The organism is Aerococcus sp. HMSC23C02, assembly GCF_001806805.1.
Classification (GTDB): Bacteria; Bacillota; Bacilli; order Lactobacillales; family Aerococcaceae; genus Aerococcus; species Aerococcus sanguinicola.
This window is the reverse complement of sequence record NZ_KV786043.1, coordinates 145,974-191,491: the sequence shown is the minus strand read 5'-3', so window position 1 is coordinate 191,491 and position 45,518 is coordinate 145,974. Positions and strand designations below refer to the sequence as shown.

Here is a 45,518-nt window from a genome sequence, read left to right as displayed (position 1 = left end):
GATTTCCCATAGTTCGTTCCAGTGGTTCAGGCCTAATCGACTTTTGTCTCACTCTCTTTCTTTTAAAGGTTCACGATTCTTCTAGATTAGTTTAGCTAAAAGTCGTGAACTTTTAAAAGCCTTTGATCAGCCTTGGTCGCTTTTTGATATCTACTTAGCCCGAATTCAATCTTTCCCCAGCTATCATTTTAGCTTATGATGGCATAAAGGAGTTTTTTACTATGAAGAAATTAATTAGTCTACTATGTCTAACACTCTTGGTCTTAACGGCCTGCCAAAACAATTCAGCTAAGGAAGAAGCTGAGCAAAGTAACACCGTCAGTGTGGCGACTTTTGGCTCTGACTTGGATATCTGGAAGCATGTGGCCCAGTCCCAAGCCGCTAAAGATGCGGGGCTTGAAATAGAAGTTAAAGACATTACGTCCAATGCCCAACTCAATGACTATACAGCCAAGGGCGAAGTCGATGCCAATGCCTTCCAAACCCTAGACTTCCTAGAGACTTGGAACGCTGACCACGGCAATAGCCTAGCTCCCGTCGCAACTACTTACATCGAGCCAATGGGCATCTACTCCAAGCGCATCGATTCCCTCGATGAGCTTCAGGATGGCGCGACTGTTGCGATTGCTAATAATCCTTCCCAGCAATCCCGCGCACTTAAACTTTTAGCCAATGCTCAACTGATCAAGCTCAAGGAGAGCGATGGACTAGTCAGCCTGAGAGATATCCAGGATAACCCTAAAAATTTAGAATTTATTGAAGTCGATGACACGCTAGGTGTACGGGTCCTAGAAGATGTTGACATTGCACCAATCGGTAATACCTTTGCTATGGAAGGCGGCCTTCGGGTCCAAACAGACGCTCTTTTCAAAGAAGATCCTGCCCATTCTTCTAAGGAAAACTACAATGTCATCGTAAGTCAAAAAGAGCATGCAAATGATGACAAATTAAAAAAATTAGCTGAAGTCTACCACGCCCCCGAAAATGTTCAATTTATTGAAGATAAGTTCCAAGGGTCCAAGGTAGTTATTAAGGAAAGCTTAGAGGGAGCCCAATAAATGAAAATTGCTATTATTATCGCCATGGAAGAAGAAGTCAAGCCAATTCGCCAGGCCCTAGAGCTAGAAACAGTAGACCACTTCCAACAGGTAACGGTCCAAAAAGGCCAGATTGCAGACCAGCAAGTCTACGTGATTGAGTCCGGTATTGGGAAAGCCAATGCTGCCATGGGGGCAACTTTGGCTATCGAACGCTTCCAACCCGATCTACTCCTTAATTTTGGTGTCGTTGGGGCGCTCAAAGACCACTTAGGCATCGGCCAGGTCTTTATTCCCAATGACTTTTGCTACCATGATGCTGATGATACAGCTTTTGGCAGCCCCTTAGGACGGGTTCCCCGCATGCCCGTATCCTACCCCCTCCACCAAAAAATCAAGGCCTTTGCTGATCAATTTATCCAGGACCAAGGTCTAGAAACAGGTTTACTCCTAAGTTCGGATGCCTTCATGGCAGACCCCAAACGCATCGCTTGGGTAAAAGACCACTTCCCCACTGGCCAAGTTGTGGATATGGAGGCAACTGCTATTGCCCAAGTCGCTTATACTTATGACCTACCCTTCCTCTCGCTGAAAACCATCAGCGACCATTCCGATAGTCCGGAAGATCCCGCCCGACTCTACCAAAACCATAAAGATCAAGTCGCCAAAAATGCAGCCCAAGTCTTTTTTGACTTAATCGACGCCTTAAAATAAGCATTAAAAAAAGCTAGTTTAAAAGCTAGCTTTTTTAATGGCTTATTTTACTTTGCGGTCGCTTATAGCCTTTGACCAAGTAAGTATTCTTTTCCTCATCAAAAATAAAGGATTCAATGTATAAGCTGTCTGCCTGACCGAGAAATTGCGAAGCTTCCTGGCTAGGCAGGTCGATTTCAAAATAATCATAAATAGATTGAATCTGGGTAATAATCCCCTCTTCTAACTTTTTAATACCTTGTGGCGAACGGGCGGAGATCGCGACATAAGGTGAAGATGGGGATACGAAGTCCGCGGTTTCTACCTGGTCCATCTTATTGTAAACAAAGAGATGAGGAATTTTGAGCATATCTAGGTCATCTAAGAGCTGGCAGACCGTTTTTTCTTGGGCTTTGGCATAAGTTGACGAAGCATCGATCACGATCAATAAGAGGTCCACATCCCGGCTCTCTTCCAAGGTGGAATGGAAGGCATCGATAACCATGGGTGGCAGGTCTTGGATGAAACCAACTGTATCAGTTAAGGTCATTTGAAAGCCATTCTCTAAGCTAAAGCTCCGGGTTAAGGGGGTCAACGTAGCGAAAAGCTGGTCTTCTTCGTAAGTATCGGCCTGGGTGAGACCATTGAGAATGGTTGATTTGCCAGCGTTGGTGTAGCCGACAAGACCAATCTTAAAACGGCTGGATGATGTTCGCCGGTCCCGGCTAATTTCCCGGTGTTTCTCTGCTTCTTTCAATTGTTTCTTGATTCGGCTGATATCATCACGGAGAGTCCGCCGGTTGCGTTCGAGCTGGCTTTCACCCGGTCCCCTAGTGCCGATACCACCGGCTAAACGTGAGAGGGCCAGTCCTTGACCGGCTAAGCGAGGAAGCAGGTACTCATTTTGGACGAGCGCCACTTGGAGCTTAGCCTCTTTAGAATGGGCCCGCAAGGTAAAGATATCCAAAATGAGCTGAACACGGTCAATCACTGGCCAATCCAGGGCTGCCTCAATATTACGAACTTGTGAAGGGCTCAATGCATCATAAAAAATAATCAGGTCAGCAGACAGGGTTTCTGCTAAGGATTTTAATTCAGCTAACTTTCCTTGGCCAATATACGTTCTGGGATCAGGATGGTCTCGGCTCTGGGTTAGCGTCGCAACGAGCTTACCTCCAGCCGTCTTAATCAATTCTTGGCACTCTTCTAGACGCATCTGGAAATCCTGGTCAGTTTCTGACTTATCTTCTAATAATACAGCAATAACTTCTTGCATAGAGACTCCTTTCTCAACTAGTGACTAAGTTTTAAGGAAGCGCTTAACTTCTTCTACTAGACGCTGGTAGTCGGTTGCTTGGGGATCATCCACAAGGTCATAGGTCTGAGCAGCAGGCAAGCGGTGGCGGATCCAAGTTAATTGTCTTTTGGCATAGTGGCGAGTATTTTTTTGCAGGCGCTGGATGCCTGCCTCGAGGCTTTCTTGACCGCTCAGGTAGGGAAAGAGTTCTTTATAGGCAATAGCCTTCATCGACTGGGCATCAGGCGGTAAGTCTTGCTGGTAAAGCCACTTGGCCTCTTCGAGGAGACCTTGGTCTACCATTTCAAGCACCCGCTGGTTGATCTGTTCATAGAGCTTCTGCCGGTCCCGAACTAGAGCAATAATTAATAAGTCATAAGGACTGTCCTGGTGTCGGGACTGCTTCTGGTCAGAAAATTTCCCTGACGAAAACTGGCACACTTCAAGCGCTCGAATCACCCGGCGTTGGTTATTGGGATGGATGGCTTCCGCTGCTTTGGGGTCAACAGTTTGCAATTTTTGATGGAGAGCTAGGGCCCCATACTGGTCAGCGTAGCCTGCCATAGCTTCACGAAAGGCCGGGTGCTCAGCAACTTCCGACCCTAAGTCAAAATCATAAAGCAAGGCCTCAAGGTAGAGACCCGTTCCGCCCACTAAGAGTGGCAAGTGCCCCCTTTCATGGATCTTCGTGATGACTTCTGTGGCATCCCGCTTAAAGTCGGCCACACTATAGCTTTCGTGAACTTCCCGTAGATCAAAGAGATGGTGGGGAATGGACCCGCGTTCTTCTGGACTGATTTTAGCGGTACCGATATCTAGGTGGCGGTAAACCTGCATGGAATCGCCATTAACTACCTCGCCGGAAAATTTTTGCGCAAGGTCTAAACTTAATGCGGTTTTTCCGACACCGGTGGGGCCACAGATGACAATAAGCTTCTCTTTAGTCATAAAACCTCCTCATAAGCTTGGTGCATGGCTTGGCGGTCCTTCGCTGCTTGGTCCAGCTGGTCTTCTGCAGCTAAGCGCGAACTTTCTGTAATCTGTTCGCCGGCTAAGATACGAGCTAATTCTTCAACCCGCTCTTCTCGGTTCAGATCTTTAACTTGGGTCATAGTCCGTCCATCCTTCTCAGACTTGTGGATGTAGAGCTGCTGGTCTGCCATGGCAGCGACTTGGGCCAAGTGGCTGATACAAAGTACTTGAGCACCTAATGAAATTTGATACATTTTCTCTGCTATGGCTTGGGCAACACGGCCGCTAACACCTGTATCGACCTCATCAAAGACGATGGAAGTCACCCCTTTAGCCTCTTGGAAGACGGCTTTCATCGCCAACATCAAGCGTGAAAGTTCTCCGCCAGAAGCCACTTTAGTTAAAGCCTTAAAGGGTTCGCCCGGATTAGTAGCAATGTAGAATTCCACCCGGTCCATCCCATTTTTGTAGAAACGGTTAGATAGGTCGATCTGCACTTTGAACTTAGCCTTAGCCATATAGAGTTCCTTCATCTGGTCCATGATGACTTGTTCCAAGTCTTTGGCCGTTTGACTCCTATCTTCATGCAGCTGGTGACCCAAGTCGAGCAAACGGTCTTTGGACGTCTGGAGCTTGCTTTCAAGGTCTTCCTGGTGGCTCTCTTGGTGGTCCAGCCGTTCCAATTCTTCCCGTGCTTGATCAGCATAGGCCAGGATCTCTTCAATACTCTGTCCGTACTTGCGTTTTAATTTTTGAATAGCATTGAGCCGCTCTTCAATCTGGTTGAGTCGGTCCTGGTCATAGACCATATCCTCCATGTAATGGTGGATATCCGAAGACAGGTCTTGGAGGCCATAATAAGCGGCATCCATTTGTTCAATAAACTGGTCAAATTGCTGGTTCATTCCCGCCAAACGGGCTAATTCACCAGACATTTGCCCCAAGTGGTCGATGACATTCACTTCTTCGTAAGAGAGACCAGCTGTCACGAACTGCAGGACTTCCGCAATCTTTTGGTAGTTCTGTAGTTCTTCCCGTTCCTCTTCAAGGACTTGGTCTTCATCAACTGTTAATTGACTAGCATCGATTTCCGAAATTTGAAAGCGGAGCAAGTCCACGCGTTGGGCCAGTTCCTGTTCATTTAAGGAAAGTTGGTCCAGTTCATCTTTTAAACTTTGATAGTGCTCGTATTCTTTCTGGAAGTCTTCTAGATTGCCTTGGATTTTTTTACCGGCAAAATAATCCAAAAATTCAATATGGCGACTGGCATCCATTAAACTTTGGTGTTCATTTTGGCCGTGGATATCTACCAAGTAGCTGCCGATTTTCTTTAACAAGGCTACGGTCAAGATCACTCCATTGACGCGGATGACATTCTTCCCTGACCGGTGCATCTCCCGACTGATCAACAGTTGAGAATCCTCAAAGGGAATCTTTAAATCTTCAAGTAAGCGCCGGCCATCCTCTGCGAGCTCTGGCATAAAGAAAATACCCGACAAGAAGAAAGAGTCACAATGGTAACGGATAAAATCAGAAGCCCCCCGGCCTCCAATCAAAAGCCCGACCGCATCAATGATAATTGACTTACCGGCCCCGGTCTCTCCCGTTAGGACGGTCATCCCATCTTCAAAATCAATTTCTAGTTCTTCAATAATAGCGAAGTTACGAATGGTGAGATGCTGTAACATGGTGTCAATCCCTTCTTCTCTTCAAGTCATCACTAAGCATGAAATTGGTCATGGGCAGCTTTAACTACTTCTTCTGGAGAAGTAGTCAGTAAATTCTGCCCCTGGTCACGCCGCTGATTCTCCAATAAGGCCAAAAATTCAATATTACCTGATCCGCCCGTGATTGGGGAATAGGTTAAGTTGAGGATATCGTAACCCAGGTCCTGAGCCATCTTAAAGGTCCGGTCCAAAACTTCCAGGTGGACCTTAGGATCTCTTACAATCCCCTTCTTGCCCACCTGGTCACGCCCTGCTTCAAATTGCGGCTTAATTAAGGCAACCACTTGCCCCCCTGCTTTTAGGATCGGAACAAGGGGTGGGAGAATCAAACTAAGGGAAATAAAGGAGACATCAATGCTAGCAATATCTGGCTGGCCAGCTTTGAAATCTTCCACTTTGGCATGTCTAAAATTTGTCTGTTCCATAACAATTACCCGGTCATCCGAGCGCAGCTTCCAATCCAACTGGTTGGTGCCGACATCTAGGGCATAAGACTGCTTAGCTCCTGATTGCAAGGCAACATCAGTAAATCCACCCGTTGATGACCCAATATCTAAGAGAATCAAATCCTTAAAGTCGATATCAAAACTATCCCGAGCCTTAACTAATTTCAAGCCGCCCCGAGAAACATAGGGCATATCCTCCCCCTTTAATTCCAATATAGAAGTATCCGGAATTTTCTCCCCGGCTTTATCCAGGCGTTCATGCTTTTCATTATAGATTTGTCCTGCCATGATGTAGCGTTTGGCCTTCTCCCTGGAATTGGCGAGACCTTGGCGGACAACAAGGACATCTACGCGTTCTTTGCCCATCTTTCTCCTATCTCCTCATGCTTAAACTTTCAAATAATCGAGAAAATCGCGGATCAAAGTAGTATCCATGACTTCTTCTAAGCGACTTAGTATTTCTTCACAGCGTTTGATTTCTCCCCTCAAGGCCTCTTGGGCAGCTTCTAGGCCCAGGAGCGCTGGATAAGTATTCTTTTCCAGCTCCTGGTCAGAATGGGTGTGTTTTCCTCGTTCTTCATCTGTCCACAAGACTTCTTGGAGGTCATTTTGGATCTGGAAGGCAAGGGCATAGGCTTGAGCAAAACTAGCCATTTCAAGCTTGGTTTGGTCACTGACTTGGACCAGTCCAAGGGGGGCCTGGAGACTAAAGCGAATCAAGGCCCCGGTTTTTTGGTCGTATAAAGCTTTCAATTGAGCCAAGCTAACTTTTTGCCCTTCATAAATGATATCCTTCATCTGGCCAGCCACCATTCCCTGGTCCCCAGCAGCTTTGGCTAATTGGGCGAGTAAGCTGACCCGACTTTCAGCTGCTAGATCAGTATCCTGACTGATCACTTCAAAAGCCTTAGCCTGCAGGGCATCGCCAGCTAGAATAGCCGTTGCTTCATCGAAAGCTTTGTGGTTACTTGGTTTTCCCCGGCGATAATCATCATCATCCATGGCAGGTAAATCGTCGTGGATCAGTGAATAGCAATGGATATATTCGATCGCCTTGGCCAGGCTAAAGGCTGACTTAGGGTCTCCACCGAAAGCCTGGACAAGAGCCAAAATAAAGAAGGGACGGAGTCTCTTACCACCATTTGTTAAACTATAACGGATACTGGGGTGGATGCTAGTGGCGTCTTGTTCAGGAAATTCTTCTAACAGGGCCTCTTCAAAGGCAGCTGCATAAGACCGCCTAAAGTCTTGTAAATTCATCTTATCCCTACCCTTGCTTATCAAAGTCTTCGAGTTCATCATTCTCGTTCATCAATTTAACCATGGTCTCCTCAGCCTCTTGCAAGCTGTCATTACAGTACTTGCTTAGGGCCATTCCGTCCTGGAAATAAGTCATGGAGTCAGCTAGGGGAATATCCCCGTTCTGTAATTTAGCAACAATTTCTTCTAATTTTGCCATGGCTTGTTCAAATGTCAAATTTTCTAAGTCAATTGCCATTCTAATTCTCCTTTTTATCTTCTTTATCCCATAAGGAAGCCTCTTCAATCCGGTCAACCTGAGCGAAAACTTGACCATCGAGTAGTTGAACTTCTAAATGATCGCCAGCTTGGAGGTCCTGCACGCTGTTAACATGCTGGCCATCCTTACTCAGATAGGCATAGCCTCCTGACAGACGTTTGAGAGGGGACAACAAGTCCAATTGGGTAACAAGTCGGTGCAAATCTTGGTCCTTCTTTTTCACTTGGTCGGCAAAGGCCTGGGCAAGCTTCTGACTCGTCTGTTGATAGAGGTGCTTGGACTGTAAGAGCTGATAGCGTGGGTTATATTTAGCTAGCAAGTCTTTTAGACGGCGTACCTGGTCCTGCTGGCTCTTTAATTTTTGCTGCAAGTTAGCTTGCAAGTCGCCTTCCAAGCCGATCAGTTTCATCCGATAGCCATCGTAAAGTTTCTGTGGCTGGGTAAAAATATAGGACTGCTGGCTACTAGCTAGTCGCTGCCTGTAATACTTCAAACGCTGGCCCTGGACAGTATAGAGACGTTTTCTAAGTTCTTGGATCCGAAAGACCAAATCTGCTAAGAGAACCGGCGTTGCTAGTTCGGCGGCAGCAGTCGGCGTCGGTGCGCGCCGGTCGGCCGCTTCATCGGCTAAGCTGTAGTCCGTTTCGTGGCCGACCGAAGAGATAACGGGGGTCTTACAGGCAACAATCGTCCGTGCGACTTCTTCTTCATTGAAACACCACAAGTCTTCAATCGAGCCGCCGCCCCGTCCGACAATAATCACATCATAGGCCCCAGTCTGGTCCGCACGTTTGAGATTGTTAACGATACTGTCCTTGGCCCGGTCGCCCTGAACTACTGTGGGATAGACCACAATTTCAACAATGGGATAGCGCCGACGGACAGTCGTTATAATATCGCGAACCACAGAGCCCGTGGGTGAGGTGACTACGGCAATTTTTTTAGGATAGGGAGGAAGCGCCTTGCGTTCAAAATTAAAAAGACCTTCCTTACTTAATTTGTCTTTGAGCTGTTGGTAGGCGATATAAAAAGACCCAATCCCATCAGGTTGGATGTCTTCAACATAAAGTTGATAGGAGCCTTGCTTTTCATAGAGCCCCACCCTTCCTTTAACTAGAACTTTCATCCCTTCTTCAAGGTCAAAAGGAATACGCTGAAATCGGCCGCGAAAAATCACAGCCGAAATCAGCGCATTATCATCTTTTATGCTGAAATACTGATTGTTTGCCTTGCCCCGCGACCGGTAACCAGAAATTTCACCCGTGAGATAGACTGTCTCTAAGTAAGGATCTCGGGTAAATTTAGCTTTGATATACTGGGTGAGCTGGCTCACTGTCAAGTATTTACCTTGCGTCATTAATTTGCCTCTTTTTCTAATCGCGTAATCATTTGATCAAAAAGCATCACTTGGGTAACAGGGCCTACACCACCTGGAACTGGGGTTATCGCCCGTGTCTTAGGGGCAACATTTTCATAATCCACATCACCTAAGAGTTTGCCATCTTCGGTATAGGTTGTCCCAATATCAACGACAGTCGCCCCTTCTTTAATCATATCTTCAGTCACAAGATGGGGCACGCCCGTTGCGGAACAGACAATGTCAGCTTCACGCGTAAATTTAGCCGTATCATTGGTGAAGATATGGCAGAGGGTAACCGTTGCTTCTTTTTGCTCTAAGAGTTCAGCCAATGGACGGCCAACAACCGTACTGTTACCAATCACCACGCAGTCTTTACCTTTGAATTCAGTATCTGCTAGTTCGAGCATTTTCATCGCAGCCAAAGGAGTATTGGGGATAGTTGAAGGACGCTGGTGGAGTAAGTTACCTAAATGGATAGGATGGAGAGCGTCTACATCCTTATTAGGATCTAGGGCCACACGAATTTGAGACTCGTCGATATGTTCAGGCAGAGGCATTTCAACCATAATCCCATGGGTATTAGGATCTTGGTTTTTCTCTTCAATTGCCTTAATAAGATCTTCCGTAGTGGTTTCAGCGTCTAGTTCAACTAAGTGGTAGTCCACGCCAACAGTTTCCGCAAAGCGGCCTTTTACTTTAGCGTATTGGGCATTAGCGCTGCGTCCTTGGACTAAGAAAGTTGTCATCGAGGGATGAATACCTTTTGCCTTTAGGGCCTCAACACGTTCAGCCATTTTTTCCTTTTGCTCTTTCACATAATCTTTAGAATAAATTTCAATCATTTTCTGTTCCTCATTTCTTATATTTTTAAGCAGTCTGGGACATCCCAGTGATTGAATTAATCCTCAAGGTCATTTTTATTTTTCCATTGTATTTGACAAAACACCATTAATAAAGCGTCGCGACCGGTCGTCCGAATAGCGTTTGGCGAGTTCAATCGCCTCATTAACCGCTACTACCTTAGGAACCCGGTCTTCTGCAACGTAGAACATTTCATATAGAGCTAGACGTAAGATAGCTAAATTAATTTTTTCCAAACGTTTGACTGACCATTTACCTGAGATAGACTGGTCCAACCTCGCATCAATGGCTTCTTGGTTGGCCAGAACACCAGAAACTAATTGTAAGAGATAGGGAGGAAGTTCTTCCCCCTCTTCAAAATCAATTGCCGTAAAATCATTGCCTTTGCTAGGGCTTTGTTGCTGTTTTTCGAAAAATTGTTCTTTATCTTTGAGCGCTTCTAATCCCTCTTCATCGACTTCCTCATACTTAACGACCTGCTTCAACTGGTCTAAGTTTTCTAGAACATAAGTCATACATGCTTCTGGAGCCAGTTCCGGATTTAATGCTTGCTGGTAGAGAACTAGGAGAGCAATTTCTCTAATTTGTGAAGTGCCTAATTTCATTCCTTTATTCATCCTTTAAGCTTCAGACCCTATCCTAAATATTAAGTTCAGTCACTTTAATATTGATAGCGTCAAGTTGTACATCTGTCATAAAATAAACTTCTTCGAACACGTGTTGTTGCAAGCGGGTCATGGTTTCTGGCACATTGACACCATACTTTAAGGAAAGTGCAATTTCCAAAAAGATCTCATGGTCCTCATTCTGATAGAGGATTACCGCTTGGTCACGGTTCATCCAGTCATTAAAATTGGCACGCCAAGAAGAAAGCAAGTTTACTTCTTCAAAATCTCTACAAGCCTGGCTTGCAATATCTTCGATAACTTTTGGTGCAATGTTGAAAGAACCGAGACAAGCCTGGTCTTCAGCTGTTAGCATTCCCGTTCGTTCTGCCATGTTCACATTCCCCCCACTCTCTATTTTACAAGCTTAAGCGCGTGATACATATTCTCCGTCATTGGTGTTGATGATCAGATGGTCTCCCTCGTTAACGAAAAATGGGACATTAACCACCAAACCTGTTTCCATAGTAGCTGGCTTGCTACCACCTGAGGCTGTATCCCCCTTGATACCGGGTTCTGTTTGTTTAACTTCTAATTCTACTGTTGTTGGCAGGCTAACCCCTAAGATTTCACCTTCATAAGAGGTTACTTGAACTTCCATATTTTCTAATAAGTACTTCAGTTCTTCTTCAATCTGTTCGCTTGGAATTTCAATTTGTTCAAAAGTTTGATTATCCATGAAAACATGCATATCCCCAGAAGCATAAAGATATTGCATGGCATCATTGTCAATATGAGCAGTTTCTACTTTTTCGCCAGCGCGCCAAGTCTTATCGAGAAGCGCACCTGTCCGTAGATTTTTTAATTTAGAGCGAACAAAGGCACTCCCCTTACCTGGCTTAACGTGTTGAAAATCCACGATGCGGTAGAGTGTATCGCCATCTTTAATGGTTAAGCCGTTTTTAAAATCATTTGTTGTAATCATAACTCGTCCTCCAATTCAAATACGTTATAACTAATCTTATCATATAAAAGCCAACTAGCGAACAAATATCCTTATTTTATTTTAATTTAGAGAATAATTAATTCGCGGCTAGCTGGGGTTAAGATGCGGTTACCTTCTTCAGTAATGACTAGGTCATCTTCAATGCGGACCCCACCAATGCCTTCTAGATAAATCCCCGGTTCATTGGTAATCAGTTGGCCCACTTGAAGGGCTTCATCGTAAGATGGGCTGGCATTGGGAGCTTCATGGATTTCTAAGCCAATGCTGTGGCCTAGCGAATGGCCAAAAGCGTCGCCGTAGCCAGCTTGACTGATATAGTCTCTGGCGACAGCATCCAAAGCCTGGCCGCTGATTCCTGGTCGGGCAGCTTGGCTGACCCGGCGGTTGGCTTCTTGGACAATGGGATAGATTTCTTTTAATTTGGCGCCTGGATCCCCCAAGGCAAAGGTCCGCGTCATATCGGAACAGTAACCTTGGTAGTAGCAGCCATAGTCTACTGTAATCAAGTCACCTTGCTCAATTTTTTTCTGACTCGCTACACCGTGTGGCATAGCTGACCGTAAGCCTGACGCCACAATGGTATCGAAGGAAACGCCAGAAGCACCTAAACTTCGCATGTGGAAGTCGATAGCATTAGCAAGTTCAATTTCTGTCATACCGACCTTCACTTCATTGAGCATGAAGTCATAAGTCTGAACGGCAATCTCACAAGCCTTTTCAATTAGAGCGATTTCTTCTTCGTCCTTGAATTGTCTGAGCACTTCAATCGCACCCGAAAATGGCACTAGATCAATTTCTAAAGCTTCATCGAGGGCCATATAGCTTGCAACTGAAACGTCCTCATCTTCAAAGGCCAAGTGGTCACAAGAAATAGCATTGAGCGTGCGTTTGATAAAGGCCAGGGGTGAATCCTGACTCGCTGAACCCCCGGCAATCACGACTTCAAGATCAGGGCACTGGCTTTCCGCTTGCTCACGGTAGCGAAAATCAGTAATAAGATAAGCTTTCTCCTGGGTCACAAGGACTTTAGCTGAGGTCCCCGTGAAACCACTGAGATAGCGGATATTATAAGGATTGCTGACATAGAAGGCCTTGATATCTTCTTCTTTAAGTAAGTCCTGTAATTTTTTAATTCGTCTCTTCATTAAGACACCTTCTTCTCTAAAACATCTATGAATTTATTATAACATAGATAAATCCACTTCAAAAAATGAATCGTTCTTTTACTTTTTTAATATGACTTAGTGAATTTTTGATCTGAGGCGTTTATATATCTATGACCGATAAAAATGAAAGGAGTTTCTTATGGAAAATTTATTTGAAGAGGTGATTGCACGCGCCCGACAGGTTCAGTCAGAAGATATTCAAATCTTCCCTCAGAGCGATCACTATCAAGTGCTCTTGCGAACCGCTACGGGCATTGAAGAAATCATGACTTTAACGGATGAAATAGGACTCCGACTCATCCGTTTCTTAAAGTACCGCAGCAATATGGATACCGGCGAGCGTCGCATACCCCAAGACGGCAGCTTCGTTTACCAAGAGGGTGAAGACCCGATCGAATTAAGGCTCTCTAGTATTGCTAATTACCGCCTGGAAGAGTCCTTGGTTATCCGCTTGCTCTACTCCCAAAAAGACCACAAGCCCTTCCTCGAAGACTTGGATCCCTCCAGCTATCGCGCCCTCTCGAGCGCTATGCAAAAACAAAGCGGCCTGATCATCTTCTCTGGTCCAGTCAGTTCAGGAAAAACGACTACCATGTATGAATTACTGAGGGAAAACTATGAAAAGAAACGGCGGTCGGTTATTACCATGGAAGACCCTGTTGAAATTAAGGACGACCGTTTCCTCCAGACACAGATCAATCGAGCAGCTGGGGTGGACTATGACCAGCTCATCAAAGCAAGTCTACGCCACCATCCCGATATCTTACTCATTGGCGAAATTCGTGACGCCCAGACGGCTCGCATGACCATCCGCGCGGCCCTGACTGGCCACCTGGTTCTGGCGACGATCCATGCTAAGGACTGTGTGGGCGTTATTGGTCGGCTAAAGGAGCTCGGCATCACGAATGAGCAACTCATCCAAACCCTGCTCATTATCTCTTCCCAGCGCTTGGTACCCTGTCAGAAGCCCCATCCTAGTCAGCATGACCGCATCTGTTTAATCGAATGGATGGCTGGACAAACGATTGCTTCGGTCGTTGTTCACGGACAAGTTCCTCCAAGCATGACCACTCTGAACCAAAAATTAAAGGAGGCCCGCGAACAAGATGTCATCAGTCAAAGAACCTTCCAAGAATATTACCTGGAAGAAAATTATCCATTACGAAATTACCAGCAGCTGGACCAGTCAGCTCCAAGCTAGTGTGCTCAGCTACATTTCAGAGATGCTGAAGGAAGGTTTCTCCTTACAGGATACCCTCCCCTTCCTAAGCATTGTCTACCCCAAGCAGGCTACAACTTTCCAAGCCATGGAAAATGATATCCTCTTGGGCAAGAGCTTCTCTGAAGCCTGCCAGCACCTTAAACTCCAAGGCAACCAACGCTTTCAAATTAAGATCGCAGAAGCCCACGGTGCTTTTGCTGATAAGTTGATGGAAGTCGCAAACTATCTGAAATTACGAGAAGCCAATACCAAGCAGATCCGTCAAACCTTAACCTACCCTTTTTTTCTTAGTATTCCTCATCCTAGGTATGCTTTTTGTCATGCGGTCCTTTCTCCTCCCCCAGATCCAGGAGATGGGTTCAGGCGAAGAGTCTTCCTTAGTCATTTTTCTCCGCTATTTCCTAGAGAACCTACCTCTCATCCTGGTCTACAGCAGCCTTATCACCGGCCTCGTCGGCTTAGTTACTTATTATTTTCTAAAAAAATTAACAGCGCTCAAACGCGCTCAAATTTATGTTGCCCTGCCCTTTATCGGTCATTACTTCCGTCTCTATTATACCTATTTTTTTGCTTATGAATTTAGCCAGCTATTTGCTCTGGGCTTTCCCATCCAGGAGATTATCCAGAGTTTTCAAGAGCAGAATGAATCGGATTTCTTAAACAGTTTTGGTTATTTTATGGCCAAGCGTTTGGAAGAAGGTCGGGCGACCGATGATATTTTAAGTCAAGCAGGTATCTTCACCCAAGAATTCCCTGCCATAGTCCTTCAAGGCGAGTACCTGAATCAATTAGCAGTCAAAATGCGCCTCTATAGCCAGCGCTGCCTTAAGGACTTTTTTACAAAGAGCCAGCAGGCCATCCAGATTGCTAAAAATGCCCTCTTTATCTTTGTCGCCCTCCTCATCCTGCTCGTTTATCTCAGTCTAATGTTACCCATGCTCAATTTACTAGGAGGTTTAAACGCATGAGACACACCATTAAAAAGTATCTAAAAAAACTCAAAAGCAGTGACCGACGAGGCTTCACGCTTTTAGAAATGATCATTGTTCTCTTCGTTATCGCTGTTCTTTTACTACTGGTTATTCCAAATATTGCCCAACAAAGAGATAATATCCGCTCGCAGGGAGATGAAGCCCTACTGACCACCTATGAAACCCAAGCCTCCCTCTTTCTTACCAATGAAGGGCGAGAAGCTAATAGCATCCAAGAACTAGTAGAAACTGGCTACCTCAGCCAAGACCAGGCTGACCGTCTCAATGAAATCCAGCGCTAGGCCAGGCTTCACCCTATTAGAAATGGCCCTGACCCTGCTAGTGGTTGCCGCCATTAGCCTGGCAACTTGGAAGGGCTTTCGCTTGATTAGTTTAGAATTCCATGCCAGAAATCAAATCCAAAGCGTGATGGCTTATTACGACCGCTGCTATAAGCGGGCCTATCTAAATGGTGAGCGCTTTTTTATGGTTGCTATAAGCCAGCAGGTTAACTTCTACCAGGATTCGACCCAAAGCCAGCCGATTAAAAGTTTTCAACTGGACGATGGGCTTAAGTTAAACCGGCCAAGCTACCTTATCCTTAATGGTTACCAGACACAACTTCCTCCAAGCAGTCTCTACTTCAAACATCCTGAAGGACATATCCGCGTCACAATTCAGATGGGAGGTAGTCAGTATGTTATTCGAGAATATGACTAGGAAGCGCGGCTACTTGCTGGTAGAAGCAGCGGCCTCCCTCTTCCTACTCAGTCTTTTGATCCATTACTTAGTCACCGCTACGCAGCTTCAAATCGACCAGCTTAACGCTGCCCAAGCCAGGCTAGACCAGGCAGAGCTGCATTTCCAGTCCCTCCAAAGCTTGAGTCAAGATCCGACCTGGCTCAAGCAATTAAAAACAGAGGGCTACAAGTTAGGAGAGGAGTTTGGGGATGAAGAAACCATCTATATCCAACTATTGGCCGAAGAAACTTTCTAGATCGGACCAAGCCTTCACCCTCTTAGAAGCATGCTTGAGTCTCTTTTGTTTTTCCCTCCTGCTCCATGGCTTTTCAACTATTATAAATCATGAATTCACCTATTTTAAGACCCTTCAAGCAAGCTATGCAGACGACTGGGCTTTCTTCCTCATTAAACTACAGAGGCAAAGCTATCGAGGAGAGCTCGTGTCCTGTCAGCCCCGAGCCTTTGTCTTCCGCTTAGCAGACGGGCGCGATTACCGCTATGAATATTACCAAAATGCAGAAAGCCAAATGATTCGCTTGCGGATCGACCGCCAAGGCCACCAACCCCAGCTAATGGAGGTCGAAGACTTTAGCTGTCAACAGATTGGACCTCAAAGTATTCACATTAAGCTGAGCTTTAAAAATGGTAAAACTTACCAAAGTCGCTTGTTCTTTAAGGGAGGTGACCGCAATGAAACAAACCTCCCCTAAGCGAGCTTCGATCTTTTTGACCAGTCTCTCTTGTTTTTTTACCATCCTCTTGCTTTACCAATTGAATCTTCAACTTTACCAAGCCCAAGTAGAGAATGTAATTACTATGGAGGGAGCTTTAAAGGCTGAAAGTCTAGCCCTACTTGCCCTGGCTTTAGAGGACGAAACTAGGACTGAACAACGCGATCAAAGTCAATCAGTTAGCAAAAGTTTAGAAGAAGAGCTTTCCAAAGAGAAAGAATTAAGTCAAAATTTAAAAAAGCTGGAAAAAAAGCAGAAAGAAAAAGAGGCTAAATTTAAGCATGGCCTGCGAGAAAAAGAAGCAACTATTGAGGGCTTGCTTGAAGAATTGCACGAATTGGAGATGAAATTTGCTAATTTCGACGCGATAGCCTATGATAGAGACATAGTTGACGAGGAGGACAGCTCTTCTCCTGTAGCCCATGCAGAAGCATCAGAGTGGCTAGCCAACTATGAAGACTTAGCCCAGCAAATTGAACATGAGCAAATGGAAGTCCAGGCTCTAAAAGAGCACTGGGACCAGGAACGCTTGGTCAGTCAAAAAGAAAGTTATCGGCTCAAAAAGGAGCTAAAAGAAGCTCAGTCAGCTAAGGCAGATAAAAGACAAGAGCTCAATCACTTAAATGAGCAAAGTAAAGCGCCTAAATATTATCGATTTAACTTAGGTGAGGTAAAACTCAAACTAGAAGAAGACATCTGGTATTGCCAAGTCATTCTCGATAACAATGGTGAGAGCTATCAATTCACCTACTGACTGCCTTTGATATCACAGCTATCCTGGCCATAGGATTCTAGTGAACCAAGACATGAGCAAAGAAAGTGCATTATTCCTGACTTTTGCAAGGGATTCTTGAAAACGTTCGATATTAAAAAGGCTGGAGCTTTTTTGTTCCGGCCTCTTTTTTATACCGACAATCAGTTCGTGCAAAAATCCAGGCCCTAGGAGATTTATTGATTCCTTTTGCATCTTTGTGACCTTTTTACACAGCTATCATATCTTGAATTACCTATAATATACTCATGTTCTGAAAAGAATATTAATTTCAAATAGAAAGGGAGGCGAAAGCAAGTGAATCAGGTCATTGAACGACTTGTCGCGATTGAAAAAAAGGCTGAGAACAGTGAAGCTAAGGTACAGGAAGAAAAATTCCAATTGCGTCAATCTTATGATGAACGCAAAGCCAAGTACCGGGAAGAAAAAGCCCAAGCTTACCAAGCAGAACTCGATCATTACCGGCAAAAATTCTTAAAACGTCGGGATGAGGAAAAGGCCAGCTTGACCCAGCATTTCAACCAGCAAGTCGATACCATAAAGAACTTGGTTGAACAAAAGCAATCGACATATGTTAATGATTTCATGGAAAAAGTGAAAAAATTAGGGGTGAAGCCGTAATGAATGATTACACTGCTATTGAAAGCAAAATTCGTGCCATGCGTGCCAAACTCTTGAGTCCTAGCTTTATCCAGGAAGACTTGACAGCCAATACCATCGATGAATTTTATCGCTTTCTTTCTAGCCAAAGTAATTACCGGCAAGTGATGCCGGAACAATTGCCAAGACAAATCCCTCGTGATGAGCTCGAAGCCGTTATTATGCATGGTGTCCAGCTTGATTTCATCAAACTTTACCGTTTCGCAAGTATCAAGCAAAGACAAGCCCTGCAACTCTTTGGGGTACGCTATGAAGTTTCCTTTATTAAAGAAGTCATGCACCAAATGGATAACCTGCACCAGCTAAATTTAAGCCTTAATCCCTTTACGGACTACCTGGATAAAAACCGCCGCTTTCATACGGCGGAATTGCTGGTTGCTCACTCTATCCATGATGTCATCCATAGCTTTAGGGATACTATCTATGCGCCATTTTTTGAAAATTTTGCGCTCAATAACCAGGTGGATTCCTACAATCATTATGAATTAGAGTCGGCCCTCGACCAATATATCGCCTTATATGTCGACCGCAAGGCACGCCGGGTGTTAAAAGCAAAGGAATTAACTTACTTTAAAAAACTGAATGGAACGAGCTACGATTTGATGAATATTTGTATCGTTTACCGTTTAAAATTTCTTTTTCACTATGATGAAACAGAAATCCGTCCAGCTCTTTTTAAGACCTACCACCGCTTGACAGACCCCGTTCTTGACCAATTACTCCTGACTAATGATGTATCAAGCTTCCAAGCCATCGTTGATGACTTAGGCTACGGTCAAACTCTAGACTTTACGCAAGCATATTTCCCACTGCTAGCCCAACATAAACTTGTGGACCAATTATTTCAGCGTTATGTCCGGGCCCTGCCCCACTCCATGCTCACTATCTTCGAATATTTAGAAGATAAGGAGACAGAAGCTCGCCTACTCATTCAAGAGCTTGAAAAAATCAGCTATGCTCATCTAACTGCATAAGAAAGGAGTCTGAATAGATGATCACACAGATGAATCTAGTGAACATCACTGGCCCACGCGATGACATTGACCGCATGGCTGACCAGTATCTCAGTCACTATGATGTCCATTTAGTGAATGCCTTAAAAGAATTATCCGAAATTAAAACCCTAAAATCTTATACTTCCCCTAATCCTTACCAACCTTGGGAAGACCGGGTGGATAAACTTTTAGCTAATGCCAACTATAAGGAAGAAACCTACCGCGATATGCGCGACGACCAACTGACCTTCGAGGGCGTCAAGGACCTCATCGAGCAAACCGAGGAACAATTATCAGGTGAACGTCAAGAGCTTGCTAGCTATGAGGCTTCCTACCAAGAATTAAAGGACCACTATGATGCCTTTAAACCCTTTACCGGTATTGATTACCCACTCGAAGACATCCTGGCTATGACCCATTTAAAATTCCGCTTTGGTCGTTTTACCAAAGAAAATTTCTACAAATTCAAAAAATATATTGATGCCATGGTCCCCTCCATCTTCGTTGAATCGAAAGAATTAGCGGACTATGTCTATGGCGTATACTTCACGACCACAGAAGCCCGGCAGCGGGTAGACGCCCTCTACTATTCCCTAGCTTGGGAACGAATCCGCCTACCGGAAGGCAGCGGGACCATCCAAGAGATTGTGGATGACCTTGGCCAAGAGCTCGGTATCCTGGAACAAAAAATTAACCAATCCAAACGCCGGCTCCATGACCTCACTAAGCCTTATATCAATGGCCTAATCAAGGCCAAACACCGGCTGCGGGACTTCTCCCAAGCTTACGGCGTCAGAAAATACGCCGCGATTACGCGAGAAGAATTTGCCCAAAAAGAAACCCGCTACTTGCTGATTGGTTGGATGCCTAGTGACCAAACAAAGAGCTTGGAGGATGCTGTAGCGCATGATGACCAAGTCACCATGTACATTGAAGACGAGAAAGACTCCTCTTCCAGCATGACCCCTCCAACTAAAATGAAAAACAATTTTTTCGTAAGACCCTTTGAATTGATCACGCGCATGTACGGTGTCCCTAACTATCACGAGATGGATCCAACGGGGTTAGTCGCAATTACCTATTCGCTACTATTTGGGGCAATGTTTGGGGATGTTGGACACGGCATTCTTCTAATGTTGCTCGGTTTCATCGGTTTCTTACAGCCCAAACTTGCTTTGGCTAAGATGTTTATCCCCATCGGCTTATCGTCGATGATCTTCGGTTTTCTTTATGGGACTATCTTCGGCTTTGAAGATGTCCTAGAAGCTATCTGGCTGCGTCCCATGGGAGCCATGACCCAGGTTCCTTTCTTTGGGCAATTGAATACCGTCTTCATCGTATCGGTGGCCTTCGGGATGTTCCTGATTTTAATGACCATGCTCTTAAACATCCAAAAACGCCTTAAGAACGGCGAGAAGCTTGAAGCCATCCTCGACCGCAATGGAATAGCTGGTTTCATCTTCTACGGTATCCTGGTTTTCATGCTTGTGATGTATATGAGCGGTCATGCTATCCCAGCCCTAGGCCTGCTCTTACTTATCTTAGCCCTAAGCTTTATCACCATTGCCTTCAATGAACAAATTAAAAACTTTATCTTGAAGCAAAAAAACCAGGGCCAAGATGGACTAGTCATTACCCTACTTTCAATTTTCTTTGAAAGTTTCGAAACCCTCTTAACCTACTTCTCAAACACCATTTCCTTCGTCCGGGTCGGTGCTTTTGCACTAAGCCACGGTGCGATGATGGGAGTTGTCCTCATGTTTGCGAATGCAGAAGCAGGTTTAGACCATGTCAACTGGCTCGTCTTCATTCTCGGCAACCTATTTGTGGTTGGTTTTGAAGGGCTTGTTGTCTTCATCCAAGTGCTCCGGCTAGAATTCTATGAAATCTTTAGCCATTTCTATGAAGGCAACGGCATTGAATTTAGAAGTATTTGGAACAATATAGAATAAAAAAAGGAGTTTTATAAATGACGATTGAAATGATGATTAAAGTAACCCTCACTGCTACTTTTGTACTAGCTTTTGTCCTTCCTTTTGCTTACTATTTCTCTGGTAAAGCCTCCCGTAATCGGTATAAGAAGACCCTGGCAGGCAATATTTTAACCCTAGTCTCTGGTGTTGCTATTGCTTTGATCTTAGCCTACCACCCCGAAAGTGTCCAAGCGGCAGAAACAGCTGCAGCTAGCGATGGTTTAGCAACTGGTCTAGGCTACTTAGCAGCTGCCCTATCAACTGGATTATCATGTGTCGGCGGCGGGATTGCCGTAGCGAGTGCAGCCAGTGCAGCCCTTGGTGCTATTAGTGAAGACGATTCAATTTTTGGTCGTTCCCTAATCTTTGTCGGCTTGGCCGAAGGTGTGGCTCTTTATGGTTTGATTATTTCCTTTATGATTTTAGGTCAACTCTAGGAGGGAGATCTACCCTGTGAAACAGTACGTCATTAGTGATAACCTAGATAGCTTAACGGGTATGCGTTTGGCGGGAATTGATGGGGTGCTTGTTCAAGAAGCAAAAGACTTTCGGCCCAACTTTGACGCAGTCATCAAGGATAAAGACTACGGCATTGTGATGATTTCCCCTGCCTTAATAGAAGCCAATCAAGAAATCATTGACGAGGTTCGCTTTAACCAAGCCACCCCTTTGATTGTCGAATTACAAGGTCCCAAAGATTTCCAAACAGCTGAAAATCAAATTGCCAAGACCATCCGTCAAGCAATTGGTATATCAATCTAGTAAGGAGTGTCCCCTTTGGAATTAAATGAAAAAATCGACTATTTCAACCAAGAAGTTAAGCTCCAAGTCAAAGAGCATGTGGATGAACAAGTCGACCAATATCGCCAAAACTTAGAGGCTGATTTCAATGAGTTCATCCAAAAGACTGACCAAGACTTTGATGAACAATTGCAAGCCAATAAGCAAGCTGTCCATAAAGAATACAACAAAGAAATTTCCGAACTACAAATCAAGCAACAAAGAGAACTCTATTTGAGCGAGAACAAAGTAAAAGAAGCCCTCTTTAAAGAATTTGAAGCAGCCATTCAAAATTATAAGGAAAGTCCAGCCTATCTCGACCAGCTTAAAGAAGTCGTCAAGAATATCCTGGCCTTTGCCCAAGGCGAGAAATGCGATATCTATCTCGACCAATCCGACGCCAGCCTACAAGCTGAACTAAAAGAAGCGGTCCAACACGACATTACCCTATCAGACCGGGACTTCACCGGAGGCATTCGGGGGGTCATGCGGGAACGGAATATTCTCCTCGACTACTCTTTCTCGACTTTGCTTAACTTAGAAGATGAGAACTTTACAATTAAAGAGGTGATTAATTAATGGCTAGCGTGATTTATGCAATCAATGGTCCAATTGTCCGGGTCAAAGGAAAAACCAATTTTTCCATGCAAGAAATGGTTTATGTCGGTGAACAAGGCTTAATTGGTGAAGTGATCCGGATCGACCAAGCCTACACCACTATCCAAGTTTATGAAGAAACCGAGGGACTGAAACCAGGTGAAGTCATCCATGGAACAGGCATGCCAATCAAAGTGTCCCTCGGTCCAGGTATGCTCGGCAACATTTATGATGGGATCCAACGTCCGCTTAAAGAAATTGAAAAGCAGACAGGTTTCTACATTAAACGTGGGGTCCAAGTCGATGCCTTAGACCAAGATAAAGAATGGGAGGTTAGCCCCCTCGTTAAAGTGGGTGACCAAGTAAGCGGCGGAGATATCATTGCTGAAATTCCAGAAAGTCGGTCTCTAGTCCACAAAGTCATGGTCCCCTCTGGTATGATTGGTGAAGTAACTGAAGTCGTCCCAAGTGGTAGCTACCGAGTTAGCGATACCTTGGTCAAGCTGCAGACTTTCGATGGTTCTATCCAAGAAATTAAGGCCTTCCAAGAATGGCCCATCCGCCAAGCTCGGCCTGTCGCCAACCGGCTAAAAAGTTCTAAACCTCTCCTCACCGGCCAGCGTATTATAGATAGTGTCTTCCCAATTGCTAAAGGTGGGACGGCTGCTATTCCAGGCGGTTTCGGAACAGGTAAAACCACTATGCAGCACCAGATCGCTAAATTTGCGGATGCCGATGTGATTGTCTACATTGGTTGTGGCGAACGGGGTAATGAAATGACAGAAGTACTCGAAGACTTCAGTAAGTTGATCGACCCACGAACTAATGCTCCTTTGATGGAAAGAACCGTTCTGATTGCTAATACCTCGAACATGCCGGTAGCCGCTCGGGAAGCCTCTATCTACACGGGCTTAACCATTGCCGAATACTACCGGGATATGGGCTATGATGTAGCGATTATGGCCGATTCCACCTCACGCTGGGCGGAAGCCTTGCGGGAACTCTCAGGTCGTCTGGAAGAAATGCCAGCCGAAGAAGGTTTCCCTGCTTATTTAGCCAGTCGGATTGCCACCTTCTATGAAAGAGCCGGTGATATGGAAACCTTGAACAACCAAAACGGTTCCGTCTCCATCATCGGTGCTGTTTCACCTCAAGGGGGCGACTTCTCTGAACCTGTGACCCAGAACACCAAGCGCTTTGTCCGTTGTTTCTGGGGGCTCGATTCTAACCTCGCCCACTCCCGCCACTATCCCGCCATTAATTGGATGAATTCCTACAGTCAGTATGTAGATGAATTGTCCGGTTGGTATAATAAAAATGTCAGTGAAGACTTTATCAAAAACCGGGCTGAAATGATGGCCCTCTTGCACGAGGAAGACCAACTCAACGAAATCGTGAAGTTAATTGGTTCAGATATCTTACCGGACCACCAAAAACTTGTCCTACAAACTGCTAAGGTTATTCGCTTAGCTTTTCTCCAACAGTCTTCCTTCCATGAGATTGACGGGGATGTGCCTATTCAAAAACAAGCTAAGATGCTGGACGTCATCCTCTACCTCCACCACCGATCCAAACAACTGATCCAATGGGGGATGCCGATGTCCTATCTCCAACAGTCACCCATCTTTAATGAAGTCATCAATATGAAATTTAATGTAGCTAATGATAACTTGGATGCCTTTGATCATTACTATCAAAGCATCGACCAATTCTATGACCAAGCTATCGAACAAAACGGATAAGGGGGAATATAAATGCCAATAGAATATCTCGGTTTAGCGTCCATTGACGGTCCTCTTGTTGTCGTCGATGGCGTACGCGGTGCCGCTTATGGTGACATTGTGAACTTTCGCGTCAACCGCAGTGAATTAAAAAAAGGCCAAGTCATCGCTATTGAAGGCGAACGTGCTATGGTTCAAGTTTTTGATGCTACCACCTCCATGTCCTTAGACAACACGCACTCTAGTTTTAGCGGACATGGGATGGAGATTGAACTTGCACCAGAAATCCTAGGACGGGTCTTCAATGGGGTTGGGGAAGCAATCGATGGCCTTGGAGCTATCCACTCCAATATCTCTCGTGAAGTCAATGGAGCGCCCTTAAACCCTGTCTCACGGATCTATCCCCGGAACTATATTGAGACGGGCTTTTCCGCAATCGATACCCTGATGACACTCATCCGGGGACAAAAGTTACCTATCTTTTCAGGCGACGGGATGCCCCACAATGAGTTAGCTGCCCAAATTGTAAAACAAGCCAAACTTGGGGATAACAGTGATGAAGAATTTGCTATTGTCTTTGCAGCCATGGGCGTTAAGCATGATATTGCCGACTTCTTCCAAAGATCCTTCGAGGAAAGTGGCGCTCTCGACCATGTGACCATGTTTGTCAATACCGCAGACGATCCGGCCATGGAACGTCTGATCACACCACGGGTTGCCCTAACCACAGCGGAATACTTAGCTTACGACTTAGGCAAACAAGTCCTAGTCATCCTAACCGACATGACCTCCTTCTGTGAGGCTTTACGTGAGGTTTCTTCTGCCAAGCAAGAAATCCCATCACGTAAGGGCTATCCAGGCTATCTCTATTCTGAACTTGCAACCATTTATGAGCGGGCCGGCATCGTCCAAGGTCGCAAGGGGTCAGTAACCCAAATCCCTATTCTAACTATGCCCAATGACGATATCACCCACCCTATCCCTGACTTAACCGGCTATATTACGGAAGGACAAATCGTTCTGGACCGTGACCTCTACGGTAAGAATATTTTCCCTCCAATCGGTGTACTCCCCTCCCTATCGCGTTTGATGAAAGACGGAATCGGTGAAGGCTATACCCGGGAAGACCATGAAGATGTGGCCAACCAACTCTTCGCCGCTTATTCAGGCGCCGCGGAAGCGAGAAGCCTAGCCTCCGTTATTGGGGAAGAAGAACTATCCGATATTGACAAAAAATATCTGGAATTTGGTGAAAAATTCGAAGAAGAATTTGTTGGTCAAGCTGCTGATGAGACCCGGACGATCCAAGAGAGTTTAGACCTAGCTTGGGAACTCCTGCGGGCCTTCCCACGTGAAGAATTGAACCGAATGGATACTAAGATTCTAGACCGCTACTATGACTCCAGTGATCATGAGCCAGAAAGTGAAGAAAATGGTGAGGCCTAATGGATATTAATGCTGCCCCTACTCGGGGTAACTTGATGCAGGTTGAAAAATCGCTCAAACTCTCCCGCAACGGTTATAATCTGATGGACCGCAAGCGGATGATTCTCATGAACGAAATCATGACCTTATCTAAAGAAGCCAGTCAAATCCAAGAAAAATTAAAGGCCGCTTACGGCGAAGCCTACAAACAATTGAGTATTGCTACCGGTGAGATTGGCATGGTTAATGTCGAACAAGCCGCTTATGGTGTTCCTATTTCCGACGCCCTGGACATCAAGATCCGTAGCGTTATGGGGACAGAAATCCCTGAAACGCGGCTGCCTAAAGAAAAACTTGAACCTAATTATTCACTCTTTGATACAAGCATTGCTGTTGACCAAGCCCGCATTGCCTTTGAAAAGGTCAAAGAGCTCCAAGTTAAACTAGCTGAGATTGAAAACTCAGCCTATCGTTTAGCGAATAACATTCAAAAGACGCAAAAGCGGGTCAATGCCCTGCAAAATATTACCATTCCACAGCTAGAAGATGCCCAAGTTGCCATCTCCTCAGCTCTGGAAGAAAAAGAAAGGGAAGAATTTACCCGCTTGAAGGTGGTCAAAGCGATCCTAGCCAATAAGGCAGAAGAGGCCTAAACATTGACCCCAGCCTAAAATACCAAAAAGAGTGTGACAAAAGTCGATCAGGCCTGAACCACTGGAACGAACTATGGGAAATCGTTGGTAAACGATTGGACATAGTTCGTGAAGTGGATGTCATGCCTGACTTTTGGAACACGTTTTTGAAAAATGTTCGCTTTTTAAAAAGAGGCCGGAACTTTTGTCCCAGCCTCTTTTTTCTTTCGTATGTAACTTATTTGGTCATAAATTTTTGTGACCGTTGATAAGCGCCTACCCAAAGAACAGCCATCAAGATCGACAAGATGGCTAAAGTAAGCCATGAATAGTTGTAAGAACCGCTGACATCAGCGATTGTTGCTGCTAAGAGTGAGCCTGAAGTCATCCCGAGCATCAAGGCACTCTGCATGTAACCATAAGCCTTAGGATAGTCTTCAGAGCTAAAGATAGCTGAAGCCATCAGTGGCGGTAAGACCGTACCGATCGCATTCCCTAAGCCGAATAATACAGACATGATGAGAACAAAGCTGTAATTAGCCCCTAACATCATCAGGAGATAGGCCAAGGTGCAAAGAGCAGACGCATAAATCGTCGCTAGCCGTACACCAAACTTGTCGTTAACTACACCAAGGATCAGTTTGCCTAGGATACCAACACCAGAGTAGATGGAAACCATGAGAGCCATCTTTTCAGCACCGTGTAAATTTTGAACGGCCGGTGGGAATTGTCCTAAGCCCCCATTATTCGAAATACCAATAAAGGCTGTCCCAATCAGAAGCATGATAAAGAATGGTTTCTTAACAACTTCTGTCATCGGTAAATTAACCCCAGCTTGGCTGGTCGTATCTTCAGAATTTTGATCAACTTGCCCAGCTCCTAAAGCATGAAGGCCCTTGTCTTCAGGTTTCTCAACAAAGAGGAAGAGAACAATAGGCAAGCAGACAAGCAGCATGATAATAGCATAAGTCAAGTAGGACATCCGCCAACCCACTTCCTGGATCAAGAAAGTGAGTAATTGACTAAAGATAATACCACCAACACCTAAGCCAGCGAAGGATAGACTTAAGGCAGTCCCTTTTGATTTGACGAACCAATTATTAACCAGCATGGATACTGGAATAATCGTCGTGGCTGTGTACCCAAAACCAACAAAAATAGATAAGAAATAAAAAACATAAATATTTGGTGCAAAGCCATACAAACCATAAGCAATGGCATAAACGAGAATACCAATCAAATAAAAACGTTTAAAATTACCACGCTTAGCAAACATTTGAGAGACAAAGGGTGATACAAAGATCCCCATGCCTAAAACAATTGAATTCACAATTGCAAAAGCACTATTAGCAATACCAAACTCCTCAACCACATGTGGTTGGAAAAGATTAGCAACTGCGACAGAGGCTGGTCCCATACAGGCTAGGATTAAGATGGCCCCGAGGACAATCCACCAACCATAAAATAATTTACCTTTTTCCATTAAATTCCTCCCATTTCAAATTCATTACTTATTAACTATAGCAGATATTTATCAATTTGTTTGATTTTTTCAGGAAAATCTTTGATTTTAACTAATATTCTTATCATTTCAAAGCAAAAGTGTGCAAAAAGGAGCATATTAAAAGATAAAAACACCCCCAAACAAGCCTCAAGAGACTTGTTTGGGGATGTTGAGATGCTTTGACCAGGATGCTGGCCAAGCCTATTACATGGACCGGTAACCTTGGTAGTCATCGACTTTCAGGATACGTTTAGCGTTGGCTACGCGGTCTTCTGTTGGTGGCTCCACACCTTCAAGTTTATATGGAATGCCAAGTTCATGGTACTTATAAACTCCCATGGTGTGGTAAGGAAGGATTTCAACCTTTTTAACGATATCACCTAGACTCTGGATAAAGTCAGAGAGCCCCTGTAGGTCTTCGTCAAAGTCCGTCCGCGTTGGTACGAGGACATGGCGAATCCAGATAGGCTGACCTTTTTCCTGCAAGAAGCGGAAGAGGTCTAAGATATTCTCATTAGGTGCTGTCGTTAGCTTGAGGTGACGTTCAGGATTAATTTGTTTCACGTCCATCAAGATCAGGTCTGTATATTCCAAAAGTTCTTCAAACTTAGCCAACCACTCTGGCTCGCGGGTGAAAGGCCCCCCGCAAGAATCCAGAGTTGTATGAACACCATGCTTTTTGCACAATTTGAAGTATTCAATTAAGAAATCAATCTGTAATAATGGTTCTCCCCCAGAAACGGTTACGCCACCCTTTTTCCCCCAATATGGCTGATATTTGACAGCTTCTCGGAAGAGCTCTTCGGCCGTATAAGGCGTTCCCGCATTAATCTTCCAAGTATCTGGGTTATGACAGAATTGACATCTTAAGCGACAGCCCTGCATGAAGGAAACAAAGCGAATCCCAGGACCATCTACAGAACCAAAACTTTCAAGAGAGTGGACATAGCCAATTGTTTCTGTCATCATGATTCCTCATTTCATTACTTAAGTCGTCGAGCTTACATCCCTTCGTGCATGGTACGGTTAATAACTTCTAATTGTTGTTCGCGAGTCAATTTAACGAAGTTCACCGCATAACCAGATACACGGATGGTTAATTGTGGGTATTCTTCTGGGTGATCCATCGCGTCAAGCAAGGTATCACGGTCGAAGACGTTAATGTTTAAGTGGTGGCCACCTTGTTTAGAGTAACCGTCTAACATTGACACTAAGTTATCAATCTTAGTTTCTTCATCACGACCTAAAGCCTTAGGTACGATTGAGAAGGTGTTAGAAATACCGTCCATTGAGTAGGTGTATGGTAATTTAGCCACTGATGAAAGACTTGCTAAGGCACCGTGTGAGTCACGTCCGTGCATTGGGTTAGCCCCTGGTGCAAAGGCCACGCCGGCTTCACGGCCATCAGGAGTTGACCCTGTATTCTTACCATAAACGACGTTAGAAGTGATGGTTAAGATAGAAGTTGTATGGACAGAACCACGGTAAGTAGGTGTCTTACGGATCTTAGTCATGAATTTCTTCAAGAGTTTAACCGCAATTTCATCAACACGGTCATCATTGTTACCATATTTTGGATAGTCGCCTTCGATTTCGAAGTCAACAGCTACCCCATTTTCATCACGGATTGGTTTAACTTTAGCATATTTAATTGCTGAGAGTGAGTCAACCGCTACGGAGAAGCCAGCAATACCTGTTGCCATGGTCCGTTTAACATGGGAGTCATGGAGGGCCATTTCCAGGCTTTCATAGGAGTACTTATCATGCATATAGTGGATCACATTTAATGTATTCACATAGAGTTTGCAGATCCAGTCCATCATGTCATCGAATTTGTCAATCACTTCATCATAGTCTAAGTATTCACTATCGATTGGTTGGTAACGAGGTCCAACTTGTACTTTAGAAATTTCGTCTACCCCACCGTTAATAGCGTAAAGTAAAGTCTTAGCTAAGTTAGCGCGGGCACCGAAGAACTGCATTTGTTTACCAATTTCCATAGCAGACACGCAGCAGGCAATCCCATAGTCATCACCGTATTGTGGGCGCATAACTTCGTCATTTTCATATTGGATAGAGCTGGTCTTAATTGAAATTTCCGCACAGAATTCCTTGAAGCCTTGTGGTAAGTCTTTAGACCAAAGAACAGTTAAGTTTGGTTCTGGAGCAGTACCCATGTTCTTCAGGGTTTGTAGGTAACGGAAGCTGTTCTTAGTTACTAAGGAGCGTCCATCTAAGCCCATACCTGCAATCGATTCAGTTACCCAAGTTGGGTCCCCAGAGAAGAGTTCATTGTATTCAGGGGTACGTGCAAATTTAACGATACGCAATTTCATGATTAAGTGGTCGATGAGTTCTTGCGCTTCAACTTCAGTTAAAGTTCCGTTTTCAAGGTCACGTTGGATATAGATATCCAAGAAGGTAGACGTACGTCCGAATGACATTGCAGCCCCATTTTGTTGCTTAACGGCAGCTAGATAAGCTAGGTATAACCATTGGATAGCTTCGTGAGCATTTTCTGCAGGACGGCTTAAGTCAAAGCCATATGTCTTACCAAGTTCTTTTAATTCAATTAAAGCACGGTATTGGTCAGATAACTCTTCACGGTGTTGGATAACGTCTTGTGACATATCCATGCCATGACCATCGTTGAATTCTTGTAATTTTTCATCCATTAAGAAGTCAATACCGTATAGGGCAACACGACGGTAGTCACCGATAATCCGACCACGACCATAAGCATCTGGTAAACCAGTGATGATCTTGTTGTGACGAGCTTTACGCATTTCAGGTGTGTAAGCATCGAATACCCCTTGGTTGTGGGTCTTACGCCAATCGCGGAAGATATGAGAAATTTCAGAGTCAACTTCATAGCCATAAGATTTAGCAGCTTGTTCACTCATCCGAATACCACCGAATGGTTGTAAGGAGCGTTTGAATGGTTCATCAGTTTGAACCCCAACGATTTTTTCTTTATCTTTATCGAGGTAACCTGCATCATGAGAGGTGATAGTTGATACAATCTTTGTATCCATATCAAGAACGCCACCATTTTCTCGTTCTTGTTTGGTTAAGTCCATCACTTGATCCCATAATTCAGTAGTATTTTCAGTTGGCCCTTCTAGGAATGAAGAGTCACCCGTATATTCTGTATAGTTATTTTGGATAAAATCGCGAACATTAACTTCTTCCTGCCATTTTTTACCAGTGAAGCCTTTCCATGCTTTAGTCGTATCCATTATAAATTCATCTCCTTTTGTAATTAATTTCACAATATAACAGATCTGTCTCTAATTATAACAGCTTACCAAACAGATTGCTACACTTTTCACGTGGAAAATTATTAAAATTTAATAATATTTTATGGAAGCGCTTTTAATTTAAGGATATTAGCAAAAGGATTTGCCCCTAATCTTCAAATAGCGTAAAATATAGGTTAGCAAAGCAAATTTGCTTTGGTGAATAATAATGCTTGTTCATTAATTATTTTTAGGAGGAATTTTATAATGAAATTAGTTTTCATCCGTCACGGCGAAAGTGAATTAAACTTAGCCAATGTTTTCACAGGTTGGTTAGACCCTCGCCTCTCAGAAAAAGGGGTTAAAGAAGCTCAAAAAGCTGGTCAAGACCTTAAAGAAGCTGGCATTGAATTCGACACGGTGCATACTTCCATGTTATCACGTGCCATCCAAACGACTTATAATGTCTTAGACCAAATGGACCGTCTCTACTTACCCGTCAACAAAAACTGGCGCTTAAACGAACGTCATTATGGAGGCCTACAAGGCTTAAATAAAGCTGAAACCGCTGAAAAATATGGGGATGAACAAGTCCACATCTGGCGTCGTTCTTTCGATGTTCGCCCACCATTAGCTGAAGAAGGCATCGATGATCCACGCTATGCTGACTTAGACCAAAACCGTCTGCTTGCTGGCGAATGCTTAAAAGATACCCTAGCGCGTACCCTACCTTACTGGGAAGACCACATTGCTCCTGAATTAAAACAAGGCAAAAATGTTTTAGTTGTGGCACACGGCAATAGCCTCCGTTCCATCACTAAATACCTAGAAAACATCTCTGACGAAGATATTCCTTCAGTAGAAATCGCAACTGGTGAACCTATCGTTTACGATTTAGACGAAGACCTTAATGTTGTTAACAAAACTATCTTAGAAAAATAATCAGTAAGCTTTTAGAAGCTATAACAAAAGCCAGGTCAATCACTTCCTATAAGTTGATTGACCTGGCTTTTTATCTGTTCTATTCTTTACTGAAATGGCTAAACTGACTATTATAGAGCTGATAATAGAAGCCTTGGCGGGCGAGCAAATCCTCATGCTTGCCTTGTTCAACGATTTGCCCCTGGTCAAGGACGAGGATCACGTCAGCATTCTGAATGGTGGATAGGCGGTGGGCGACGACAAAACTTGTCCGCCCTTGCATCATCTGGTCAAAGGCTTCTTGAACCAAGGCTTCCGTTAAGCTGTCGATGGAACTCGTTGCTTCATCAAGTATAAGCATTTTAAAGTTCGTCAGCAGGATGCGGGCAATACAGATTAATTGCTGCTGGCCAGAAGATAGGTTGGCTCCAGCAACCTGGACGGGACTGTCATAGCCCTGGTCCATCTGCTCGACAAGGGGGTGGAGGCAGGCTTTTTTACTTGCAGCAATCACTTCTTCATAAGTCGCGTCAGGCTTGCCGTAAGCAATATTGTCGTAGATGGTCCCTTCAAATAGCCAGGAATCTTGGAGGACCATGCCGAAGAGCTGTCTCAGATAATTCTTGTCCAGCTGACGGCTATCCACCCCATCAATTAGGATACGCCCACTATCAAGCTCATAGAAACGCATCAAGAGATTAATCAAGGTCGACTTACCTGCTCCGGTCGGTCCGACAATCGCAACTGTTTGCCCCGCTTGAACTTCTAAGGAGAAGTCTTCAATCAATGGCTGGTCTTTCTGATAAGAAAAAGCGACTTGGTCAAAGCTAAGTTGCCCTTTAAAACTAGGGATCTGAGCAACTTGGTAAGAATTGCCGGCCTCTTCTTCTCCCAGCAAGTCAAAAATTCGCTCATTAGCAGCGAGGGCTGTCTGCATCTCATTCACCACAGCGGATATATCATTAAAAGGCTTACTGTATTGGTTGGCATAGGCGAGAAAACTAGAAAAAATCCCCACCGATAGTTGACCGGAAACAACTGCAAAAGCACCGTAGAGACCGACTGCCCCATAAACTAAACTATTGACCACCCGGGCTGAGGGATTGACGAGGGCACCGTAGAATTGGGACCAAATACCGGATTCGTGGAGCTCTTGGTTGAGCTGGCTAAAGTCTTCTTCCGCCTGGTCTTCATACTGAAAGCTCTTGACGAGCAGCTGGTTAGCTGCGAGCTCCTCTGTATAAGCATGGAGCTGGCCGCGCAAAGCTAACTGGGTCTGGAAAAAGCGATAGGTGCGGTTGGCGATAAAACTGGACACTGCAATCGACAAAGGCGTCAGAACAATGACAATTAAAGCTGTGCGTACATGGATAGATAGCATCATGACTAGCACCCCTATAATCATAGCGATACCAGAGAAAAAGTTGGTAAAACTTTGGACCAGACCACTTCCCACCAAATCGACATCGTTGAACGCCCGGCTGACTAAGTCACCATGGGCATGCTGGTCGATAAAATGCAAGGGCAATTTTTGCAGCTTTTTAAAAAGATCGATCCGCAAACGGCCCATGAGTCGGTAGCTCAGCTGGTTAATCAGCCGGTTCTGCCCCCACATAAAAAAGGCGGCGAGACCGGCACTGACCAAGAGATAAGCCAGCTGCCGGTATAAGCCAGCAAAGTGGACTTGCCCCCTGCCGACGACCTGGTTGACCGCTTCACCGATTTGAATCGGAATCAAAATTTGACAGGCAACGGATAAGCTAGCCAAAATTAGGATAAAGACTAAACTTAAGCTCTCCTTCCTTAAATAAGATAGAAGTGCACGTAAAGACCTAAGCAAGGGACTCGCCTCCTTCTACTAATTTTTGTGACTTGGCCATGGCATAATAGCTAGGACTCTGAGCAAGTAGCTCATCATGCTTGCCAACCGCTTCGACTTGGCCATAGTTTAAAACAATAATTTGGTCAGCTTCAAGCACTGAGGCTAAGCGTTGGGAAACCAATAAGACGCTAGCTGATTTTTGGGCAAGGGTCGAACGAATCCGAGCCTCGGTGGCAAAATCAAGAGCGCTCAGAGCGTCATCTAAAATAAGAAGACCGGCCTCCTTGACCAGGGCACGAGCGATTGTCAAGCGCTGGCGTTGGCCCCCTGAGAAATTTTTCCCGCCCTGACTCACTGGGGCATCCAAGCCCCCATCAAGCTGGCTGACAAAGTGAGCGGCCTGGGCGTCTTCCAGGGCCCGCCAAAGCTCTTCATCTGTTGCATCTGCCTTGCCCAAAAGCAAGTTAGAACGAATCGTCCCGGTCAAGAGGCTGGCACGCTGGGGAACCAGGCTGATCATTTGTCTAAGCTCAGTAAGGGCCATCTCTTGGGTATCCTGTCCATTCAAAAAAATCTGACCGCTTGACGGCTCATAAAAACGCTCAAGCAAATGAATCAAAGTGCTTTTCCCTGCCGCCGTAGGACCTACAATGGCATAAAAGCCACCAGGTGCTAAGTTTAGATCAATATTTTTAAGTACAGCTTTTTGGCCGTAAGCAAAGCTTAGCTGGTCGATCTTAATAGCAAGTGCTGGTTCTTCTGGGTGTACGGGTGGGTATTGACTGGGCACAGGATCTACAATACTTGGCTCAAGAGCTAGCAATTCATCCACGCGTTGGATCCCAGCTACCCCGCGACTGATCATTACAAGCACTTGGACCAAGACATTAAGGGCTAGAAGGATGGTATTCATATAATTGACAAGGGCAATCACTTCGCCTTGTTGGAAGGCCCCTCGGTTCACTAGCCCCCCGCCAAAATACAGAATAAGAGCAATCAATAAATTAACCACAAAGAGGCTAGCAGGATTGGCCAGCGACTGGACCCGGGCCAGGGCAGCCTGCTGGTCCCTCCAGTCTTGGTTAGCCTCTTCGAAGCGCTGGACTTCACGCTTCTGACTGGCGAAAGACCGGATGTCTCGCATCCCTGATAAATTTTCAGCAAAGAGTTGCCCCAAATAGTCTAAGGCTTTTTGGATACCGGCCAAGATGCGGTTAGAAGCCAAGGTAATTAGGGAAAGAATCGTTCCCAAAACCAAGCCGCCCAAAATAAAGATAGGAGCAAGCTGGGGACTAACAATAAAGGACATGACCATGGCACCGACCAATAGGACCGGACAGCGTGAAGCCAGGCGGATGGCCATGGCAATACAGACCTGGATATTGTGGGTGTCATTAATCATCCGATTGGCAATCGAACTTGCCCCTAAACTTTGACTCTGCTGCAGGTCCAAGCGGTTAAGCTGGTCAAACAAAAGAGACCGCAACTTGGTTCCCGTGGATTGGGAGACTAAGGAAGCGAACCATTGGCAGACTAAGGCCAAGAGATAGCCACACAGAGGCAAAATAAACAAGAAAATCCCCCGGCTCTTAATATAGTCCAAATTTCCTGTATGAATCCCGTAATTAATAATATGAGCCATTAAAAACGGCACCAATAATTCTAAGATGGCTTCAAGGCTCTTAAAAATAAAACCCGTCAGCGCCCGCCACTTATTTTCTTTAAGCACATCAATGACACGCATAGCCAGGCGACTCTCCCTTCATTCGTTAAAGATTAGTTCTAGAATAGCAAATTTACAAGACCTGCTCAAGTTTGGTCCTAAAGAAAGAGAGTGTGACAAAAGTCGATCAGGCCTGAACCAGCTAACGCATACTATATCTGTAACTCGCTGCGCTTCGAACAGCTATAGCAACTGTCCACAAACTATGGGAAATCGTTGGTAAACGATTGGACATAGTTCGTGAAGTGGATGTCATGCCTGACTTTTGGAACACGTTTTTGAAAAATGTTTGCTTTTAAAAAGAGGCTGGAACTTTTGTCCCAGCCTCTTTGTTCACATATTTTTGACTTAGTCTTCAGGTAATTCTGTCGTGTAATAAACGTTTTGCACGTCATCATCATCTTCAAGCTTGTCGATCAGATTTTCAAAAGTTTCTGCCTTGTCAGCTGGTAAATCAATCAGTGTCTTAGGGACCATGGTTAATTCGGCACTGGCAAGTTCGTAACCGTCTTCTTTCAAAGCATCACGCACATCACCAAAGTCTTCCGCTTGACTATAAATTTCGAAAACTTCGTCCGAAACTTGGAGGTCCTCAGCGCCTGCTTCTAAGGCTTCCATCAGCATGGTATCTTCATCAACATCTAAGCCTTCACGTTCAATGGCAATATAACCCTTACGGTCAAACATAAAAGCAACAGAGCCTGATTCTCCCAAACTGCCCCCATTCTTGTTGAAGATGGTCCGCACATTGCTCAGGGTACGGTTAGTATTGTCTGTTAAAGTTTCGACATAAACGGCAATCCCATTAGGACCATAGCCTTCATAAGTCACTTCATCGTAATCTTCACCACTATTTTGATTACTACCTTTATCAATGGCACGCTCAATATTAGATTTTGGCATGTTGGCGGACTTAGCTTTATCCATCACCATCCGCAAGGCGGGGTTGGAGTTCGGCTCCGGTCCACCTTGTTTAACTGCCATATAGATTTCCCGTGATAATTTTTGGAAAACCTTGGCACGTTTGGCGTCTTCCGCGCCCTTTGTGTTTTTAATTTTACTCCATTTATTATGTCCTGACACAAAAGCCCCTTCTTTCCTAAAGTAATTTTCAAATTAACGTATCAATAATAGCAAATTTTAGGGCTTTACGCAACTTAAGTTCTTAAGTCAGGCACGAACAGCTCGAGCTGGCCTGCTAGGACCTCAACTTGAACAGGCAGCTTGGGCCCGGCATCTCCGTCGACATTGGAAGTCATTGGCCGATCTAGGGCCTTTAATTGGATATGCTTAGCCCGTCTGTACTGGACAAACTTAGAAGCAGAAATATCCCCTTGAAGAGCACTCTGAAGGAGCTCAGGAACAAATTCAATACTGTGCCGGTTCTTGAGAAAGAGTAGGTGGGCCCAGCCATCATCAATCCGAGCGCGCTCAACCATATGTTCGATCCCGCCTACTGAGTTCGTTAAGCAGATCAAGATAAGTTCAGTCTCAACGATATGGTGGTCGCCATCCGTGATGATCTCATAAGTCTGGGCATTGGATTGGAAGAAGGCTTGAACGCCGTCTGCCACATAGGCCAACTTACCTAGGCGCTTCTTGGCTTCTGCCTTGGTTTCTTTAACGGCTTCAGGAATCTGTCCCACAGCAACAACATTCATAAAGTATTGGTCATTAATCCGCCCCAGATCGACAGAGCAAGTTCGTAGGCGGGAAAGCTGCCTGAGCGCCTCCTTGGGTTGTTGGGAAATTTTCAAAACCCGACCAATATCATTCACCGTTCCTAGAGGCATATAGCCCAAGGGTCGATCAAAGTGATAAGGGGCCAGTGCATTCCCCGCCTCATTAAGGGTGCCATCACCCCCTGCCACAAAAATAGCATCCACCTGGTCGTGGTAGTGGCCAATAATGCGCGCCATATCACCCACTCCTCGGGTAAAAACCAAATGAGTATGCGCAAAACTTTTGGCCAAAGTCCAGTCTAATTCGGGAGCGACTGCACGTCCCAAGCCGTTACCAGCGACAGGATTGATAATGAGTAAACAGTTTTCCATGGGCCGTCCTCCTTTAGGCTTATTATACTAGAAATCTTAAGTTATAGCCTAGCTAAAGCCCCTCTTCTTGCCGTCTTTTGTTATAATAAAGAAAATCAGTCCACGGAGGTGACTTATGCCAAATTCTTCTCAAAATAAAATTCTTTCTTTTCTTAGTCATTTGAGCCGTCTGCTCGCTCTAACTGGCCAAGCTCTTAAAGCCTGCCTGGCCTTATTTTGTGCCTTTGCTGCCCTCATCCTAGGCCTGGGACTAGGTTACCTGCTTGGTCTGACGGAAGATGCCCCCATTCCGAGCCGGCAAGAGATGGCCCAGGCCATGGTGAATACAGAAGAACCCTCACAATTACTTAGCCAGGACGGCCAGGTCATTGCCCAGGTCCAGCCAGATATTCGACGCGAGAATATTCCCCTCGACCAGGTTAACCCCCTCATTGTTAATGGCCTAGTGGCAACCGAGGATGAACATTTCTTCGACCACCCTGGCTTCGTACCTAGCGCGATCATCCGAGCAGCGGCTTCTTATCTCTTTGGTATCGGCAACCCCTCAGGCGGATCAACCCTCAGCCAGCAGTTAATCAAGCAAACGCTGTTGACTAATGAGGTCAGTTTGGCCCGTAAGGCAAAGGAACTACTGCTCGCCATCCGTTTGGAAAAGTTTTTCACTAAAGAACAAATCCTTGAAGCCTATCTCAACTTCTCTTCCTTCGGCCGGAATGCGAGAGGAGAGAATGTTGCAGGTATTGAGGCTGCTAGCCAGGGGCTTTTTGGAAAAAAAGCAGCTGACGTGAACATCCCCCAAGCTGCCTTTCTCGTCGGGCTAGCACAGAATCCCTACAGCTACACCCCCTACCAGCAAAATGGCAAATTTAAGCCCGAAGAACAAATGAAACTAGGCATTGACCGGATGACGGAAGTCCTGGAGCGGATGCGGATTGAAGAAGTCATTTCAGAGGAAGAATTTCAAGCCGCTAAGACTTATGATATCCGCCAAGACTTTATCCCAAGCGAAGAAAAAGCCCCTGAAAGTCAGGACCCCAACAGCTTCCTCTTCCAAGCCCTCAAGCGCGAGAGCTTGTTCATCCTCACCCAGAGTCTAGCTGAAGCCCGAGGAGAGGATTGGGAAGCTGTCAAAAAGCAACCTGAACGCTTGGCCAATTATTATGATGAAGCTGAGCAAGCTTTTAAAAATCGCGGTCTTGAGATTCAAAGCACGGTTCAATTGGACCTCCACCAGACCTTGGAGGCTAAACTCCAGCAAAATGCAGGCCGATTGGGAAGCCCCCGCCAAGGCGATATCGTCCAGAATGGGGCGGTCCTCATCGATAATCATACAGGGGCGATCTTAGCCTTTACGGCAGGGGTTGACTACAGCAAACAGCAAACGGACCATGCTTTCTCCACACGTCGGTCGCCAGGTTCGACCATCAAGCCCCTACTTACTTATGGGCCCGCCCTCCAAGAGGGATTGATTAGTCCCGCAACGCGTCTTGCTGATAACTATATCCGGACCCAAGAGGAAGATGGCTCTTACTATGAGCCGAGTAACTATGGCCAGACCATCTCTAACCAAATTGTCACTGCCCGACAAGCCCTAGCCCAGTCCCTCAATAACCCAACCGTCCACCTCTACCAAACACTAGTCCAAGAAGGAGCTGACCTCAAATCCTATATGGACAACCTGGGCTTGGGACAAGCCATTGGCGACCATGAATACCAGAACCTGGCACTCAGCTTAGGTGGCACGCAAACTGGACCAACAGTTGCCGAAATGGCTGCTGCCTACGCCGCCATTGCCAATGGTGGGATCTACCACAAGCCTCACCTCATCCAAAGTATCCGCGACCGGCATGGCAAGCTTTACTACCAAGCCCAGTCAGAAAATAAGCGGGCCTTTAACTCAGATGTGGCCTATATACTGGCTGATATGCTGAAGTCGGTTAAAATAGAAGGCCTCTGGCAAGACCACCAGGAAGCCTTACCGGCAGACTTAGACTGGCTAGTTAAAACAGGCACCTCCGAAGGCTATATTGATAGCTGGGTTGTTGGTAGCACTCCTGCAGTCAGCCTCGCCTCCTGGATCGGCTACGACAATCCAAGCATCCAACAGAGTCTCGACCAGGCGGATGATAACCAAGCTTTTGGCCGTCCCTCAGACCGCCATGCCAAGTACTGGCTGTCAGCTATGAATACCCTCTATGCTAATAACGCTCAGCTTCTTGGCGCTGGTCAGCACTTTGACCGACCGGATAGTGTCCGTGAATTCTCTATCGTAGAGAAAACCGGTCAAGCCGCTGGAGACTTCCCTGGTCCCTACCAAAGCCGCTATCATATCCCAGCTGAAGAGGCAAAGAAAACAGAGCTCTTCCCCCAAAATATGCCCCTGCCTAATGCTAGCTTTAACTATGCCATCGGGGCTGAGCTGGATGAGCTAGCCTTTGAGCTAGAAGACTACCGGATTAAAGATTCAGATGCGACTAACCAGCGCTTTCGTTCCATCCTCCAAAGCTACCGGCGACGCTTGGAGAGAGCTTTTAATCGACCATTCAATGCCATTAAAGGCATTAAAGAAAAGGAAGACCAAGCCTCAAGCGACCGGTCTAATGCAAGTGAAGCCGCCTAATTAAGTCCATAAATAAAGCCCTCAAGCTTTTCCTGAGAAAGCTTTGAGGGCTTTTTTATTCTGCATGACTAAGAAATAAAGCTAGTTTTAGCTATTTGGTAGAATCGCGAACGATAATCTTATAAGGCAGAATGTTTTTGTTTTCAATTACTTCTTCTTCAACTGACTTATCACCCATTAACTTGGTTAGTATTCGCATGGCAACTGCTCCAATATCATAAAGTGGAGGCGCAATGGTTGTAAGTTGGGGGCGGACAATTTCTGTGATGATAGAGTTATTGGATGAGACAATCGAAATATCTTCTGGCACCTTGAGTCCCTTGTCTTGAACATAGTTGCTGACTCCAGCTGCTAATTCATCCCCAATAATCATAGCAGCTTGAGCCTTGGAATCGATCAGCTCTTGGCCAACCTCTTCAGCTGCCCGGTAGCGGGAGTTTTCAGCCGTTAAGCACAAGGCCGAATCCAAGTCCTTGTTGTGGCTAGCCAAGGCCTTCTTATAGCCATTAAAGCGGCCGAGTTCATCATCGACTTGATACTCAGGAGCGGAGATAAAGGCTACATCCTCAATCCCCTGGTCGAAGAGGCGAGAAACAGCCTCTGCTACAGCTGATTCATAATCAATATGGACAGAAGGCATTTTGCCTTCAGGATCAATCATGCCAGCCAAAACAATCGGTGTCCGAGTCCGTTCAACTTCATGGCGGATCTTATCAGTCATCGTGTGGCCTAAATAAACCAAGCCATCCACTTGGCGGGATAGGATATCCGTTACCACTTTTTCTTCCCGGCCTTGGTCAGCATTGGCCATGATGATACTATAGTCATACATAGCGGCGATATCGTCAATACCTAACGCAAAGCTTGAAAAATACAGGTTCGTAATATCGGGAATAATAACCCCAACCGTGGTGGTCCGCCGGCTTGCTAGTCCCCTTGCCACAGCATTTGGACGGTAGTCTAATTTTTCAATGACCTTCATAACTTTCTCACGTGTGGATGGTTTGACATTGGTATTGCCATTAACCACACGCGATACCGTTGCCATGGAGACTTCTGCTTCACGAGCAACATCATAGATTGTTACAGTTTGTTTGTTCATGCTTTCCCTCCTCGATTTTTCCACATGTAGTCACAGTAAGTATAAGCAAGTCTTCAAAGAAATGCAAGCGTTTACTATAAGATTCTTATAAGCTTTCATCTCTTTTTCAAATGAGTTATAGCGTTTTCACTAAAATAAGCACAAGTACTATTTTGACACTAAGTGCGGATAAATACAATACATAATTTCTTAAAATTTGAATTTTTTTACATTTATTAATGAAAATTTTACATAATGAGCGTGTGACAAAAATCGATCAGGACTGACTTTTGGAACACGTTTTTAAAAAGTTTGTTTTTTTAAAAAAAGAAGCTGGAACTTTTGTCCCAGCCTCCTTTTTCTCATTTTTTCTTGATTTAAGCTTTAGCCTTAGCTTCAGCTTGGTCTTTAGCATCTTTGGCTTCTTCTTTTGCGACATCCTTAGCTGCTTTAGCATCAGCTTCGGCTTGGTCTTTAGCTGCCTTGCCTTCTGCCTTGACTTCTTCACCGGCTGCTTTCGCTTCATCCTTGATTTCTTTACCAGCAGCTTTTGCTGCTTCCTTACCCTCTTCTGCGCTTTCTTTAACAGAATCAGATGCTTCGTTGTAAGCCTCGGCGATATCGTGCTTAGCAGCTTGGTACTGTTGATTAACTTCTTCGCCTGTTTCAGCTAATTGCGACTTAATGTTGCTTGCAGATTCTTTTAAGTTAATGCGGATATCATCAGCAGCAACATAAGCGGTATCATAGATTGCAGCCCCTTTTTCTAAGGCTAAATCTTTGTAATCGCGGGCTGTATCGCGAGCTTGACGAGCTTGTTCGTTGATATCTTGGCGTAATTCTTCACCAGACTTAGGTGCAAATAGTAAGGCTGTCACTGCTGCTGCAGTCCCTCCCACGAAGGCGCCTAATAAGAATGATCCTAAATTATTTTTACTCATGATAATAACTCCTTTAACTCTTAAAATGCTTTACTTTCTGATGCTTCTTTTACCTTACGTATATAGCGCTTTTGCTTGAGCCGCTTAGCGGTCTGACCGAGTTTTTCAACAGCGCCTGACTTTTCTTTAGCTGTCCCTGCAGAAAGTTGGCTATTAATTTGGCTAGCCGACTTATCCTGAGCTTTTTGGTCTTTTTGTCGGATGCTGACTACCAGATCCCGAGTTGCATCATTGACGTCAGAAACTGATACGCCGAGGTCACCGATTGCCTTAAATAGTGGATCCACGGTGCTCACCTTACCATTGACATCATCCATCAGCACATTAGTCTTATTCAAAAGTCCCTGTGCTTCAATAGATAAGTCATCGACATCACGCCGCAAAACAGCCAAGGTATCATTAACTTCTTCAACTGTCTGACTCACATTCTTAATGGTCGTTGTAAGTTCTCTCACTAAAAGAACCAAAAAAACAACCAAGACTGCAAAAGCTATGGCAGCAATTAAGGCTGCAGCTCCGCCCCATGTCATCTTGCACATCACCCCTTATATTATCGGGTAAGCTCTTCAGATTTATAGTCATTGCTTCCCATTTTCATAGGATAATCATACCATTTTTCTTTAGAGAATACAAAAAATAAATCTTTTTTCCTTTAGCAAAAGCGGCAAGCCAATCAGAAAACTTTACTTTTTCATGCTTTCTCCTTAAAATTAGAATACTTAAAAGAAACTAGGAGGAAGCCATGTCACAAATCCAAAATTTTTTTTACTAATTATTTTTCTAAAATTGAATGGGACCAAGTCATTAGCTCTTGGTTGGGTAATATCATTCAAATTGTTATCACTGTCTTAATTCTCTCGATCGTCCGCCGCTTGTTGACTCGCTCGGTTGATTTTTATTACGACAAGGCTGAACGTTTTGAGAAGAATCCAGCCCGTCAACAAACCTTGCGTACCTTGATCCAAAATTTTATCCAGTATACCTATTACTTCCTCGTCATCTACTCTGTCTTAGCGATCTTGGGCGTTCCAGTCGCTACACTGATGGCTGGTGCCGGGATTGCCAGTGTGGCGATTGGTATTGGGGCTCAAGGTCTAGTTAATGATATTGTTAACGGCTTCTTTATCCTCTTAGAACACCAATTTGATGTGGGCGATACGGTTCTCATCAATGATTATGAAGGCGAAATTTCTAAGCTAGGCATCCGGACCACAGTCATTAAGGACTTTAACGGGGACCTACACTTTATTTCCAACCGTAATATTACGGATGTCACCAACCGGTCTCGCTACCCTATCCGCTGCGATATCGACTTGAGAATTTATCCCGATTCGGATGCTGACCAAATTGAAGCAGTGCTCAAGGCTTGTATGCAAGAAGAGCAGCCGGATCCCTTGCTCGCCCAAGATCCCATCTATCTGGGAGTCTTCCGCGATAGCAACCGCTTCAACCTGATTTACCGGGTCCGTCTCTTTGCGGTTAATGGTATGCAGCTAGATGTCGAGGGCAAGTACTATAGCAAACTCACTGAAGCCTTAGACCGGGCAGGCATTAGCCAACCTGAATCTCAATTCAATACTTCCATGGCCATGCTCCAAGCCCGTGAAGAAAAATTCAATGAAAATGTCTAATCGACAAAAACCAGCTTCCAAATTTAAGGAAGCTGGTTTTTATATGCTTAGAGCTTTAACTTGCCTTGGTCCAAGTCCTCTTGGAGGGCTGCCAGGGCTTGACCGCGGTGGCTAATGGCTGCCTTTTCCTCTGCTGTCATTTCAGCGGTGGTCATTCCCTTGCTGGGTACATAGAAGAGAGAATCGTAACCAAACCCATTCGTCCCTCGCTCTTCTGTTAAAATTTCGCCTTCTAATTTTCCTTCATAGTCTGCTAGGATTTCTCCATTGGCTCCAGCAACGACCAAGACACAGTGGAAGGCAGCTTGCCGCTTGCTTGGATCGACATCCTGCAATTCCTCTAATAGTTTGATGCGGTTAGCCGCATCCGATTTTTCTGGACCTGCATAGCGCGCGGAATAAATACCGGGGGCTCCGTCCAGAGCATCTACCGATAAGCCTGAGTCATCCGCAATCACGATTTCTCCTAAAGCTTGAGCAGCAGTCCGCGCCTTTATCCCGGCGTTCTCCAAGAAACTGCGTCCATTTTCTTCAATATCTGCCATTTCTGGATGGTCTAAAAGGGTTTCTACCTGATAATCAGCAAAGATCATTTCAAATTCTTTAGCCTTACCCGGGTTTTTAGTAGCAATGACAATTTTTTTCATCCGTTATCCTCCTATAAATCAGTTAATTTAACTTGTTTCACAATCATTTCTTGGCCCAACCAGTCCTGACCAATTTCCTTAAATAAGCGCACCGAGCCTGTCGTATAGAATTGCTGTTTAGCTTGTCCAGGCCGAGATTCGGCCAAGCCCAGATAGTCCAACAAGATCGATAATTCTGATACGGCTTCCGCCCCTGAATCGATCAAAGTAACTTCTTTCCCCATAACATGTTGAATGGTTTGTTCTAATAGTGGAAAATGGGTACAACCTAGGATCAGGGTATCGAGATCCTTTTTGCGCAAATCTGCTAGGGTCTCAGCCACTAACTTCTTAGCTAAAGAAGACTGGTATTGGTGACTTTCGACTAAAGGGACAAAGGCGGGGCAAGCCAAGGGAAAAAGCTCTAAGTGGTTATTTTTAGCCCATAAAGCTTCCTGGTAGGCCCCGCTTTCGATCGTCCCCTGGGTGCCCAAAATCCCGATGCGTCCCTTGCGTGTGGCTTTATTGGCGGCTCGGGAACCAGGCTGGATCATCCCAATCACCGGAATATCCAAGCGCTTGCGCACCTCTTCCAGACACACCGCGGAGGCCGTATTACAGGCAATAACGAGCATTTTAGCCCCCTGCTTGACCAGGAAATCGACCAACTGATTGGTAAAGGAAGAAACTTCCTCCTCAGGTCTCGGGCCATAGGGGCAACGAGCATTATCACCGATATAGATTAGGGACTCATTGGGCAGTTGACGCATGGCTTCTTTAACAACCGTTAAGCCCCCGACCCCCGAATCCAGAAAGGCAATAGGTAAATTCATAAACTTCTCAAATCCTTTATTTTCAAATTCGTGTTACAATTGATTAGAAGATGATTATAGATTTTTTACTTAATTGAAAGGTGGCTTTTAAATGAAAATTGCTTTAATTGCTCATGACAGCAAGAAAGATCTTATGATTGCTTTTACGACAGCCTATAAGGAAATTTTACAGGAACATGAGCTTTTTGCAACCGGTACGACAGGAAAGAAGATCCAAGAGGCAACAGGACTCAAGGTTCATCGCTACCAATCTGGTCCCCTCGGTGGTGACCAACAGATCGGTGCAGCGGTCTCGCAAAATGAAATGGACTTAGTGATCTTCCTTCGTGATCCCCTAGCTGCCATGCCCCATGAGCCTGATGTCAATGCCTTGATTCGTCTCTGTGACGTCTACAATGTACCGCTAGCAACTAACATCGGAACAGCAGAAGTTCTCATCCGCGGCCTTGAAGCAGGTTACCTAGACTGGCGGACCCAATACGACCAAGGCGCTATCAACAAAGACATCCGCGCCAACCTCGCCCACGGCAACCCAGACCGACCAATCAAATAAGTACAGGGTGTGAGCAAAGGCGGCTAGAAGCTTACCACTGGAGCACGAACGAAAAAGG

General features: G+C 45.1%; 46 protein-coding genes and 1 pseudogene. 23 read left to right on the top strand and 24 right to left on the bottom strand.

Annotated elements, in window-relative coordinates; genetic code table 11:
- The first annotated feature begins 221 nt into the window (after positions 1 to 221).
- Positions 222 to 1,058: a MetQ/NlpA family ABC transporter substrate-binding protein gene (locus HMPREF3090_RS02300; RefSeq protein ID WP_067976011.1), complete on the top strand. Its 837-nt coding sequence runs from the start codon at positions 222 to 224 to the stop codon at positions 1,056 to 1,058.
- Positions 1,059 to 1,751 (top strand): 5'-methylthioadenosine/adenosylhomocysteine nucleosidase, encoded by a 693-nt coding sequence (locus tag HMPREF3090_RS02295; protein WP_067976006.1) that lies wholly within the window; start codon positions 1,059 to 1,061, stop codon positions 1,749 to 1,751.
- 34 nt (positions 1,752 to 1,785) lie between these two features.
- Here HMPREF3090_RS02295 and hflX read toward each other — a convergent pair whose 3' ends face one another.
- The 12 genes from hflX to HMPREF3090_RS02235 form a co-directional block, all read right to left on the bottom strand.
- Positions 1,786 to 3,006, bottom strand: coding sequence for a GTPase HflX (gene hflX, locus HMPREF3090_RS02290; RefSeq protein WP_067976003.1), 1,221 nt, complete (start codon positions 3,004 to 3,006; stop codon positions 1,786 to 1,788).
- A gap of 24 nt (positions 3,007 to 3,030) precedes the next feature.
- On the bottom strand, positions 3,031 to 3,975 hold the full coding sequence (gene miaA / locus HMPREF3090_RS02285) for a tRNA (adenosine(37)-N6)-dimethylallyltransferase MiaA (protein WP_067975996.1): 945 nt from the start codon (positions 3,973 to 3,975) through the stop codon (positions 3,031 to 3,033).
- On the bottom strand, positions 3,972 to 5,687 hold the full coding sequence (recN, locus tag HMPREF3090_RS02280) for a DNA repair protein RecN (protein ID WP_070485824.1): 1,716 nt from the start codon (positions 5,685 to 5,687) through the stop codon (positions 3,972 to 3,974). Before recN ends, miaA begins: the two co-directional genes overlap by 4 nt.
- A 32-nt stretch (positions 5,688 to 5,719) precedes the next feature.
- Positions 5,720 to 6,538 (bottom strand): TlyA family RNA methyltransferase, encoded by an 819-nt coding sequence (locus HMPREF3090_RS02275; RefSeq protein WP_067975989.1) that lies wholly within the window; start codon positions 6,536 to 6,538, stop codon positions 5,720 to 5,722.
- Between the two features lie 21 nt (positions 6,539 to 6,559).
- Complete coding sequence (locus tag HMPREF3090_RS02270; RefSeq protein ID WP_067975986.1) at positions 6,560 to 7,432, bottom strand: polyprenyl synthetase family protein; 873 nt, start codon at positions 7,430 to 7,432, stop codon at positions 6,560 to 6,562.
- A 7-nt stretch (positions 7,433 to 7,439) separates the two neighbouring features.
- Positions 7,440 to 7,670 (bottom strand): exodeoxyribonuclease VII small subunit, encoded by a 231-nt coding sequence (locus HMPREF3090_RS02265; RefSeq protein ID WP_067975983.1) that lies wholly within the window; start codon positions 7,668 to 7,670, stop codon positions 7,440 to 7,442.
- A 1-nt stretch (position 7,671) separates the two neighbouring features.
- Positions 7,672 to 9,048 carry an exodeoxyribonuclease VII large subunit gene (xseA, locus tag HMPREF3090_RS02260; protein ID WP_067975981.1) on the bottom strand — a complete coding sequence of 459 codons (1,377 nt, stop codon included), beginning with the start codon at positions 9,046 to 9,048 and terminating at the stop codon, positions 7,672 to 7,674.
- Positions 9,048 to 9,893, bottom strand: coding sequence for a bifunctional 5,10-methylenetetrahydrofolate dehydrogenase/5,10-methenyltetrahydrofolate cyclohydrolase (locus tag HMPREF3090_RS02255; RefSeq protein ID WP_070485822.1), 846 nt, complete (start codon positions 9,891 to 9,893; stop codon positions 9,048 to 9,050). Before HMPREF3090_RS02255 ends, xseA begins: the two co-directional genes overlap by 1 nt.
- Before the next feature lie 75 nt (positions 9,894 to 9,968).
- Positions 9,969 to 10,517 carry a transcription antitermination factor NusB gene (nusB, locus tag HMPREF3090_RS02250; protein ID WP_067975975.1) on the bottom strand — a complete coding sequence of 183 codons (549 nt, stop codon included), beginning with the start codon at positions 10,515 to 10,517 and terminating at the stop codon, positions 9,969 to 9,971.
- A gap of 34 nt (positions 10,518 to 10,551) precedes the next feature.
- Positions 10,552 to 10,911: an Asp23/Gls24 family envelope stress response protein gene (locus tag HMPREF3090_RS02245; RefSeq protein WP_067975972.1), complete on the bottom strand. Its 360-nt coding sequence runs from the start codon at positions 10,909 to 10,911 to the stop codon at positions 10,552 to 10,554.
- Between the two features lie 33 nt (positions 10,912 to 10,944).
- Positions 10,945 to 11,502 (bottom strand): elongation factor P, encoded by a 558-nt coding sequence (efp, locus tag HMPREF3090_RS02240; RefSeq protein WP_067975967.1) that lies wholly within the window; start codon positions 11,500 to 11,502, stop codon positions 10,945 to 10,947.
- A gap of 86 nt (positions 11,503 to 11,588) precedes the next feature.
- On the bottom strand, positions 11,589 to 12,668 hold the full coding sequence (locus HMPREF3090_RS02235; RefSeq protein ID WP_067975963.1) for a M24 family metallopeptidase: 1,080 nt from the start codon (positions 12,666 to 12,668) through the stop codon (positions 11,589 to 11,591).
- A gap of 160 nt (positions 12,669 to 12,828) precedes the next feature.
- On the opposite strand from HMPREF3090_RS02235, the gene comGA reads away from it, so the two are divergent.
- The 17 genes and pseudogenes from comGA to HMPREF3090_RS02150 all read left to right on the top strand — a co-directional run bounded on the left by comGA (position 12,829) and on the right by HMPREF3090_RS02150 (position 25,933).
- Positions 12,829 to 13,890, top strand: a complete 1,062-nt coding sequence (comGA, locus tag HMPREF3090_RS02230; RefSeq protein ID WP_067975960.1) for a competence type IV pilus ATPase ComGA — start codon at positions 12,829 to 12,831, stop codon at positions 13,888 to 13,890.
- Positions 13,796 to 14,188, top strand: a pseudogene (locus tag HMPREF3090_RS10050) (type II secretion system F family protein); the annotation flags it as partial. The gene comGA and the pseudogene HMPREF3090_RS10050, both read left to right, overlap by 95 nt.
- 43 nt (positions 14,189 to 14,231) lie before the next feature.
- Entirely contained in the window at positions 14,232 to 14,879 is a 648-nt protein-coding gene (locus tag HMPREF3090_RS09515; protein ID WP_246818687.1) for a type II secretion system F family protein, read from the top strand.
- Positions 14,876 to 15,184, top strand: coding sequence for a competence type IV pilus major pilin ComGC (comGC, locus tag HMPREF3090_RS02220; protein ID WP_067975954.1), 309 nt, complete (start codon positions 14,876 to 14,878; stop codon positions 15,182 to 15,184). The genes HMPREF3090_RS09515 and comGC overlap by 4 nt, the downstream gene beginning before the upstream one ends.
- Positions 15,168 to 15,602 carry a prepilin-type N-terminal cleavage/methylation domain-containing protein gene (locus tag HMPREF3090_RS02215; RefSeq protein ID WP_067975950.1) on the top strand — a complete coding sequence of 145 codons (435 nt, stop codon included), beginning with the start codon at positions 15,168 to 15,170 and terminating at the stop codon, positions 15,600 to 15,602. Before comGC ends, HMPREF3090_RS02215 begins: the two co-directional genes overlap by 17 nt.
- The gene (locus HMPREF3090_RS02210) at positions 15,580 to 15,879 is read left to right on the top strand and encodes a hypothetical protein (RefSeq protein ID WP_067975947.1); all 300 of its coding nucleotides are present in this window, start codon (positions 15,580 to 15,582) and stop codon (positions 15,877 to 15,879) included. Before HMPREF3090_RS02215 ends, HMPREF3090_RS02210 begins: the two co-directional genes overlap by 23 nt.
- Positions 15,833 to 16,336 (top strand): competence type IV pilus minor pilin ComGF, encoded by a 504-nt coding sequence (gene comGF, locus HMPREF3090_RS02205; protein ID WP_083272350.1) that lies wholly within the window; start codon positions 15,833 to 15,835, stop codon positions 16,334 to 16,336. The genes HMPREF3090_RS02210 and comGF overlap by 47 nt, the downstream gene beginning before the upstream one ends.
- The gene (locus tag HMPREF3090_RS02200; protein ID WP_070485820.1) at positions 16,317 to 17,111 is read left to right on the top strand and encodes a hypothetical protein; all 795 of its coding nucleotides are present in this window, start codon (positions 16,317 to 16,319) and stop codon (positions 17,109 to 17,111) included. The genes comGF and HMPREF3090_RS02200 overlap by 20 nt, the downstream gene beginning before the upstream one ends.
- Positions 17,112 to 17,426: 315 nt before the next feature.
- Entirely contained in the window at positions 17,427 to 17,750 is a 324-nt protein-coding gene (locus HMPREF3090_RS02190; protein WP_067975933.1) for a hypothetical protein, read from the top strand.
- Complete coding sequence (locus HMPREF3090_RS02185; RefSeq protein ID WP_067975929.1) at positions 17,750 to 18,763, top strand: V-type ATPase subunit; 1,014 nt, start codon at positions 17,750 to 17,752, stop codon at positions 18,761 to 18,763. Before HMPREF3090_RS02190 ends, HMPREF3090_RS02185 begins: the two co-directional genes overlap by 1 nt.
- 29 nt (positions 18,764 to 18,792) lie before the next feature.
- The gene (locus HMPREF3090_RS02180; RefSeq protein WP_246818686.1) at positions 18,793 to 20,736 is read left to right on the top strand and encodes a V-type ATP synthase subunit I; all 1,944 of its coding nucleotides are present in this window, start codon (positions 18,793 to 18,795) and stop codon (positions 20,734 to 20,736) included.
- A gap of 17 nt (positions 20,737 to 20,753) precedes the next feature.
- Positions 20,754 to 21,194, top strand: a complete 441-nt coding sequence (locus tag HMPREF3090_RS02175) for an ATP synthase subunit C (RefSeq protein WP_083272349.1) — start codon at positions 20,754 to 20,756, stop codon at positions 21,192 to 21,194.
- Positions 21,195 to 21,210: 16 nt separating this feature from the next.
- Complete coding sequence (locus HMPREF3090_RS02170) at positions 21,211 to 21,519, top strand: V-type ATP synthase subunit F (protein ID WP_067975922.1); 309 nt, start codon at positions 21,211 to 21,213, stop codon at positions 21,517 to 21,519.
- Between the two features lie 15 nt (positions 21,520 to 21,534).
- Positions 21,535 to 22,116 carry a hypothetical protein gene (locus HMPREF3090_RS02165; RefSeq protein WP_067975917.1) on the top strand — a complete coding sequence of 194 codons (582 nt, stop codon included), beginning with the start codon at positions 21,535 to 21,537 and terminating at the stop codon, positions 22,114 to 22,116.
- Positions 22,116 to 23,876: a V-type ATP synthase subunit A gene (locus HMPREF3090_RS02160; RefSeq protein WP_067975912.1), complete on the top strand. Its 1,761-nt coding sequence runs from the start codon at positions 22,116 to 22,118 to the stop codon at positions 23,874 to 23,876. The genes HMPREF3090_RS02165 and HMPREF3090_RS02160 overlap by 1 nt, the downstream gene beginning before the upstream one ends.
- 12 nt (positions 23,877 to 23,888) lie before the next feature.
- Positions 23,889 to 25,301: a V-type ATP synthase subunit B gene (locus HMPREF3090_RS02155; protein ID WP_067975908.1), complete on the top strand. Its 1,413-nt coding sequence runs from the start codon at positions 23,889 to 23,891 to the stop codon at positions 25,299 to 25,301.
- Entirely contained in the window at positions 25,301 to 25,933 is a 633-nt protein-coding gene (locus HMPREF3090_RS02150) for a V-type ATP synthase subunit D (RefSeq protein WP_067975904.1), read from the top strand. Before HMPREF3090_RS02155 ends, HMPREF3090_RS02150 begins: the two co-directional genes overlap by 1 nt.
- A gap of 217 nt (positions 25,934 to 26,150) precedes the next feature.
- Here the strand turns inward: HMPREF3090_RS02150 and HMPREF3090_RS02145 are convergent, their stop codons facing one another.
- From HMPREF3090_RS02145 to pflB, 3 genes are all read right to left on the bottom strand, one after another.
- Positions 26,151 to 27,395 (bottom strand): MFS transporter, encoded by a 1,245-nt coding sequence (locus tag HMPREF3090_RS02145; protein WP_067975900.1) that lies wholly within the window; start codon positions 27,393 to 27,395, stop codon positions 26,151 to 26,153.
- A 225-nt stretch (positions 27,396 to 27,620) separates the two neighbouring features.
- Positions 27,621 to 28,385 (bottom strand): pyruvate formate-lyase-activating protein, encoded by a 765-nt coding sequence (pflA, locus tag HMPREF3090_RS02140; protein WP_101603523.1) that lies wholly within the window; start codon positions 28,383 to 28,385, stop codon positions 27,621 to 27,623.
- A gap of 32 nt (positions 28,386 to 28,417) precedes the next feature.
- Positions 28,418 to 30,655, bottom strand: coding sequence for a formate C-acetyltransferase (pflB, locus tag HMPREF3090_RS02135; RefSeq protein ID WP_070485816.1), 2,238 nt, complete (start codon positions 30,653 to 30,655; stop codon positions 28,418 to 28,420).
- Positions 30,656 to 30,919: 264 nt separating this feature from the next.
- Here pflB and gpmA point away from each other — a divergent pair, with 264 nt between their 5' ends.
- Entirely contained in the window at positions 30,920 to 31,597 is a 678-nt protein-coding gene (gene gpmA / locus HMPREF3090_RS02130; protein ID WP_067976620.1) for a 2,3-diphosphoglycerate-dependent phosphoglycerate mutase, read from the top strand.
- Positions 31,598 to 31,676: 79 nt separating this feature from the next.
- Here gpmA and HMPREF3090_RS02125 read toward each other — a convergent pair whose 3' ends face one another.
- The 4 genes from HMPREF3090_RS02125 to HMPREF3090_RS02110 form a co-directional block, all read right to left on the bottom strand.
- A complete protein-coding gene (locus HMPREF3090_RS02125) occupies positions 31,677 to 33,416 on the bottom strand; it encodes an ABC transporter ATP-binding protein (protein ID WP_070485814.1) in 1,740 nt (579 codons plus the stop codon).
- A complete protein-coding gene (locus HMPREF3090_RS02120) occupies positions 33,409 to 35,142 on the bottom strand; it encodes an ABC transporter ATP-binding protein (RefSeq protein WP_067975887.1) in 1,734 nt (577 codons plus the stop codon). Before HMPREF3090_RS02120 ends, HMPREF3090_RS02125 begins: the two co-directional genes overlap by 8 nt.
- 327 nt (positions 35,143 to 35,469) lie before the next feature.
- A complete protein-coding gene (locus HMPREF3090_RS02115) occupies positions 35,470 to 36,204 on the bottom strand; it encodes a YebC/PmpR family DNA-binding transcriptional regulator (RefSeq protein WP_067975883.1) in 735 nt (244 codons plus the stop codon).
- A 74-nt stretch (positions 36,205 to 36,278) separates the two neighbouring features.
- Complete coding sequence (locus tag HMPREF3090_RS02110; RefSeq protein ID WP_070485812.1) at positions 36,279 to 37,175, bottom strand: diacylglycerol/lipid kinase family protein; 897 nt, start codon at positions 37,173 to 37,175, stop codon at positions 36,279 to 36,281.
- A gap of 115 nt (positions 37,176 to 37,290) precedes the next feature.
- Between HMPREF3090_RS02110 and HMPREF3090_RS02105 the strand changes: the two genes are divergently transcribed.
- Complete coding sequence (locus HMPREF3090_RS02105; RefSeq protein WP_067975877.1) at positions 37,291 to 39,795, top strand: transglycosylase domain-containing protein; 2,505 nt, start codon at positions 37,291 to 37,293, stop codon at positions 39,793 to 39,795.
- A gap of 91 nt (positions 39,796 to 39,886) precedes the next feature.
- Here the strand turns inward: HMPREF3090_RS02105 and HMPREF3090_RS02100 are convergent, their stop codons facing one another.
- The 3 genes from HMPREF3090_RS02100 to HMPREF3090_RS02090 form a co-directional block, all read right to left on the bottom strand.
- A complete protein-coding gene (locus HMPREF3090_RS02100; RefSeq protein ID WP_067975873.1) occupies positions 39,887 to 40,897 on the bottom strand; it encodes a substrate-binding domain-containing protein in 1,011 nt (336 codons plus the stop codon).
- A gap of 356 nt (positions 40,898 to 41,253) precedes the next feature.
- Positions 41,254 to 41,817 (bottom strand): YtxH domain-containing protein, encoded by a 564-nt coding sequence (locus HMPREF3090_RS02095; protein WP_067975868.1) that lies wholly within the window; start codon positions 41,815 to 41,817, stop codon positions 41,254 to 41,256.
- A gap of 20 nt (positions 41,818 to 41,837) precedes the next feature.
- Complete coding sequence (locus tag HMPREF3090_RS02090; RefSeq protein WP_067975865.1) at positions 41,838 to 42,347, bottom strand: DUF948 domain-containing protein; 510 nt, start codon at positions 42,345 to 42,347, stop codon at positions 41,838 to 41,840.
- Between the two features lie 285 nt (positions 42,348 to 42,632).
- Here HMPREF3090_RS02090 and HMPREF3090_RS02085 point away from each other — a divergent pair, with 285 nt between their 5' ends.
- The gene (locus HMPREF3090_RS02085) at positions 42,633 to 43,448 is read left to right on the top strand and encodes a mechanosensitive ion channel family protein (protein WP_070485810.1); all 816 of its coding nucleotides are present in this window, start codon (positions 42,633 to 42,635) and stop codon (positions 43,446 to 43,448) included.
- Between the two features lie 47 nt (positions 43,449 to 43,495).
- Here HMPREF3090_RS02085 and HMPREF3090_RS02080 read toward each other — a convergent pair whose 3' ends face one another.
- Together HMPREF3090_RS02080 and racE are read right to left on the bottom strand one after the other, a co-directional pair.
- Positions 43,496 to 44,095 (bottom strand): XTP/dITP diphosphatase, encoded by a 600-nt coding sequence (locus tag HMPREF3090_RS02080; RefSeq protein ID WP_067975855.1) that lies wholly within the window; start codon positions 44,093 to 44,095, stop codon positions 43,496 to 43,498.
- An 11-nt stretch (positions 44,096 to 44,106) separates the two neighbouring features.
- Positions 44,107 to 44,907 (bottom strand): glutamate racemase, encoded by an 801-nt coding sequence (racE, locus tag HMPREF3090_RS02075; RefSeq protein ID WP_067975851.1) that lies wholly within the window; start codon positions 44,905 to 44,907, stop codon positions 44,107 to 44,109.
- 91 nt (positions 44,908 to 44,998) lie between these two features.
- Between racE and mgsA the strand changes: the two genes are divergently transcribed.
- Positions 44,999 to 45,460 carry a methylglyoxal synthase gene (gene mgsA, locus HMPREF3090_RS02070; RefSeq protein WP_067975847.1) on the top strand — a complete coding sequence of 154 codons (462 nt, stop codon included), beginning with the start codon at positions 44,999 to 45,001 and terminating at the stop codon, positions 45,458 to 45,460.
- Positions 45,461 to 45,518: the final 58 nt, after the last annotated feature.

Coding starts and splice junctions, on each gene's coding strand:
- HMPREF3090_RS02300 (WP_067976011.1), top strand. CDS start 222: ATGAAGAAATTAATTAGTCTACTATGTCTAACACTCTTGGTCTTAACG.
- HMPREF3090_RS02295 (WP_067976006.1), top strand. CDS start 1,059: ATGAAAATTGCTATTATTATCGCCATGGAAGAAGAAGTCAAGCCAATT.
- hflX (WP_067976003.1), bottom strand. CDS start 3,006: ATGCAAGAAGTTATTGCTGTATTATTAGAAGATAAGTCAGAAACTGAC.
- miaA (WP_067975996.1), bottom strand. CDS start 3,975: ATGACTAAAGAGAAGCTTATTGTCATCTGTGGCCCCACCGGTGTCGGA.
- recN (WP_070485824.1), bottom strand. CDS start 5,687: ATGTTACAGCATCTCACCATTCGTAACTTCGCTATTATTGAAGAACTA.
- HMPREF3090_RS02275 (WP_067975989.1), bottom strand. CDS start 6,538: ATGGGCAAAGAACGCGTAGATGTCCTTGTTGTCCGCCAAGGTCTCGCC.
- HMPREF3090_RS02270 (WP_067975986.1), bottom strand. CDS start 7,432: ATGAATTTACAAGACTTTAGGCGGTCTTATGCAGCTGCCTTTGAAGAG.
- HMPREF3090_RS02265 (WP_067975983.1), bottom strand. CDS start 7,670: ATGGCAATTGACTTAGAAAATTTGACATTTGAACAAGCCATGGCAAAA.
- xseA (WP_067975981.1), bottom strand. CDS start 9,048: ATGACGCAAGGTAAATACTTGACAGTGAGCCAGCTCACCCAGTATATC.
- HMPREF3090_RS02255 (WP_070485822.1), bottom strand. CDS start 9,893: ATGATTGAAATTTATTCTAAAGATTATGTGAAAGAGCAAAAGGAAAAA.
- nusB (WP_067975975.1), bottom strand. CDS start 10,517: ATGAAATTAGGCACTTCACAAATTAGAGAAATTGCTCTCCTAGTTCTC.
- HMPREF3090_RS02245 (WP_067975972.1), bottom strand. CDS start 10,911: ATGGCAGAACGAACGGGAATGCTAACAGCTGAAGACCAGGCTTGTCTC.
- efp (WP_067975967.1), bottom strand. CDS start 11,502: ATGATTACAACAAATGATTTTAAAAACGGCTTAACCATTAAAGATGGC.
- HMPREF3090_RS02235 (WP_067975963.1), bottom strand. CDS start 12,668: ATGAAGAGACGAATTAAAAAATTACAGGACTTACTTAAAGAAGAAGAT.
- comGA (WP_067975960.1), top strand. CDS start 12,829: ATGGAAAATTTATTTGAAGAGGTGATTGCACGCGCCCGACAGGTTCAG.
- HMPREF3090_RS09515 (WP_246818687.1), top strand. CDS start 14,232: ATGCGGTCCTTTCTCCTCCCCCAGATCCAGGAGATGGGTTCAGGCGAA.
- comGC (WP_067975954.1), top strand. CDS start 14,876: ATGAGACACACCATTAAAAAGTATCTAAAAAAACTCAAAAGCAGTGAC.
- HMPREF3090_RS02215 (WP_067975950.1), top strand. CDS start 15,168: ATGAAATCCAGCGCTAGGCCAGGCTTCACCCTATTAGAAATGGCCCTG.
- HMPREF3090_RS02210 (WP_067975947.1), top strand. CDS start 15,580: ATGTTATTCGAGAATATGACTAGGAAGCGCGGCTACTTGCTGGTAGAA.
- comGF (WP_083272350.1), top strand. CDS start 15,833: ATGAAGAAACCATCTATATCCAACTATTGGCCGAAGAAACTTTCTAGA.
- HMPREF3090_RS02200 (WP_070485820.1), top strand. CDS start 16,317: ATGAAACAAACCTCCCCTAAGCGAGCTTCGATCTTTTTGACCAGTCTC.
- HMPREF3090_RS02185 (WP_067975929.1), top strand. CDS start 17,750: ATGAATGATTACACTGCTATTGAAAGCAAAATTCGTGCCATGCGTGCC.
- HMPREF3090_RS02180 (WP_246818686.1), top strand. CDS start 18,793: ATGAATCTAGTGAACATCACTGGCCCACGCGATGACATTGACCGCATG.
- HMPREF3090_RS02175 (WP_083272349.1), top strand. CDS start 20,754: ATGACGATTGAAATGATGATTAAAGTAACCCTCACTGCTACTTTTGTA.
- HMPREF3090_RS02160 (WP_067975912.1), top strand. CDS start 22,116: ATGGCTAGCGTGATTTATGCAATCAATGGTCCAATTGTCCGGGTCAAA.
- HMPREF3090_RS02155 (WP_067975908.1), top strand. CDS start 23,889: ATGCCAATAGAATATCTCGGTTTAGCGTCCATTGACGGTCCTCTTGTT.
- HMPREF3090_RS02150 (WP_067975904.1), top strand. CDS start 25,301: ATGGATATTAATGCTGCCCCTACTCGGGGTAACTTGATGCAGGTTGAA.
- HMPREF3090_RS02145 (WP_067975900.1), bottom strand. CDS start 27,395: ATGGAAAAAGGTAAATTATTTTATGGTTGGTGGATTGTCCTCGGGGCC.
- pflA (WP_101603523.1), bottom strand. CDS start 28,385: ATGATGACAGAAACAATTGGCTATGTCCACTCTCTTGAAAGTTTTGGT.
- pflB (WP_070485816.1), bottom strand. CDS start 30,655: ATGGATACGACTAAAGCATGGAAAGGCTTCACTGGTAAAAAATGGCAG.
- HMPREF3090_RS02120 (WP_067975887.1), bottom strand. CDS start 35,142: ATGCGTGTCATTGATGTGCTTAAAGAAAATAAGTGGCGGGCGCTGACG.
- HMPREF3090_RS02110 (WP_070485812.1), bottom strand. CDS start 37,175: ATGGAAAACTGTTTACTCATTATCAATCCTGTCGCTGGTAACGGCTTG.
- HMPREF3090_RS02105 (WP_067975877.1), top strand. CDS start 37,291: ATGCCAAATTCTTCTCAAAATAAAATTCTTTCTTTTCTTAGTCATTTG.
- HMPREF3090_RS02100 (WP_067975873.1), bottom strand. CDS start 40,897: ATGAACAAACAAACTGTAACAATCTATGATGTTGCTCGTGAAGCAGAA.
- HMPREF3090_RS02095 (WP_067975868.1), bottom strand. CDS start 41,817: ATGAGTAAAAATAATTTAGGATCATTCTTATTAGGCGCCTTCGTGGGA.
- HMPREF3090_RS02090 (WP_067975865.1), bottom strand. CDS start 42,347: ATGACATGGGGCGGAGCTGCAGCCTTAATTGCTGCCATAGCTTTTGCA.
- HMPREF3090_RS02080 (WP_067975855.1), bottom strand. CDS start 44,095: ATGAAAAAAATTGTCATTGCTACTAAAAACCCGGGTAAGGCTAAAGAA.
- racE (WP_067975851.1), bottom strand. CDS start 44,907: ATGAATTTACCTATTGCCTTTCTGGATTCGGGGGTCGGGGGCTTAACG.
- mgsA (WP_067975847.1), top strand. CDS start 44,999: ATGAAAATTGCTTTAATTGCTCATGACAGCAAGAAAGATCTTATGATT.